Origin of the sequence: Variovorax sp. YR634 (assembly GCF_900106655.1) — a bacterium.
Classification (GTDB): Bacteria; Pseudomonadota; Gammaproteobacteria; order Burkholderiales; family Burkholderiaceae_C; genus Variovorax.
This window is the reverse complement of the sequence record NZ_FNOL01000004.1, coordinates 168,902-226,082: the sequence shown is the minus strand read 5'-3', so window position 1 is coordinate 226,082 and position 57,181 is coordinate 168,902. Positions and strand designations below refer to the sequence as shown.

At 66.8% G+C, this 57,181-nt stretch carries 50 protein-coding genes (2 of these 50 cut by a window edge); 27 read left to right on the top strand and 23 right to left on the bottom strand.

Annotated features, from left to right (window positions below; all coding sequences use genetic code 11):
- The 4 genes from BLV60_RS10025 to BLV60_RS10010 form a co-directional block, all read left to right on the top strand.
- A protein-coding gene (locus tag BLV60_RS10025) for an Lrp/AsnC family transcriptional regulator (RefSeq protein ID WP_093053860.1) crosses the window boundary here: on the top strand, window positions 1-49 show its final stretch. The gene continues 404 nt to the left of window position 1, outside the view; the window shows 49 of its 453 coding nt (coding positions 405-453); the start codon falls outside the window, past its left edge; it ends in the stop codon at window positions 47-49.
- Window positions 50-64: 15 nt separating this feature from the next.
- Window positions 65-757 carry an aspartate/glutamate racemase family protein gene (locus BLV60_RS10020; protein ID WP_093053857.1) on the top strand — a complete coding sequence of 231 codons (693 nt, stop codon included), beginning with the start codon at window positions 65-67 and terminating at the stop codon, window positions 755-757.
- A gap of 365 nt (window positions 758-1,122) precedes the next feature.
- Complete coding sequence (locus tag BLV60_RS10015; RefSeq protein WP_176928765.1) at window positions 1,123-2,877, top strand: branched-chain amino acid transaminase; 1,755 nt, start codon at window positions 1,123-1,125, stop codon at window positions 2,875-2,877.
- Between the two features lie 18 nt (window positions 2,878-2,895).
- On the top strand, window positions 2,896-4,461 hold the full coding sequence (locus BLV60_RS10010; protein WP_093053851.1) for an acetolactate synthase large subunit: 1,566 nt from the start codon (window positions 2,896-2,898) through the stop codon (window positions 4,459-4,461).
- Between the two features lie 8 nt (window positions 4,462-4,469).
- Here the strand turns inward: BLV60_RS10010 and BLV60_RS10005 are convergent, their stop codons facing one another.
- From BLV60_RS10005 to BLV60_RS09995, 3 genes are read right to left on the bottom strand one after another with little or no spacing between them, the layout of a single operon-like run.
- Complete coding sequence (locus BLV60_RS10005; protein WP_256328944.1) at window positions 4,470-5,936, bottom strand: aminotransferase-like domain-containing protein; 1,467 nt, start codon at window positions 5,934-5,936, stop codon at window positions 4,470-4,472.
- A gap of 7 nt (window positions 5,937-5,943) precedes the next feature.
- Window positions 5,944-7,398, bottom strand: a complete 1,455-nt coding sequence (gene hydA, locus BLV60_RS10000; RefSeq protein ID WP_093053844.1) for a dihydropyrimidinase — start codon at window positions 7,396-7,398, stop codon at window positions 5,944-5,946.
- Between the two features lie 2 nt (window positions 7,399-7,400).
- A complete protein-coding gene (locus tag BLV60_RS09995) occupies window positions 7,401-8,900 on the bottom strand; it encodes an NCS1 family nucleobase:cation symporter-1 (RefSeq protein ID WP_093053841.1) in 1,500 nt (499 codons plus the stop codon).
- A 226-nt stretch (window positions 8,901-9,126) separates the two neighbouring features.
- Here BLV60_RS09995 and BLV60_RS09990 point away from each other — a divergent pair, with 226 nt between their 5' ends.
- A complete protein-coding gene (locus BLV60_RS09990) occupies window positions 9,127-9,897 on the top strand; it encodes a FadR/GntR family transcriptional regulator (protein ID WP_093053838.1) in 771 nt (256 codons plus the stop codon).
- A gap of 75 nt (window positions 9,898-9,972) precedes the next feature.
- Here the strand turns inward: BLV60_RS09990 and ssb are convergent, their stop codons facing one another.
- Window positions 9,973-10,527, bottom strand: coding sequence for a single-stranded DNA-binding protein (gene ssb, locus BLV60_RS09985; RefSeq protein WP_093053835.1), 555 nt, complete (start codon window positions 10,525-10,527; stop codon window positions 9,973-9,975).
- A 108-nt stretch (window positions 10,528-10,635) separates the two neighbouring features.
- Here ssb and BLV60_RS09980 point away from each other — a divergent pair, with 108 nt between their 5' ends.
- Both BLV60_RS09980 and uvrA read left to right on the top strand, forming a co-directional pair.
- The gene (locus tag BLV60_RS09980; RefSeq protein ID WP_093053832.1) at window positions 10,636-12,006 is read left to right on the top strand and encodes a chloride channel protein; all 1,371 of its coding nucleotides are present in this window, start codon (window positions 10,636-10,638) and stop codon (window positions 12,004-12,006) included.
- Window positions 12,007-12,024: 18 nt separating this feature from the next.
- The gene (uvrA, locus tag BLV60_RS09975) at window positions 12,025-15,141 is read left to right on the top strand and encodes an excinuclease ABC subunit UvrA (RefSeq protein ID WP_093053828.1); all 3,117 of its coding nucleotides are present in this window, start codon (window positions 12,025-12,027) and stop codon (window positions 15,139-15,141) included.
- Window positions 15,142-15,160: 19 nt separating this feature from the next.
- Here the strand turns inward: uvrA and BLV60_RS09970 are convergent, their stop codons facing one another.
- From BLV60_RS09970 to BLV60_RS09960, 3 genes are read right to left on the bottom strand one after another with little or no spacing between them, the layout of a single operon-like run.
- Entirely contained in the window at window positions 15,161-15,916 is a 756-nt protein-coding gene (locus BLV60_RS09970; RefSeq protein WP_093053825.1) for a GntR family transcriptional regulator, read from the bottom strand.
- The gene (locus tag BLV60_RS09965; RefSeq protein ID WP_093053823.1) at window positions 15,913-17,682 is read right to left on the bottom strand and encodes a glycerol-3-phosphate dehydrogenase/oxidase; all 1,770 of its coding nucleotides are present in this window, start codon (window positions 17,680-17,682) and stop codon (window positions 15,913-15,915) included. Before BLV60_RS09965 ends, BLV60_RS09970 begins: the two co-directional genes overlap by 4 nt.
- Window positions 17,679-19,166: an FGGY family carbohydrate kinase gene (locus tag BLV60_RS09960; protein WP_093053820.1), complete on the bottom strand. Its 1,488-nt coding sequence runs from the start codon at window positions 19,164-19,166 to the stop codon at window positions 17,679-17,681. Before BLV60_RS09960 ends, BLV60_RS09965 begins: the two co-directional genes overlap by 4 nt.
- 181 nt (window positions 19,167-19,347) lie before the next feature.
- On the opposite strand from BLV60_RS09960, the gene BLV60_RS09955 reads away from it, so the two are divergent.
- From BLV60_RS09955 to BLV60_RS09900, 12 genes are all read left to right on the top strand, one after another.
- Window positions 19,348-20,394: a substrate-binding domain-containing protein gene (locus BLV60_RS09955; RefSeq protein WP_093053818.1), complete on the top strand. Its 1,047-nt coding sequence runs from the start codon at window positions 19,348-19,350 to the stop codon at window positions 20,392-20,394.
- Entirely contained in the window at window positions 20,391-21,914 is a 1,524-nt protein-coding gene (locus tag BLV60_RS09950; RefSeq protein ID WP_093053816.1) for a sugar ABC transporter ATP-binding protein, read from the top strand. The genes BLV60_RS09955 and BLV60_RS09950 overlap by 4 nt, the downstream gene beginning before the upstream one ends.
- On the top strand, window positions 21,911-22,945 hold the full coding sequence (locus BLV60_RS09945; RefSeq protein ID WP_093053814.1) for an ABC transporter permease: 1,035 nt from the start codon (window positions 21,911-21,913) through the stop codon (window positions 22,943-22,945). Before BLV60_RS09950 ends, BLV60_RS09945 begins: the two co-directional genes overlap by 4 nt.
- Window positions 22,946-22,956: 11 nt before the next feature.
- Complete coding sequence (locus BLV60_RS09940; RefSeq protein WP_093054249.1) at window positions 22,957-23,937, top strand: aldo/keto reductase; 981 nt, start codon at window positions 22,957-22,959, stop codon at window positions 23,935-23,937.
- Between the two features lie 46 nt (window positions 23,938-23,983).
- A complete protein-coding gene (locus tag BLV60_RS09935) occupies window positions 23,984-24,835 on the top strand; it encodes a class I fructose-bisphosphate aldolase (protein WP_093053811.1) in 852 nt (283 codons plus the stop codon).
- Window positions 24,836-25,025: 190 nt separating this feature from the next.
- Entirely contained in the window at window positions 25,026-29,735 is a 4,710-nt protein-coding gene (locus tag BLV60_RS09930; protein WP_093053808.1) for an Ig-like domain-containing protein, read from the top strand.
- Window positions 29,736-29,888: 153 nt separating this feature from the next.
- Window positions 29,889-30,128, top strand: a complete 240-nt coding sequence (gene atpE / locus BLV60_RS09925; protein WP_012745530.1) for a F0F1 ATP synthase subunit C — start codon at window positions 29,889-29,891, stop codon at window positions 30,126-30,128.
- Window positions 30,129-30,283: 155 nt separating this feature from the next.
- The gene (locus BLV60_RS09920; protein ID WP_093053805.1) at window positions 30,284-31,489 is read left to right on the top strand and encodes an ABC transporter substrate-binding protein; all 1,206 of its coding nucleotides are present in this window, start codon (window positions 30,284-30,286) and stop codon (window positions 31,487-31,489) included.
- A 128-nt stretch (window positions 31,490-31,617) separates the two neighbouring features.
- Window positions 31,618-32,538 carry a branched-chain amino acid ABC transporter permease gene (locus tag BLV60_RS09915; RefSeq protein ID WP_093053802.1) on the top strand — a complete coding sequence of 307 codons (921 nt, stop codon included), beginning with the start codon at window positions 31,618-31,620 and terminating at the stop codon, window positions 32,536-32,538.
- Entirely contained in the window at window positions 32,535-33,518 is a 984-nt protein-coding gene (locus BLV60_RS09910; RefSeq protein WP_093053799.1) for a branched-chain amino acid ABC transporter permease, read from the top strand. The genes BLV60_RS09915 and BLV60_RS09910 overlap by 4 nt, the downstream gene beginning before the upstream one ends.
- Window positions 33,515-34,270: an ABC transporter ATP-binding protein gene (locus tag BLV60_RS09905; protein WP_093053796.1), complete on the top strand. Its 756-nt coding sequence runs from the start codon at window positions 33,515-33,517 to the stop codon at window positions 34,268-34,270. The genes BLV60_RS09910 and BLV60_RS09905 overlap by 4 nt, the downstream gene beginning before the upstream one ends.
- Complete coding sequence (locus tag BLV60_RS09900) at window positions 34,267-34,998, top strand: ABC transporter ATP-binding protein (RefSeq protein ID WP_093053793.1); 732 nt, start codon at window positions 34,267-34,269, stop codon at window positions 34,996-34,998. Before BLV60_RS09905 ends, BLV60_RS09900 begins: the two co-directional genes overlap by 4 nt.
- A 56-nt stretch (window positions 34,999-35,054) precedes the next feature.
- Here the strand turns inward: BLV60_RS09900 and BLV60_RS09895 are convergent, their stop codons facing one another.
- Both BLV60_RS09895 and BLV60_RS09890 read right to left on the bottom strand, forming a co-directional pair.
- Window positions 35,055-35,693, bottom strand: a complete 639-nt coding sequence (locus BLV60_RS09895) for a methyltransferase domain-containing protein (RefSeq protein WP_256328940.1) — start codon at window positions 35,691-35,693, stop codon at window positions 35,055-35,057.
- A 62-nt stretch (window positions 35,694-35,755) separates the two neighbouring features.
- Window positions 35,756-36,967 carry a multidrug effflux MFS transporter gene (locus BLV60_RS09890; protein WP_093053787.1) on the bottom strand — a complete coding sequence of 404 codons (1,212 nt, stop codon included), beginning with the start codon at window positions 36,965-36,967 and terminating at the stop codon, window positions 35,756-35,758.
- A gap of 79 nt (window positions 36,968-37,046) precedes the next feature.
- Here BLV60_RS09890 and BLV60_RS09885 point away from each other — a divergent pair, with 79 nt between their 5' ends.
- Window positions 37,047-37,997, top strand: a complete 951-nt coding sequence (locus tag BLV60_RS09885) for an AraC family transcriptional regulator (protein WP_093053784.1) — start codon at window positions 37,047-37,049, stop codon at window positions 37,995-37,997.
- Here BLV60_RS09885 and BLV60_RS09880 read toward each other — a convergent pair.
- The 10 genes from BLV60_RS09880 to gtdA all read right to left on the bottom strand — a co-directional run bounded on the left by BLV60_RS09880 (window position 37,981) and on the right by gtdA (window position 47,802).
- Window positions 37,981-38,694, bottom strand: a complete 714-nt coding sequence (locus BLV60_RS09880; protein WP_093053781.1) for an SDR family oxidoreductase — start codon at window positions 38,692-38,694, stop codon at window positions 37,981-37,983. The two genes, BLV60_RS09885 and BLV60_RS09880, sit on opposite strands and share 17 nt — an antisense overlap.
- Window positions 38,695-38,855: 161 nt before the next feature.
- On the bottom strand, window positions 38,856-39,464 hold the full coding sequence (locus BLV60_RS09875) for a glutathione S-transferase (RefSeq protein WP_093053778.1): 609 nt from the start codon (window positions 39,462-39,464) through the stop codon (window positions 38,856-38,858).
- Between the two features lie 39 nt (window positions 39,465-39,503).
- The gene (locus tag BLV60_RS09870) at window positions 39,504-40,394 is read right to left on the bottom strand and encodes an acyl-CoA thioesterase (protein WP_093053775.1); all 891 of its coding nucleotides are present in this window, start codon (window positions 40,392-40,394) and stop codon (window positions 39,504-39,506) included.
- Between the two features lie 90 nt (window positions 40,395-40,484).
- A complete protein-coding gene (locus BLV60_RS09865) occupies window positions 40,485-41,174 on the bottom strand; it encodes a hypothetical protein (protein WP_093053772.1) in 690 nt (229 codons plus the stop codon).
- Window positions 41,175-41,228: 54 nt separating this feature from the next.
- Window positions 41,229-42,584, bottom strand: coding sequence for an FAD-dependent oxidoreductase (locus tag BLV60_RS09860; protein ID WP_093053769.1), 1,356 nt, complete (start codon window positions 42,582-42,584; stop codon window positions 41,229-41,231).
- Window positions 42,584-43,564: a Bug family tripartite tricarboxylate transporter substrate binding protein gene (locus BLV60_RS09855; RefSeq protein WP_093053766.1), complete on the bottom strand. Its 981-nt coding sequence runs from the start codon at window positions 43,562-43,564 to the stop codon at window positions 42,584-42,586. The genes BLV60_RS09860 and BLV60_RS09855 overlap by 1 nt, the downstream gene beginning before the upstream one ends.
- Before the next feature lie 84 nt (window positions 43,565-43,648).
- The gene (locus tag BLV60_RS09850) at window positions 43,649-44,626 is read right to left on the bottom strand and encodes a Bug family tripartite tricarboxylate transporter substrate binding protein (protein ID WP_093053763.1); all 978 of its coding nucleotides are present in this window, start codon (window positions 44,624-44,626) and stop codon (window positions 43,649-43,651) included.
- 56 nt (window positions 44,627-44,682) lie between these two features.
- Entirely contained in the window at window positions 44,683-45,945 is a 1,263-nt protein-coding gene (locus tag BLV60_RS09845) for a 3-hydroxybenzoate 6-monooxygenase (protein ID WP_093053760.1), read from the bottom strand.
- A 24-nt stretch (window positions 45,946-45,969) separates the two neighbouring features.
- Complete coding sequence (locus BLV60_RS09840) at window positions 45,970-46,674, bottom strand: fumarylacetoacetate hydrolase family protein (protein ID WP_093053756.1); 705 nt, start codon at window positions 46,672-46,674, stop codon at window positions 45,970-45,972.
- A gap of 66 nt (window positions 46,675-46,740) precedes the next feature.
- On the bottom strand, window positions 46,741-47,802 hold the full coding sequence (gtdA, locus tag BLV60_RS09835) for a gentisate 1,2-dioxygenase (protein WP_093053754.1): 1,062 nt from the start codon (window positions 47,800-47,802) through the stop codon (window positions 46,741-46,743).
- Between the two features lie 121 nt (window positions 47,803-47,923).
- Between gtdA and BLV60_RS09830 the strand changes: the two genes are divergently transcribed.
- From BLV60_RS09830 to BLV60_RS09805, 6 genes are all read left to right on the top strand, one after another.
- Window positions 47,924-48,820: a LysR family transcriptional regulator gene (locus tag BLV60_RS09830; protein WP_093053751.1), complete on the top strand. Its 897-nt coding sequence runs from the start codon at window positions 47,924-47,926 to the stop codon at window positions 48,818-48,820.
- A gap of 112 nt (window positions 48,821-48,932) precedes the next feature.
- The gene (locus BLV60_RS09825; protein WP_093053749.1) at window positions 48,933-49,382 is read left to right on the top strand and encodes an acyl-CoA thioesterase; all 450 of its coding nucleotides are present in this window, start codon (window positions 48,933-48,935) and stop codon (window positions 49,380-49,382) included.
- Window positions 49,383-49,480: 98 nt separating this feature from the next.
- Window positions 49,481-49,960 carry a phasin family protein gene (locus tag BLV60_RS09820; RefSeq protein ID WP_093053746.1) on the top strand — a complete coding sequence of 160 codons (480 nt, stop codon included), beginning with the start codon at window positions 49,481-49,483 and terminating at the stop codon, window positions 49,958-49,960.
- A gap of 146 nt (window positions 49,961-50,106) precedes the next feature.
- A complete protein-coding gene (locus BLV60_RS09815; RefSeq protein WP_093053744.1) occupies window positions 50,107-50,829 on the top strand; it encodes a TetR/AcrR family transcriptional regulator in 723 nt (240 codons plus the stop codon).
- Window positions 50,830-50,834: 5 nt separating this feature from the next.
- Window positions 50,835-51,674: a tetratricopeptide repeat protein gene (locus tag BLV60_RS09810; RefSeq protein ID WP_093053741.1), complete on the top strand. Its 840-nt coding sequence runs from the start codon at window positions 50,835-50,837 to the stop codon at window positions 51,672-51,674.
- Window positions 51,675-51,740: 66 nt separating this feature from the next.
- Window positions 51,741-51,998 (top strand): acyl-CoA-binding protein, encoded by a 258-nt coding sequence (locus BLV60_RS09805; RefSeq protein WP_007835415.1) that lies wholly within the window; start codon window positions 51,741-51,743, stop codon window positions 51,996-51,998.
- A 21-nt stretch (window positions 51,999-52,019) separates the two neighbouring features.
- On the opposite strand, the gene BLV60_RS09800 is transcribed toward BLV60_RS09805, so the two are convergent.
- The 4 genes from BLV60_RS09800 to BLV60_RS09785 form a co-directional block, all read right to left on the bottom strand.
- Window positions 52,020-52,934 carry a DNA/RNA non-specific endonuclease gene (locus tag BLV60_RS09800; protein ID WP_093053738.1) on the bottom strand — a complete coding sequence of 305 codons (915 nt, stop codon included), beginning with the start codon at window positions 52,932-52,934 and terminating at the stop codon, window positions 52,020-52,022.
- Window positions 52,935-52,989: 55 nt separating this feature from the next.
- Complete coding sequence (locus BLV60_RS09795) at window positions 52,990-53,229, bottom strand: hypothetical protein (RefSeq protein WP_143042575.1); 240 nt, start codon at window positions 53,227-53,229, stop codon at window positions 52,990-52,992.
- Window positions 53,230-53,237: 8 nt separating this feature from the next.
- Window positions 53,238-54,887: a S8 family peptidase gene (locus tag BLV60_RS09790; protein WP_093053732.1), complete on the bottom strand. Its 1,650-nt coding sequence runs from the start codon at window positions 54,885-54,887 to the stop codon at window positions 53,238-53,240.
- Window positions 54,888-54,953: 66 nt separating this feature from the next.
- The gene (locus tag BLV60_RS09785; protein ID WP_093053729.1) at window positions 54,954-56,192 is read right to left on the bottom strand and encodes a CaiB/BaiF CoA transferase family protein; all 1,239 of its coding nucleotides are present in this window, start codon (window positions 56,190-56,192) and stop codon (window positions 54,954-54,956) included.
- Between the two features lie 253 nt (window positions 56,193-56,445).
- Between BLV60_RS09785 and BLV60_RS09780 the strand changes: the two genes are divergently transcribed.
- On the top strand, window positions 56,446-57,181 hold the 5' portion of the coding sequence (locus BLV60_RS09780; RefSeq protein ID WP_093053726.1) for a helix-turn-helix domain-containing protein. Its footprint extends 155 nt past the window's final position; only the first 736 of its 891 coding nucleotides appear in the window; it begins with the start codon at window positions 56,446-56,448; the stop codon falls past the right edge of the window.

Sequence of the window (57,181 nt, the reverse complement as noted above, 5' to 3'; positions counted from 1 at the left end):
CTCGATCGTGCTGAGCCGCAAGATCGATCGCCGCAGCACAGTGGAGTGACGGCAGGCCCCCACGATGACAACGACCCGCGACGCCGGTGCCTTCCTTGGCGTGCTGATGCTCGACACGCGCTTTCCGCGGCCACCGGGCGACATCGGCAACCCTGAGACCTTCAGCCGGCACGGCATTCCGGTGCGGTTTCATGTGGTCACGGGCGCTTCGCCCGAGCGCATCGTGAAGCAGGCCGACCCGGCGCTGCTGCAGCCTTTCGTCGATGCCGCGCGGGCGATGGTCGACGAGGGCGCGGCGATGATCACGACCAGCTGCGGCTTTCTGGCCGCCTACCAGGACACGCTGGCCGACGCGGTGCCCGTTCCCGTCGTCACGTCGAGCCTGCTGCAGTGCAAGAACTTCGCTCGGCCGGGCATCCTGACCTTCGATGCGGCTTCACTGAGCCCCGCCATCCTGGCCATGGCCGACGTGCCGCAGGTGACGCCCGTGCAGGGCGTGGAGCCGGGGTGCGAATTCCATCGGCGCATCCTCAACAACGAAACGCAGCTCGACCTCGAAGAGGCCGGCCGGAATGTGGTCAGCGCCGCATGCCGCCTCGTGGAGCTGTCGCCCTCGGTCGAGGACATCGTGCTCGAGTGCACCAACATGCCGCCCTACCGCGAGGCGATTGCGCGCGCGACAGGGCGGCGCGTGCACGACATCGAAACGCTGCTGGTCGCGCGTTGGGCGGGGCGCGGGAAGCCCCACAGCAAGTAAAGGCGCGCCGCAAGCCGGCCGCCTCTTCCACCCCCTGAATTCCTGACTGCGGGCACGCCATCGGTGGCAGCCCGGGCAGCGCCGACGGCCGAATTGCGCCACCAATACAGCCCCCACTTTGGTGCCAATACAGTTATTTATAACGATTTGAACCGTAAATGGAATGCCTTCGACAAGGCACCGTACGATCCGCTCGGCTTCAATTGTTTTTATTCTTCAATCTTCTTTTCGAGCAAATCCGGACAATTAATCCTTTTTATTTAGTTCGACAAATCACCAATCCCGACAGGGACTTTTTTGGCCCAACTGATGCCGAAGGCTGTTTATCGCCTCGGATTTTCTTTTCTTCATCTCCTGGAGATTTTATGGACAGCAATTCCGGTCGATCGATATTTCCAGCACCGCACCCCAGCATCGCGTGGATGGACGGTGAATTTGTCAATTGGGAGCAATGCACTTTGCATGTTCGCACCCAGGCTGGATTCTTTGGTGCGAACATATTCGAAGGGCTTCGGGCTTATTGGGACGAATCCACGAAAAAATCGTACATCTTCCGCCTGGACGACCATCTGAAGCGGCTCGAGCAGTCGATGAAGATCATGCGGATGAAGTCGCGCTTCGATACGCCAACGCTCCGGCAGGCGACGATCGAGTTGCTGAGCCGCTGCGAATTTCAGGCGCACGCGCAAATCAACCTGTCGACGTATTTCAGATATTCCGGCCCCGGCGAGCCGCTGGTCGCTACCGAAGACACGGGCGCGCACATTACCGCAATTCCGTTGCCGCGCTCCCCGAAGATAGAAAAAGGAGTTGCCGCCGCAATTTCCACCTGGCGCCGGATTTCGGACGACTGCATACCGCCGCGCGCCAAGGTAGCAGCCAATTACCAAAACAGCCGTCTTGCACAAAATGAAGCGCGCGATAACGGTTTTGATATCGCAATCATCCTGAATAACAGGGGCAAGGTGTCCGAAGGCCCGGCGGCGTGTCTTTTCATCATCAGGGACGGCGTCTTGATCACGCCTCCGACATTCGCCGATATCCTGGAAAGCCTGACCCGCGACACACTGATCGTGCTGGCCAGGGAGAAATTGGGGCTGCAAGTCGTGGAGCGCGAAATCGACCGCACCGAATTGCTGATTTCCGATGAAGTGCTGATGTGCGGCACCCTGTTCGAAATACTTCCCGTGACTTCCGTCGATCGCCTGCCCATCGGCGACGGCGAGGTGGGGCCCATCACCCGCCAGCTGCAGGCGCACTACCTGACGACGGTGACGGGCGGATACCCGGAATATTCGTCCTGGTGCACCGAGGTGGCCGCGCCGCCCGCGGCGCTTCCACCCAAGGTCACGCTGACTCACCAGGAAGCCATCGAATGGGTGGACAGCGCCGACAACGCCTACCCGTGGGCCAAGGCGAGCCTGGAAGACTTCAGCGGCTACCTGCGGGAGCCGAGCAAGTTTCCATGCAACTTCGCGCGCGCGGCGTTCCGCACGAACACGCTGCATTTCGTCTTCGCGGGCTCCGACACCGATCCGCTCGAACTCGCTCGCGTGCGCCAGGGGCTGCGCGAATACCTGAAGACGGTCTCGGTGATGACGGGGATCGAGGAATCCATGAACGTGCTGGTGATCCTGTTCAAGCCCGAAGCACAGGAGCAGGCGCTCGATCACTACCACCAGACCGCCTGGCATGTGATGCAGGACTGGGTCGACAACGATCCCGAACCGTGGCCGCCCGAGATCCCCACCGACCCCGAGCAGCCGTTCTGGAGTCTGTGCTTCGCGGGCGTTCCGCTCTTCATCAACGTCAGTGCGCCGGCGCACCGGCACCGCAAGAGCCGCAATCTCGGTCGTTCGCTGGCCATGGTCACGCAGCCGCGGGCGGGCTTCGACCTGCTCGCCGGCCCCACGCCGGAAGGCGACAAGGTGAGGCAGCGAATCCGCCGGCAGGTGGAGCTGTACGACGGGCAGCCGGCGCCGGACGTCGTCGGCACCTACCACCGGGGCGACCTCGAGTGGAAGCAGTACGTCTTCACGGACACCAACGACGAGAAGCTGACCCGCTGCCCGCTGCACATCGACGCCGCAGCACCCACGCAGCAACGCCGCACGGGCTGAAGAAAAAAGGAGAACGAATTGAACGGTTCCGATGTCATTTGCGAAACCTTGATCGCCTCGGGCGTCGAGGTGTGTTTTGCCAACCCGGGAACCTCCGAGCTCCACCTCGTGGCCGGCATGGAGCGCCGGGCGGACCTGCGCTGCGTGCTGGGCCTTTTCGAAGGCGTGGTCACGGGCGCGGCCGATGGCTACGGACGCATGACCGACAAGCCCGCCGCGACCCTGCTGCACCTGGGCCCGGGCCTGGGCAACGGGCTGGCGAACCTTCACAACGCCAGGCGCGCCAGGACCCCCATCGTCAACATCGTCGGCGACCATGCGACGCACCACCTGCCCTTCAACGCTCCGCTGACCTCCGACATCGAAAGCCTCGCCAGGCCGATGTCGAACTGGTACGGACGCATCGGCTCCGTGCATGACATTGCCTCGAGCGTTTCCGACGCGTGCCGGGCAGCCAGGTCGCTGCCCGGTGTCGCCACGCTGGTCGTGCCCGCGGAAGTCACCTGGGGCGATGCCGACCCGGTGCAGCCACCGAGTCTCACAAGATTCGCAGACTCACCGCCGCCTCCCGATCGCGAGAAGGAACAGCGGGCCGTGGCCCTGCTGCGCAGCGACCGGAAGACGGCGTTGTTTCTCGGTGGCCGCGCACTGCGGCAGGAAACCCTTGCGCTCGCTTCCGAGATCGCGCGCAAGACCGGCGCCAGCCTGCTGGCCCCCTTTGCGAATGCGCGCATGGCACGCGGGGCAGGAAGGCCCGCCGTGCCGCGCGTGGCCTACGCGACGGACCTGGCCGTGGCCCAGCTGGGGCAGTTCGATGCGATCGTCATGATCGGCGCCGAGCGGCCGGTGGCATTCTTTGCGCATCCGGGCATGCCGAGCCGCCTGCTTCGCGACGATTGCGAAGTGATCGAGCTGTGCGAACCGGGGGGCGACGTTGCTGCGGCCATCGAAGGTCTCGCGGAATACTTCGCTTCGGCCCGGTTGGTCCTGGACGAGCCCCCGCCCGCAAGACGCCGCGACCAGCCACATCTTCCACTAGGCCCCCTCACGAACGAAGCGCTCGCGGAGCTGATTGCCCGGCTGCTGCCGGACAACGCCATCGTCTGCGACGAGGCCCTGTCTTCCGTGACGCAGCTTTTTTCCAAGTCGTACGACGCGGCACCGCACGACTGGCTGCAGATTACCGGCGGCTCGATCGGCATCGGGATTCCGCTCGCAACGGGCGCCGCCATCGCCTGCTCCGACAGAAAGGTGATCACGCTTCAAGCCGACGGCAGCGGCATGTACACGCTGCAGGGGCTCTGGACGCAGGCGCACGAGAACCTCGACGCGATCACGATCGTTCTGGCCAACAGGAAGTACGCGCTGCTGATCGACGAGATGCGGCGCATGGGCGTGAAGCCCCCCGAGCACCAGACGCGCGGCAGCTTCGACCTCACCGATCCCATTCTCGATTGGGTCTCGCTGGCAAAAGGCATGGGCGTGGAGGCCGCGCGTGCTTCCACGGCGGAAGAGTTCATCAAGGTCTTCGTCGGCGCGCTGAAGCGCAGGGGGCCTTTTCTTATCGAGGCGGTCCTCTCATGAGAACGCGCTCATAGCGCGGACAGGAACTGCCAGAACCTGTCCGTGTCGCAATAGGCCACGTTGAAACGGAACCAGGCGCTGGCGGTGTCCGATGCGCTGAAGTACATGCCCGGGGCGAGCCAGATGCCCTGCCTGAGTGCGCGTGCCGTCACTTCCCTGGCCTCGGCAGGATCGATCGGCAGGCGCCCCCAGAGAAAAAGGCCTCCGCGCGGGCGATGGAACAGTTCCACGCCGGCAGCGCAGAGCTTTCGCTCGATCTGCGTGTGCACATCCGCCAGGCGATGGCGCAGCCGTTCGAGATGCTGGCGATAGGCGCTGTCGACAAGAATCTGGTGAACGGCCTTTTCCGTGACCGCGGAAGAAGTGAGCCCCGTGACCATCTTCAGGTGCACCAGCGCTTCGAGGGTGGCCGCATCGGCCGCGATGAAGCCCACGCGCAGCAGCGGCGAAATGGTCTTTGAGAATCCGCCGATGTGGATGACCGGCCCGAGGCCCGCCATGGCGGCCAGCATCGGTGTGTCGGGCGGAGCGAGCCCCCGGCTCACGTCGTTCTCGACGATGAGCATCTGCGTGCGCTGCGCAATCTGGAGCACCTTGTAGGCCATCGGCAAGGTGATCGACGTGCCCGTGGGGTTGTGCAGCGCGGAGCTCACGAAGAGGGCCTTGGGCTTGTGCTTCTGCACCAGGGCCTCCAGCACGCCGGTGTCCAGGCCGGCCGGCGTGCGAGGCACGAACAGCAGCTGCACGCGCGCCAGCTTCAGCCGTTCGAGCAGGTTGCAATAGCAGGGGTCCTCGACCACGACAACGTCGCCTGGCTTGAGGAGAAAGCGGATGACGAGGTCGATGGCCTGCGTGGCGCCCTGCGTGATCAGCACCGAGTTGATGTCGGCAGGCACGCCGAAGCGCGCCAGCTCGAAGGCCACGCGCGACCGCAGGCTGGCATCGCCGAAGGGCTGGCCGTACCCGCCGACCTGGCTCTTCATGGTGCGGCTCAGCGATCGCAGGGCCCGGCCGAATTCGATGCCGTCGAGCCAGCCCGATGGAAGCCACCCGCAGCCGGCCTTGATGGACGCCGTCTGGTCGGAGAACACCTCCGACAGGAGCCATGCATCGTTGGGGCCGGACGGCGGCACGCGCGGCTGCGGCGCAGGCTCCATCGTGACCTGGCTCGCCACGATGAATCCGGCGCCGGGGCGCGACGCGATCATGCCGAGCGACACCAGCCGCTGGTACGCCTGTGCAATGGTGAAGGTGCTGAGCTGCAGATGCATTGCCATCTGCCGCACGGATGGCAGCTTCTCGCCGGACAGAATCCTGCGCTGCCCGATCGCCTCGGCAATGCCGTCCACAAGCTGGCTGACCAGCGAGCTTGCGCGGCCTTTGCGGCGGTCGATGGAGAGCTTCAACCCATGGTCGCTCAGCTCCACTGCGTCCCCACCGGCCATGGCTTGCGCGCAGCGCCGGGGTTCGAGCACAGCCTGCTCAAGGCTTCGCCGCCATTGGAGCGAACTGCTGCTTTGCACGTTTGTCGAGCGCCTGGAAATTGGCACCAAATGCAGGGCGCGGCAGATAGCGGCCCGCGCCCCGCTCTGCGCGCAGGTCACCGTTGGCATACACCACGCGCCCCTGGCTGATCGTGTGCGTCGGAATGCCGCGCACGGTGCGTCCTTCGAAGATGTTGAAGTCGCCCCTGGAGTGCTGCGTTGCCGCCGAAAGGGTCTTGGAGGCCTGCGGGTCCCACAGCACGAGGTCGGCATCGGCCCCCTGGGCGATCAGGCCCTTGCGGGGATACAGGTTGAAGAGCCTGGCCGCATTGGTCGATGTGACGGCGACGAATTCGCTGGGCGTCAGCCGACCGGAGTTGACCCCGGCATCCCAGATCACGGCCATGCGTTCCTCGATGCCGCCGCAGCCGTTCGGTATCTTGGCGAAGTCGTCCTTTCCGGCGGCCTTCTGGGCCGCGCAGAAGGTGCAGTGATCGGTCGCGGTGGTCTGCAGGCTGCCCGACTGGAGGCCGCGCCACAGAAACTCCTGGTGCGCCTTCGAGCGGAATGGCGGGCTCATCACGTGTGCAGCAGCGCTGGCAAAGTCTGGCGCGCGATAGACGCTCTCCTCGATCACCAGGTGGCCTGCAAGGACTTCGCCGTAGACCCGTTGCCCGGCCGCGCGGGCGCGCGCAATTGCGTCGGCCGCCTCCATGCAGGACACGTGCACGACGTACAGGGGAACGCCCAGCACGTCGGCGATGGCAATGGCCCGCTGGGCCGCCTCGGCCTCGACCGCGGGCGGGCGCGACCGCGGGTGGCCCTCGGGTCCGGTTACGCCCTTGCGGGCCAGCTCCTGCTGGAGAAAGTAGACAAGCTCGCCGTTCTCGGCATGCACCGTGGGCATGGCACCGAGTTCGAGTGCGCGGCGAAAGCTCTTCACCAGGATCTCGTCGTCGCACATGATGGCGTTCTTGTAGGCCATGAAGTGCTTGAAGCTGCTCACGCCTTCTTCATTCACCAGGGTGCCCATGTCACGGTACACGCTCTCGTCCCACCAGGTGATGGCGACATGGAAGCCGTAGTCCGCGGCGGACTTGCGCGCCCATTCCCTCCAGGTGCCATAGGCTTCCATCAGGGACTGCTGCGCGTTGGGGATCACGAAGTCGAGGATGGTCGTGGTCCCGCCGGCCAGGCCCGCGGCCGTGCCGGTGAAGAAATCGTCCATCGTGACCGTGCCCATGAACGGCAGCTGCATGTGCGTGTGAGGGTCGATGCCGCCGGGCAGCACGTACTGCCCGGAAGCGTCCAGCTGCACTGCGCCGGCCGGCGCCTGGCGTGCGGCATCGGCGCCTATGGCGGCAATCTGCCCTTCGACGCACAGCACGTCGGCTGTGAACTCCCGGTCGGCGTTGACGACGATCCCGCCTCGGATCAAGAGCGCGTTCGTCATGCTCAAGCCTCCGAAGGCCTGGTCTGTTGCGGCACCGTCGCCTGCTTCTGCAGCCGCATCGACGCAACGTACACGACGGTCGAGATGGCGATGCCCGCGAACCATGCGTAGGTGTAGATCGTCTTGAAGACTTCGGGCACGGTCGGAAAGACGCTCGGCAGCGCCGCATTGAGGAACCCGGGGAGGTTGGGCAGGACACCGGCGATGAACGCTGCGATTGCGGCAGGGTTCCACCCGTTCCTGTACCGGTACTCGCCATGGTCACTGTACAGGTCGTTCACTTGCAGCTGCGTGCGGCGGACGATGTAGTAGTCGGCAATCAGGATGCCGGCGATCGGCCCGAGCAGCGCGGAGTAGCCGATCAGCCACGTGAAGATGTAGCCCTGCGTGGATTCGAGCAGCTTCCACGGCATCATCGCGACCGCGATACCGGCCGTGATGTAGCCCCCCGTGCGGTACGAGATGGCCCGCGGATTCAACGCCGAGAAATCGTAGGCCGGGCCCACCAGGTTGGCCGCCAGGTTGACGCTGACGGTATCGACCAGCAGCACGATCAGCGCGATGAGCACGGCCGCGCCCGTCATGCGGCTGGCCAGGTCGACCGGGTCCCAGATCGCCTTGCCGTAGATCACGACCGTGGCGGAGGTGACGACCACCGCAAGGGCCGCGAGCAGCCCCATGGGAACGGGCAACCCGACCGCCTGCCCGACGATCTGGTCGCGCTGCGATTTCGCGAAGCGCGTGAAGTCGGGAATGTTCAGCGCAAGGGTGGCCCAGAAGCCCACCATGGCCGTCAGCGACGGCCAGAAGACCGCTGCGAACTGACCCGCCTTCTTGCCGCCTTCGACGAACTGCGAGGGCTGCTGCAGGATCGGGCCCAGGCCTCCGGCGCGGTTGAGCGCCCACGCCAGCAGCACGAAGCAGATGAGGATCTTCAGCGGCGCCGTGTACGTCTCGAGCTTGCGGATCGATTCGATGCCGTGAATGACGAAATAGAACTGGAGCGCCCAGAAGACGAGGAAGCTCGCCAGCTGGAAGAAGTTGATGCCCAGCCAGGCGATCTTCTCGCCTTCGAGCGGATGGCCGATCAGCACGCCGACCAGCGTGTAGATCATCATCCCGCCGAACCAGGTCTGGATACCGTACCAGCCGCATGCCACGAGCGCGCGCAGCAGCGCCGGTATGCGGGCGCCCCGGGTGCCGAACGAGGCACGCGCGAGCACCGCGTAGGGAATGCCGTACTTCACGCCCGCATGCCCGATCAGCAGCATCGGGATCAGCACGATGAAGTTCCCCAGGAAGACCGTGCCGACGGCCTCGGACCAGGACATGCCGGACTCGATCAAACCGGCGGCAAGGGTGTAGGCGGGAATGCACATCACCATGCCCACCCAGAGCGCGGCGAAGTGATACCAGCGCCAGGTGCGCTGCTCGGGCCGCGTGGGCGCCAGGTCGTCGTTCCAGAGTCTCGAGTGGGCTTGCAAAGGTTCGCTTGATTTCATGATTTTTCCTTTGAGAGAGTCACGTGGGGCTGGGATTTGAGCTTCTTCGATATGCCTACCATTTATCCGTATAAAACGTATAAATATGAACATTACATAGCAAGTTCGATGCCTGAACAAGCCCTATCGCCGGTCTATTACGAGTGTTTTTGACTCAATTGCATTCAATTGCATCGATTTATCATGGGCGATCGGCTCCGCTCGGGAGCTCCCCAAGGAACAGGGCATGCCCATTGGTCAACGCGCAAGAAAACGCCCCAAGCTCTCGGACCTCGTCGTCGAAGACGTGAAGCGCTGGATCGTTACGGAGCGCAAGCAGCCGGGCGACCGGCTACCGAACGAGAAAGAGCTCGTCGAGCTTTTCGGCGTCTCGAAAAGCACCATGCGGGAGGGATTGAAGGCACTGGAAGTGCGCGGCCTGATCAAGACGCGCACAGGCCCGGCCGGCGGCGCCTATCTCCAGCAGGTCTCGCTGGATCACGCATCAGAGCCGCTGAGAAACTTCCTGCACTTCCACCACCTGGACGGGCATCACATCTACCAGCTGCGCAAGATCCTGGAGCCCGAACTCGCGGTCAGCGTCGTCGGCCGGCTCGACGCGAAGCAACTGGATCTGATCGAGCAGACCATCCGCCTGTGCGAGCAGGAGCCTCGCAACGACATCGAGTTGCGTGCACAACGCGTCGCCGAGCTGGAGTTTCACAACCTGCTGGCGGACAGGTGTCCCAACGCCCTGCTCGCCTTCATGTGCCGCTTTCTCAACGACCTGCTGCGCGACCTCATGGTCTACAAGAATGCGTGGGAGCACCGCCACTTCGGCGAAGCCAACCTGGGCTTTCACACCAGGCTGCTGCAGGCCTTCCGCGATGAGGATGCCGACGCCGTGCACCGCCTGATGACCGAGCACATGGTCGATGCCGAAACGCACATGCACGAAATGGAAGTGCACGTCGGCGTGCAGCAGTTGCTGATGCCCGCGGGTCGGCGCCACGCGTGACTGGCCTGCCCAAAGAGAAAGAGCCGCTCCCTTTCGGGAAGCGGCTCTTTGCTTGTGAACCTGCGAAGGTCCGGATCAGAACGGAATGTCGTCGTCCATGTCGTCGAAGCCCGACGAAGACTTGGCCGGTGCCTGGCGCGGAGCCGGCGCCGCAGCGCGCGGAGCGGCTGCCGGCGCGCGCGGGGCGTAACCGCCGCCGCCACCACCACCATTGCCGCCTTGCGAATAACCACCGCCGCCACCCTGCGAGTAGCCGCCGTCGTCCTCGGGACCGCCCGACGGGCCGCCCTGGCCCTGACGGCTACCGAGCATCTGCATCTGGTCGGCGCGGATCTCGGTGGTGTACTTCTCGATGCCGTCCTTGTCGGTCCACTTGCGCGTGCGCAGGCTTCCTTCGACATACACCTGCGAGCCCTTGCGCAGGTACTGGCCGGCGATTTCGGCCAGGCGGCCGTTGAAGACGATGCGGTGCCACTCGGTGGCTTCGCGCATTTCGCCGCTTTGCTTGTCTTTCCAGCGATCGGTGGTGGCCACTGTGACGTTCGCGACCTGGTCGCCGCTCGGGAAGGTACGCATTTCGGGGTCGCGCCCCAGATTGCCGACGACGATGACTTTATTGACCGATGCCATATGCACTGCCCCTGATAAGTAGATGAAGGAGGAGGTTGAGAAGAACCCTCGATTGTGCCCCAAGGCGACCGGCCGCACTCCCGCCAGGTGCCAGAATGGGCCTCTCCGATGAACCGCGAACCAGACTTTTTCGAGCATCTGCGCGCCGAGCTGTCGAACGGCCGCGTCTGGCTCGACCGGGCAATCGTGCTGGGCTACGCCATCGCGGCCGGGCTGTTCGTGGTGGGCTTCACGCTGGCCAGCGACCGGGTCTTTGGCGAATTCCACCGCTTCTACGCCGCCTGGCCCTGGGCGGTGCTGCTGACGACACCGCTGCTCACGGCCGGCATCGTCTGGTTCACATTGCGCTTCTTCCCCGGCGCGGGCGGTTCGGGCATTCCGCAGATCAAGGCGGCCCTGAATCCGGCCCTACCCGAAGAGCGGCGCTTCGTTTTTGCCTCGCTGCGGCTCACGGTCGCCAAGATCGGGCTGGGCGCGGCGGGCTTCGCGGCCGGCCTTTCGATCGGGCGCGAGGGGCCTTCGGTCCAGGTGGCGGCGGGGGTCATGCAGCATGCGCGCCGCTGGCTCTCGCCCAACACCACCATCGATGGCCGGGCGCTGCTGGTTGCCGGGGGTGCAGCGGGCATCGCGGCAGCCTTCAATGCGCCGCTGGCGGGCGTGGTCTTCGCCATCGAGGAGCTGTCGGGCCGGCTCGAGGCGCGCTCCAGCGGCCTGATCATCACGGCCATCGTGCTGGCGGGCCTGGTGGCGGTGTCGGCCTTCGGCAATACCAGCTACTTCGGCGTGATCCGCGTACCCCGGCTGGGCTGGGACGTGCTCGGGCCCGGCCTGCTGGTCACCCTGCTGAGCGGCGCGGCCGGCGGGCTGTTCGCGCGGCTGCTGATCGCCTCGCTCACGGGCGCGGCGGGGCGCTTCAACCGCTGGCGGGCGCGCTTTCCGGTGCGGTTCGCGGCCTGCGGCGGGCTGGCCGTGGCCGTCATCGGGCTGGCGACGGGCGGCGTCACCTTCGGCGCGGGCTCCGAGGCGGTCAAGCAGATGCTGCAGGGCCACGACGAGCTCACGCCGCTCTACACCGTGCTCAAGTTCATCGCCACCTGGCTCACGGCCTGGTGCGGCGTGCCGGGCGGCATCTTCGCGCCGTCGCTGTCGATCGGCGCGGGCATCGGCGACGCAGTGGCCCGGCTGGCCAGCAGCGACCAGGGGCCGGCGCTCATCGCCATGGGCATGGCCGGCTTCCTGGCGGCGGTGACGCAGGCGCCGCTCACCGCCTTCATCATCGTGATGGAGATGGTCGACGGCCACTCGATGGTGCTGAGCCTGATGGCCGCGGCCATGCTGGCCAGCCTGGTCTCGCGGATGATCAGCCGCCCGCTGTACGACACGCTGGCCGAGCACATGGTCGGCCGGGCCATAAGCAGTACGGGCAGCACCGAGCCGGTGCATCCGCCCAAGCCTGCAGAGCCCGGCCACTCGCCATGAAATGCGCGGCGGTCTATCATGTCCGGTTGCCCTCGGACGATCGCCCCCTTGAATTCAATATCCACTGAAGACACCGCAGCCGACGCCGAAAGCGCACGCGATGCGGAGCGCGAACGCGCCACCTACCTCGGCGCAGTGCTCGCGCAGCAGCGCATCAGCATCCGCGGTGCGCGCACCCACAACCTGAAGAACGTCGATCTCGACATCCCGCGCAACAAGCTGGTGGTGATCACCGGCCTGTCGGGCTCGGGCAAGTCGAGCCTGGCCTTCGACACGCTGTATGCCGAAGGGCAGCGGCGCTACGTCGAGAGCCTGTCGGCCTATGCGCGGCAGTTCCTGCAGCTCATGGACAAGCCCGACGTCGACGTGATCGAGGGCCTGTCGCCCGCCATCAGCATCGAGCAGAAGGCCACCAGCCACAACCCGCGCTCCACCGTGGGCACCGTGACCGAGATCCACGACTACCTGCGCCTGCTGTACGCCCGCGCCGGCACGCCCTACTGCCCCGACCACCACCTGCCATTGCAAGCGCAGACGGTCTCGCAGATGGTCGATGCCACGCTGGCCTTGCCCGGCGAGCCGCGCCTGATGATCCTGGCGCCCGTGGCGCGCGAGAAGAAGGGCGAGTTCCTCGAACTCTTCGCCGAGATGCAGGCGGCCGGCTACGTGCGCTTTCGCGTGGACGGGCAGACCTACGAATACAACGACCTGCCCAAGCTCAAGAAGACCGAGAAGCACGACATCGACGTGGTCATCGACCGCCTGCGCGCGCGCGCCGACATGCAGCAGCGGCTGGCCGAGAGCTTCGAGGCCGCGCTGCGCCTGGCCGAAGGCCGCGCCATTGCGCTCGAACTGGGCGCCGAAGGTGCGGCTGATAAAGAGCACCTGTTCAACGCCAAGTTCGCCTGCCCGATCTGCCACTACTCGCTGTCGGAGCTGGAGCCGCGCCTCTTCTCGTTCAACTCGCCCGTGGGCGCCTGCCCCAGCTGCGACGGCCTCGGCCACCGCGAGGTGTTCGATCCGGCGCGCGTGGTGGCCTTTCCTTCGCTGTCGCTGGCCAGCGGCGCCATCAAGGGCTGGGACCGCCGCAACGGCTACTACTTCAGCATGATCGAGAGCGTCGCGAAGCACTACAAGTTCGACGTCGACGCGCCCTTCGAGTCATTGCCGGCCTCGGTGCAGCAGGTGCTGCTGCACGGCTCTGCCGCCGAGGAGATCAAGTTCAACTACACCATGGAATCGGGCAACTTCGCGGGCAAGAAGCTCACGAAGAAGCATCCCTTCGAGGGGATCATCCCGAACATGGCGCGGCGCTACCGCGAGACCGATTCGGTGATGGTGCGCGAAGACCTCGCGCGCTTTCGCAACCTGCAGCCCTGCCCCGATTGCGGTGGCTCGCGCCTTCGCCCCGAAGCGCGCAACGTGTTCCTCGTCGACGAATCGAACCGCCCGGCCGACGGCAGCGAACCGCCGCGCATGGCGATCTTCGAGCTCAGCCGCCTCACGCTGCGCGATTCGCTCGCGTGGTTCCATACGCTCAAGCTGCGCGGTGCCAAGGCCGACATCGCCGACAAGGTGGTGCGCGAGATCGGCCTGCGCCTGAAATTCCTGAACGACGTGGGCCTGAACTACCTGAGCCTGGACCGCAGCGCCGAGACGCTCTCGGGCGGCGAGGCGCAGCGCATCCGGCTTGCGTCGCAGATCGGCTCGGGCCTCACGGGCGTGATGTACGTGCTCGACGAGCCCAGCATCGGCCTGCACCAGCGCGACAACGACCGCCTCATCGGCACGCTGAAGCATCTGCGCGACATCGGCAACAGCGTGATCGTGGTCGAGCACGACGAGGACATGATCCACGCCGCCGACCACGTGATCGACATGGGCCCCGGCGCGGGCGTGCACGGCGGGCGCGTGATGGCGCAGGGCACGTATGCCGAGGTTTCATCCAACCCCGACTCGCTCACCGGCCAGTACCTGTCGGGCACGCGCAAGATCGAAGTGCCGAAGCACCGCACCGCGTGGCTGCCCGTGGTGAGCAAGCCTGCGTTCAACGAAGGCAAGAAGGCCTCGCGCTTTCCGCCGAGCCCCGCGGCCGAACGCCGCGCCGCACGCGAGGCCGCCCACCTGGCCACGCAGACCGACCTGCAGGAAATTCGCGTCGTCGGCGCCACCGGCAACAACCTGAAGAACGTGAGCGTCGCCTTCCCGGTCGGCCTGCTGACCTGCGTGACGGGCGTCTCGGGCTCGGGCAAGTCGACGCTGGTGAACGACACGCTCTACACGGCAGTGGCGCGCACGCTGTACCGCGCGCACGAAGAACCGGCCGCGCACGAATCGGTCGAGGGCATCGAGTATTTCGACAAGGTCATCAACGTCGACCAGAGCCCCATCGGCCGCACGCCGCGCAGCAACCCGGCCACATACACGGGCTTGTTCACGCCCATCCGCGAGCTGATGGCCGAGACCAACACCGCGCGCGAGCGCGGCTACGGCCCGGGCCGCTTCAGCTTCAACGTGGCAGGCGGGCGCTGCGAGGCCTGCCAGGGCGACGGCGTGGTGAAGGTCGAGATGCACTTCCTGCCCGACGTGTACGTGCCCTGCGAGGTCTGCCACGGTCAGCGCTACAACCGCGAGACGCTGGAGGTGCTCTACAAGGGCAAGAACATCGCGCAGATCCTCGAGATGACGGTCGAGACCGCGCACGAGTTCCTGAAGGCCGTGCCGACCATCGAGCGCAAGCTGCGCACGCTGCTCGACGTGGGCCTGAGCTACATCAAGCTCGGCCAGTCGGCCACCACGCTGTCGGGCGGCGAGGCGCAGCGCGTGAAGCTCGCGCTGGAGCTCAGCAAGCGCGACACCGGCCGCACGCTGTACATCCTCGACGAGCCGACCACCGGCCTGCACTTCGCCGACATCGAGCTGCTGCTGAAGGTGCTGCACCAGCTGCGCGACGCGGGCAACACCATCGTGGTGATCGAGCACAACCTCGACGTCATCAAGACGGCCGACTGGCTGATCGACATGGGCCCTGAAGGCGGCGCGGGCGGCGGCATGGTGGTGGGCGAAGGCACGCCGGAAGACATCGCGGCGAACGAGGCAAGCCACACAGGGCGTTATCTGAAGCGGCTGCTGTAGCCGCTTCTCGTCATCACCCTCAGGTCGTCGTCTGCACGTGCAGGCGGCTGGTCTTGCAGCGGTGGAGCGCGCGGTAGTGTTCCAGCGGCCGGCCATTGGCACCGTAGGCGATCGATTCGATGCGCAGCAGCGGCTCGGGCTGCGGCAGGTTGAGCAGCTGGCAGGTCTCGGCGTCTGGCAGCACCGCATCGATCCAGCGTTCGGCGCGCACCAGGCGCAGGCCGTACTGGCGGCGCAGCACGTCGTACAGCGAGCGGTCGTCCAGGCGCGTGCGATGCAGGCCCGGCGCAAGGTCTGCGGGCACCACGGTTTCGACCAGCAGGCGCAGCTCGCCGTCCACGCTGCGCAGGCGCTTCAGCGCGACCACCTGCGTGTCGTCACTCAACCCAAGTGACGCGGCTTCCTGCTCGGTGGGCGCGCGCAGCTCCTGCGTGAGGATCTGCGTGCGCACCGAGCGGCCCTTGCGCTCCATCTCGTCGGAAAAGCCGAGCACGGTCGAGACGAAATCCTCGTCGCGCTCGCGTGCCGACACGAACGCGCCGCGGCCCTTGATCTTGTAGATGAGGTTGTTGCGCACCAGGTCGGCCAGCGCCTCGCGCACCACGATGCGCGAGATGCCGAACTGCTCGCCGAGCTCGGCTTCGGACGGCAGCTTGGCGCCGATGGGCAGCGCGCCCTGCAGTATCTGCAGTCGAAGCGCATCGCGGAACTGGGCCCACAGGGGCGACTCGGAGTCGCGGTCGAGCACGGTCGAAGTTTCGGTCGAAGAGTTCACGTTGAGGGCTGGCCCAAGGCCTGAGGAGTCATCAATGATGCATCGAAAGACGGCGGCGCATCGGCCACCACCGGCGAAAGCCGCACGCCGTGGCGCTCGCGCAGGGCGGCGGAGCAGGCTTGCAGTTCGTGGTGCGCCTGCGCTGCGTCCCAGCCGAGCGCCTCGGCTGCAATGCCAGCCATCTCGGCCAGCGCAGCATCGGTGACGAGCCCGCGAATAGCCAGCAGCGTGCGGCGGATCACGAGGTCGTCGAGATGGACCACGCCGGTTTCGAGGCAGAGGTACGAGAGTTCGGCAACCGAGTAATCGGGCGCGTGCTGCAGCGGCACGTCGCCCGAGGCACCGAGGCGCTGCGCCAGCGGCAGCGCCTTCGATCCGTAGCGGCGCAGCAGCACCTGCGCGCGCGTGCGGCCCAGGCCGGAGGTGGCAACCATGCGCTCGACGAAGCGCTCCGTCGCCTGTGCATCGGCAGGCAGCTCCGCACCGCCGCCGATGGGCAGCAGTTCGGTCGATGCGGTGCGCGGGCGGCCCAACTGCTGCAGCACTTCGTTGGTGGCTTCTTCAGCAAGTGCACGAAAGGTCGTCCACTTGCCCCCGACGAGGCCGACGATGGGAATGTCGCGCGTCGCATTGGGCGGGTCGAGTACCACCGAATGGTCGCGCGAGATCTGGCCCGGCTTGTCGGCGTCGGAGCGCGCGAGCGGCCGCACGCCGACATAGGTGTAGACCACGTCGCCGCGCCCGAAGGAGAGGTTCGGGAACACCTCGGCCAGCACGTCGAGCAGGTAGTCGACCTCTTCAGGCTCCGTGCCGATCTGATCGGGGTCATCCACCGGAATGTCGGTGGAGCCCACCAGCACGCGGTCGAGAAAGGGATAGACGATGCACACGCGCCCGTCCACCGCCTCGAAGTAAGCCATGCGGCCTTCGAGTGCATCGCGCAGCGCGGGGTGGTCGAGCACGAGGTGCGAGCCCTTCGTGCCCATCACGCGTGAGCCCGCGCCGCCGAGCACGGCGGTGCTTCGGTCGAGCCACGCACCGCTGGCATTCACCACGGTGTCGGCCGTCACGCGCACCAGCGCGCCGGTGATCTCGTCGCGCAGCGTGAGGATGTTGCCCGCGCAGCCCATCACGCGGCAGTAGTTGGCGGCGGCCGAGCGAGGCTGGTCGCGGCAGGCGTCGCCGATGAGTTCGAGGATCAACCATTCGGGGTGGCTGATCCACGCATCGAAGAAGGTGGCAGTCCAGCGCACCGCGGCGCGGAACAGGCTGCGGTCGTTCTGCGGCACGCGGCTGATGCGGTGGTTGGGCATCACGCGCTGGCGACGGCCCAGCAGGTCGTAAAGGCGCAGGCCCGCCGCCACGGCCAGCAGGCCGCGCGTGCGTTGCGGCGGCGTGCGGCCGAAGAACTTGAGCGCGCTGCTCATGAGGCCGCCGAAGAAGCTCGACAGCGGCACCACCGTCTTCAGCGGCTGTACCAGGTGCGGCGCGTTGCGCAGCAGCAGGTTGCGCTCGCGCGTGGCTTCGGCCACCAGCGAGAAGCTGCCGTTCTCCAGGTAGCGCAGGCCGCCGTGGATCATGCGCGAGGGCGCGCTGCTGGCACCCGCGCTGAAGTCGCCCTTGTCGACGATGAGGCAATCGACGCGCTGCAGGCACAGGTCGCGGAACACGCCGACGCCGTTGATGCCGGCGCCGACGATCACTGTCGAGAAATGACGATCCGCCAGCGAAGCCGGACGCACGAAAGGCAGTTGCCAGGCGCTCATTTCGCAGCTCCCGACAGATGGGAAAACACAGGAGACATGGTGTCGATCAGTTCGTTGAAGCCGGCGTTGAAATCGGCATGGGCGCGTGCCTCGGCGGCATCGGGTTCGACCGTGTCGCAGGGCGCGAGCAAGGCGCTGCCTTGTTCGGCGTGGTCGATGCCTTGCGACATGGCGGCGTAGATGGCTGCGCCGCGCGCGCCGGTTTCGTCGTCGGCGCAGCGTTCGACCGGGTGAGCCAGGAAGCCGGCGAGCAGGCGCACGAGGCGCGTGTCGCTCGCACCGCCGCCGAGCACGGTCGATGCGGACACGGGCAGGCCGCAGGCTGCAAGGCGCGCGGTGTGCCGCGCGTGCAGCGCGGCGACCGAATCGACCACCGCGCGCGCCATGTCGCCGCGTGTGTGGTGGCTCTTGAGCCCGACGAAGCCCGCCGTCACGCCGCCACCGCCGTTGACGAAGGGCAGGAAGCGCAGGCCGCCCGCGCCCAGCGGCACCGACATCGCCAGGTCGACGACAGCGCGCGAATCGGGCAGCCCGAGCACGCCGGCCAGCCATGCGATGTTGGCCATCGACGACGGACTGTTCTCCATGTAGAGCCGCTTGTCCTCGCGGCCGAAGTTCACGACGGCGGCAACGTCGGGCTTGGGCTCGATCACCGGCCCGATCACCGCGTTCACGCACCACGTGCCGAAGACCGACACCGCACGGGCACGCCCTTCCGCGCAGATCGCGGTCATCGAGGCGAGCAGGTCGATGGCGCCCATCGCCACGGGGATGCCGGCGGGCAGGCCGCACAGCGCGGCTTCAGCAGGCCGCAGCTTGCCGACGACCTCGCCGCTCGGCACCAGCGGCCCGAAGACGTGCGGCCCAAGGTCCGCGATGCCCGATGCATCGAAGGCCGCCTGCGACCATGTGCCCGTTGCGATCGACACCAACCCGGCAGTGCTTGCATCACTGGCATCGGTCGCGATCTCGCCTGTCAGCAGAAAGCCGAGATAGTCCTTCGCGAACAGCAGCCGGCGCACCGCCCCGCGCTGCACGGCATCAGTGCCCAGCAGCTCGGCCGCGATCACGGTGGGCTGCCCCGGCCACGGCCTGCAGCCGACATCCGCGAACAGAGCGTCGCCATGGCCCAGTGAGAGCGAACGCGCACGCGCATCGGCGCGCTGGTCGGTCGACGCCACGGCCCGCCCGCCGACGAGTTCGTTGCGCGCATCGAGCGCATAGAGCCCCGCGCCGTGGCCCGTACAGCCGATGGCGCAGACCTCGGCCACGCGGGCGCCGAGCTGGTGGGCGACGTCGCGCAGCACGTGGGTCAAGGCCGCGCGGATCGCCGTCGCGGCCACTTCGCATCCCCCTCCAGGCAGCCGATCGTGCGGCAGTGGCATTCGGGACAGGGCGATGGAGCGGCCGCTCCCGGCTTCGAGGGCCAGGGCTTTCAGGCTGCTCGACCCCATGTCGATGCCGATCAGTATGTTTGGCTTCATGTCATAACAGCTTCGGCGGAATAAAAGCGCGTTGCCAGTAGCGTTTCCCCTAGTTATCCCGTCAAACGGGCAGCGCGTACATTCTAGCCTGTCATAACAACTGTCGTGACGCAGAGGATCAAAGCGCTGCCCTGAAAAGCAGCATCGCAAGCTGAGCCCACCCAACGTGAGGAGACAAAAAATGAGGCGTAATTTCCTGAAGTCCGCCGCGGCAGCCGGCATCGGCCTGGCCGGCGCCAGCGCATTCGCGCAGCAGCAGGCCGCGGCACCCGCCGCGGGCGGCGGACTGCGCGGCAACCCCAGCGACGTCTACGTGATGAACGTGATGGTGTCGGGGGTCGAGTACTGGTTTCCGGTCTACGAAATGATGAAGCAGCTCGGCCGCACGCTGGGCGTTCGCACCCGCTACACCGGCACGCCGGAGTACGACGTGAACAAGCAGCTCGCATCGTTCGAGCAGGAGCTGGCGCGCAAGCCTGCCGGCATCCTGCTGCACCCGATGAACCCCGACCCGTTCATCGAGCCGATCAACCGCGCGGCGGCGATGGGCATCCCGGTCGTCACCTTCGCGGCCGACTCGCCGAACTCCAAGCGCACCTCTTTCATCACGTCCGACAACGACCGCGAAGGCACGCAGGCCGCCGACGCCATCGCCGCGTCGCTGGGCGGCAAGGGCGAATACGCCGTGCTGGAGAACCCGGGCCAGGACAACCACGACCGCCGCATCGCCGCCTTCGTGAGCCGCATGAAGGCCAAGCACCCGGGCATGAAGCTGGTCGGCCGCGCCGCCAGCAACCAGGACCCGAACAAGGCCTACCAGGCGGTGTTGAGCCTGGCGCAAGCCAACCCGAACCTGGGCGCCCTCTTCATGCCCGAGGCCAACTCGGCGCTCGGCGCGGCGCAGGCCAAGGTCGAGACCAAGAAGAACATCAAGGTGATGTGCTGCGACGTGAACGCCAAGATCCTCGACATGATCAAGTCGGGCGACGTGTTCGGCGCCATCAACCCGAACCAGGGCATGCAGGGCTACATGGGCATGATGATGCTGTTCCTTGCGAAGAACCCGACACTCATCGACCCGATGAACGACGCCAAGCGCAACGGCACCAACCCGATGGCCGTGCCCTTCCTGGACAACGGGCTCGCGGTGGTCAGCAAGGCCAATGCCGACGACTTCTACTGGGACAAGTACCTCGCCCGCCGCGGCACCAAGGGAATCGGCGAGTGAACGCAGTGAGCGCATTGCTCGAACTGAAGGGGATCAGCAAGCGCTTCGGCGCTTCGCGTGCGCTCTCGGGCGTGGACTTCTCGCTGCACCGCGGCGAGATCCACGCCCTTTGCGGCGAGAACGGCGCGGGCAAGTCCACGCTGATGAACATCATCGACGGCATCCACCAGCCCGACGAAGGCACGATCTCGCTCGACGGCCAGCAGGTGGTCATCGACGGCCCGGCGCACGCCATGCGCCTGGGCATCGGCCTGGTGCACCAGGAGATCGCCCTGTGCGGCGACGCCACCGTGGCCGAGAACATCTTCATGCCGGAGATCAACGCCGGCAAAACAGCGTGGATGAACTACGCGAGCCTCAATGAGCGCGCCGCCAAGGTGCTGCAGCGGCTGGGGCAGGACATCGATCCTTCCGCGCTGGTGAAGGACCTGAGCATTTCCACGCAGCAGCTCATCGAGATCGCCAAGGCGCTCACGCTGAACTGCAAGGTGCTGATCCTCGACGAACCGACAGCCGCGCTGACCGACAACGAATCGGCCGCTCTCTTCAGGGTGCTGCACGACCTCAAGGCGCAGGGCATCGGCATCATCTACATCAGCCACCGCATGGCCGAGATCTTTGCGCACGGCGACCGCGTCACCGTGTTGCGCGACGGACGCGACGTGCACAGCGGCCCGCTCGCCGAGCTGAACGCCGACGACCTGGTGCGCCGCATGGTCGGGCGCGACCTGGGCAACTACTACCCGCCGAAGCAGGAAGACAGCAGCTCGAATGAACACGTGCTCGAAGTGAGCGACATCGCCGACGGCGAGCGCGTGCACGGCGTGTCCTTCACGCTGAAGCGCGGCGAGATCCTCGGCATTGCGGGCCTGATGGGCGCCGGTCGCAGCGAGCTCGCCGAAACCGTGTGCGGCCTGCGCCCCGCGCGGCGCGGCACCGTGCGCCTGCGCGGCAAGCAGCTCACGATCCGCAAGTACAGCGACGCATTGCGCGCAGGCATCGCCTACCTCAGCGAAGACCGCAAGGCGGCCGGTGTGTACCTCGACCTGCCCATTGCGCAGAACATCGCATCGATGGCGCTCAAGCGCGTCAGCTCGCGCTTCGGCCTGCTTCAACGCTCGGCCGAACACAGGCTGGCCGTGGAGCTCGGCACCAAGCTCAAGCTGAAATCCGACGGGGTCGACATCGACGTGGCGAGCCTGTCGGGCGGCAACCAGCAGAAGGTGGCCATCGCCAAGCTGCTGGCCACCAACCCCTCGGTGCTGCTGATGGACGAGCCCACGCGCGGCGTGGACGTGGGCGCCAAGTCGGAGATCCATCACATCCTGCGCGAGCTGGCCAACCAGGGCGTGGGCGTGATCGTGATCTCTTCGGAGCTGCCCGAGATCATCGGGCTGTGCGACCGCGCGCTGGTGATACGCGACGGCCGGCTGGCCGGTGAAGTGCAAGACAACGAAATGACGGAAGAGGCGCTGCTGCGGCTGGCCTCCGGACTTTGCGAAGAGGAAACGACAGCATGAACTACCCGGCACAACTCGATGCGGGGGCCGCCCCAGGCCTCCAGCCGCGACCACAGACTGGAGGAGGAGGCCCCGTGAAACCCGCCAGCAAACTCGGCAGCATGCGCGAAATGGGCTTGCTGCTCATCATCGCGGCGCTGTGCGTGGGCATGAGCTTCGCGTCGCCCTACTTCCTCACGTGGGACAACGTGCGCGCGATGCTGCTGTCGTTCTCCATCGAGGGCATCGTGGTGGTGGGCATGACGATCCTGCTGATCGTCGGCGGCATCGACCTGTCGGTGGGCTCGGTCGTGTGCTTCGCGATGGTGGTCACGGGCAAGCTCTTCCTCATGGGCTTCGACCCGTGGACGGCGGGGCTGGTGGCCATCGGCGCAAGCGCGCTGATCGGCGCGATGATCGGCGGCTGCGTCACGCGCATCGGCCTGAACCACTTCATCGCCTCGCTGGCCTTCATGGTGATCGTGCGCGGCCTGTGCCTGGCGCTCACGCAGGGCACGCCGCAGTCGCTGTTCTCGCTGCCGGCCGAGTTCAAGTTCATCGGCCAGGGCACGCTGTTCGGCATTCCGGCCGTGATCCTGATCTTCCTGGCGATTGTGGTGGCGAGCGACTTCGTGCTGCGCCGCTCCACCCTGCTGCGCCGTGTGTTCTACACGGGCAGCAACGAGAAGGCCGCGCTGTACTCGGGCATTCGCGTGGGCAACGTGAAGTTCTGGGTCACGGTGCTGTGCTCGGCCTCGGCCGGACTGGCCGGCGTGATCTACACGGCCCGCTTCGGCGCCGCCACGCCCACCTTCGGCATGGGCATGGAGCTCAACGTGATCGCCGCCGCGGTGATCGGCGGCGCCAGCCTCAAGGGCGGCTCGGGCACGGTGCTGGGCGCGGTGCTGGGCCTGGCGCTGCTGTCGGTGGTGACCAGCTCGCTGATCCTGCTCGACGTGTCGCCTTACTGGCAGGACGTGATCAAGGGCCTCATCCTGCTCGCGGCCGTGACCATCGACCACCTCATGAACACGAGAAAGACCAAGCGATGAACAACGCATCGATGAAGAAGACCACGCTCGGCCCCTCGGGCATCGAATGCTCGGCCATCGGCCTGGGCACCTGGGCCATGGGCGGCTGGATGTGGGGCGGCGGCGACAACGCGGCCGCCGTGCTGGCCATACAGGCTTCGCTAGACGCGGGCGTGAACCTGATCGACACCGCGCCGGCCTACGGCCTCGGGCGCTCCGAGAGCATCGTCGGCACCGCGCTCAAAGGCCGCCGCCACGAAGCCGTGATCGCCACCAAGTGCGGGCTGGTGTGGCACACGCAAAAGGGAACGCACTTCTTTGAAGAAGACGGCCACCCGGTGTACCGCTACCTCGGACGCGAGTCGATCATCCACGAGGCGGAAGAAAGCCTGAAGCGCCTGCAGACCGACTACATCGATCTCTACATCACGCACTGGCAGGACAGCACCACGCCGGTCGAAGAAACGATGAGCACGCTGCTCGAACTCAAGAAGCAGGGAAAGATCCGCGCCATCGGCGTGAGCAACGTGAGCCCCGAGACGCTCGCCGAGTACCTGCGCTATGGCCCGGTCGACGCGGCGCAGGAGCGCTACAGCCTGATCGACCGCGAGATCGAGCAGACGCTGGTGCCGCTGTGCAGCGAGAACAACGTCGCGGTGCTGGGCTACTCGTCGCTGGCGCTCGGCCTGCTCGCCGGCCCCATCGACCCCGAGCGCAAGTTCAACGGCGACGACCAGCGCGCGAGCAACCCGCGCTTCAGCGCCGGGAACCGCGGAAAGCTCAAGGCCTTCTTCGAAGAGATCGAGCCGCTGCGCAAGCAGCTCGAATGCTCGTTCGGCCAACTGATGATCGCGTGGACGCTGGCACGCGGCAGCATCTCGGTGGCGCTGTGCGGCGCACGCGTCAGCAAGCAGGCCATCGAGAACGCGGGCGCCGGCTCGGTACACCTGCGCGACGACGCGCTGCAGCTCATCGACACGGCGGCCAGCAGGCATCTGCTCGCGCTGGCCTGACTCACCTTTTCTGTCCCACAACCAAACAAGCAAGGATTTCTTTCGTATGTCGAAGGACAAGACCGCACGCCTGAACCGGCTGCTGAACAACGGGCGCTGCCTGGACATCGCGCTCGACCACGGCGTGTGCAACGAGCCCTCGTTCCTCAACGGGCTCGAGGACATGCCGGCGGTGATCGACAAGCTCGTGGCCGCCGGCCCCGACGCGATCCAGCTCAACTACGGCCAGGCCGACCTGCTGCAGGACCGCCCCGGCCGTGACAAGCCCGCGCTGGTGCAGCGCATCGACATGGGCAACCCCTACAACGCCACCGCGCACCGCGTGATGTGGGCCGTGCTGCAGAACGAGCATGACCCGGTGCTGCCGGCCGTGCAGCGCGACGCCGCCTGCGTGGTCGTCAACCTGTTCATGCTGCCGGACGAGCCCGACCTGTTCCGCCAGTGCGTGCAGAACATCGCGCGCGTGCGCGCCGACTGCGACCGCTACGGCATGCCGCTGATGATCGAGCCGCTGGTGATGCAGTCGCCCACGCCCGGCAGCCGCTACATGGTCGACGGCGACGCCGAGAAGATCGTCACGCTGGTGCGCCTGGCGCGCGAGATGGGCGCCGACATCGTCAAGGCCGACCCGACCAGCGACCCGGCCGACTTCCACCGCGTGGTGCAGGCCGCGCGCTGCCCCGTGCTCGTGCGCGGCGGCGGGCGCGAAGACCTGCAGCAGGTGTTCGCGCGCTCGCGCGTGCTGATGGACGAAGGCGCCGTCGGCATGGTGTACGGGCGCAATGTGTACCAGCACGCCAATCCGTCGGCGGTGGTCGATGCGCTGATGGCCATGATCCACCGCGGCGCGAGCGCCAAGGAGGCGTGGGACATCTATGAATCGGGCGGCGTGAAATGAGCTGACGCCACCCGACCAAGGAGAGAGCGAGAGAGGGAAGAAGAGGAAGCAAAGGCTGTACGGCGGGCGACGCATGCGTCGCCCGCCGGGGTGCGTCCTGCGCGCGAGCTTTTGCCAGAAGAAAAAAGACGGAGCGAGTTGGCCGAGAAAAAGGGTTCCCCTGCGGACTTCAAACAACCTGGAGGCAACGATGAAAATCCGGTATTACTTGATGGCGTTCCTGCTGCCGTTCGTCACGCTGCTGACGCACGCGGCAATCACCGGGGTCAGTCCGATGACGACCCTGAACAACATGGCGGCAGCGGTCTCCGCGGCCGTCGCCGACCCGCTCCCGCTGCAGGGGCCGGGCCTGGGCAATCTCACCTACACGTCGGCCGAGCTGTTCAAGCCGGTGTCGATGATCACCAGCCCCGCGCACCCGCTCGATCCGGCGCACAGCAGCGCCTACGAATCGCGCGAGGTGCCCGCCACCTACCCGGGCCGCAAGGACTACGGCATGAACGCGGGCATCATGGTCAACGGCTACTTCCTCACCTCCTTCGCGCCGGACAGCGGCCTGGGCCCGGGCGGCTTCCTGCTGTACGACGTGTCGAACCCGCGCCAGATCCAGCTGGTCAAGAAGATCTACGAACCCGAGGCCCGCACCAAGGAGTTCCGCGAAACGCACTCCTTCGGCACCGCGAAGATCGGCGGCAAGACGTACGTGGTGCTGCCCAGCATCAACGGCGTCGAGTTCTGGGACTTCACCGACGTCAACGACATCAAGCAGGTGAAGAAGCTGGCGCTGCCCGGCGTCAACGGCGGCGACTACGAGAACGTGGCCTGGCAGCTCTGGTGGCAGGCACCCTACCTGTACGTGGCGTCGGCGGGCCGGGGCATCTTCATCGTCGATGCCGGGGACCCCGCGAACGCCGTGATCGCGAACCGCGGCGCCGGCAAGCCCAATCCGGTACCCACCGGCGAGCTCGGCGGTTTCCGCATCGGCCCGATCTTCACGATGGGCAACCACATGGTGCTGACCGCGATGGAAAGCAACGGCGGCTTCGCGAGCCTGGACATCTCCGATCCGCTCAACCCCAAGGTGCTCGATTCCATCGTGGGCACCACGCCGTTCTACTACGCGACCTGCTTCGACGGCAGGAACCTGCATGCCTCCGCGCGCAACAGCGGCGCCAGGATGTACAGCTACGACCTGAGCGACCGCTCGCACTTCGTGGCCGAGGACAACCGCCTGGTCATCGACGAACAGCTGTACTGCGCCACGCAGGACAACTACGTCATCCAGGGCGCGCAAACGCGCATCCACAAGGTCGACGTGAGCAATCCGCTCAACCACGTGGAGGTGGGCCGCGGCAGCATCCTGCGCGAGGACGACCCGAACTTCACGCATTCGGACAACGGCCAGGTCGCGATGTTCGGCAATCTCGTCTTCGTGGGCAACGACCACGGCTCGGGCAGCGGCTTCGTCGTGCACTCGGTGGACCCTGATACCACCAAGCCCGAGGTCAAGCAGGTCTCGCCCGCCAACGGAGCGAAGCAGCAGGCGCTGACATCGCGCATCGGCCTGGGCATGACGGACAACATCCGGCCCGAGAGCGTGAACTCCAACACCTTCATCGTGCGCCCTGTCGGCGGCAACACGCTGGCCGGCACCTACAGCGTGCAGCTGGGCATCATCAACTTCCACCCCGACCAGCCACTCTCGCCCGGCACCAGCTATGAAGTGTTCCTGCCGGCCAACGGCGTGAAGGACTATGCGGGCAACGCCATCGGCGCGGACTACAAGTCGACCTTCAACACCGGCAACGCGACCGATATCAACCTGATGCACTACTGGACGCTGGCGGGCAACCTCTCCGACCAGATCGGCGCCAACAACGGCACGCCGGCCGGCGGCGACGCGTTCGAGAGCATCGGCATGAACTTCGCGAACCGCACCACCGGTGTGCCGCTGAAGAACGACAGCGTGGCCACCGTGCTCGGCGGCACCGCGTCGCTGAGCTTCTACATGAAGACCACGCAGGCGGGCGGACCCAACTCGTGGACCGCGCCCGGCATCTTCGGGCGCGACCAGTCCGGCGGCGCGGACGACGTGTTCTGGGGCTGGCTCGACAACGGCGGGCGCATCAAGCTGTCGATCGGCAACGATGCGGGCACCACCTCCACCGCAGCGGTGAACGACGGCGGCTGGCACCACGTCGTGATGACGCGCGATGCGGCCTCGGGTGCGCAGGCCGTGTACGTCGATGGCGTGAAGACCACATCCACAGGCCCCACCGGCAACAAGGGCCTGTCGAACAAGTTCAACCTGCTGGGCCAGATCCAGGGCAATGCGGCGCTCTTCAAGGGCACGCTGGCGGAGGTGCGCGTCTACGGCCGCGTGCTCAACGACAGCGAGGTGAGCACGCTGCGCGGCCAGGCCATCATCGGCGACCCCGGCATCGGCGGCGGACCGAAGATCGTCAACGGCCAGCTGGTGTTCAACCCGGCCACGCTGGGTAGCAGCGGCGCGCAGTTCCGCTGGAACTTCGGCGACGGCACGCAGACGGCCTATTCGAGCCAGCCGAACTACACCTACACCTACACGCGCCCCGGCCACTTCACGGTGACGCTGACGGTGAAGGACAGCAGCGGCCGCGAGACCTTCTACACCTACAACCTCACGGTGATCGTTCCGACCACGGCGCGGGCGCCCACGCACACCACCAACATCGCAGGCGACGCGAACTCGGTGTATTCGGTCAACCCCGACAGCGGCACGGTCGCCGCGATCAACGCGCAGACCCTGGCCAAGCTCTGGGAGACCCGCGTAGGCGATGAGCCGAAGACGCTGGCAGTAGGCCCCGACGGACGCATCTGGGTCACGGTGCAGGGCGAGGACAAGCTGGTTGCGCTCAACGCGGCAGACGGCGCCATCTCCGCCACCGTGGCGCTTGCCTACGGCAGCGGCCCCTACGGCGTGGCCTTCACGCCCGATGGCGCGAAGGGCCTGCTGACGCTGGAGAGCAAGTCGGTGCTGATGAGCTTCGACCCGAGCAACGGCGCCACAACCGGTGCGGTCGCGCTCGATGGCGCGCTGCGCGGCATTGCCGTCAACTCCGACTCGCAGGTGGCCTACGTCACGCGCTTCAAGTCGAAGATGACGGGCGGCCAACTGCACAGGGTGAACCTGCAGAGCATGAGCGCCATGACCACCATCGCGCTGCCGGTGGACACCACCACGGTGGACACCGAGAGCCGTGCGCGCGGCGTGGCCAACTACCTGAGCCAGGTCGTGATCTCGCCGGACGGCAAGCGGGCGGTGCTGCCTTCGAAGAAGGACAACATCGTGCGCGGCAAGTTCAGGGACGGAAACAACCTGGTGCACGACCAGACGGTGCGCTCCATCCTGTCGCAGGTCGACCTGCAGGCGGCGGCGGAGAAGTTCGACGAGCAGATCGACTTCGACGACCGCGCACCGGCGCGCGCCGCGCTGTTCTCCGCCTCGGGTGACTACCTGTTCGTTGCGCAGATGGAAGGCAACCGCGTCGCCATCGTCGATCCGTACAGCCGCTCGGTGCGCGGCGAGATCAACGCCAGCAGCGCGCCGCACGGCCTGTACCTGGACTCGACGCGCAAGCGGCTGTTCGTCAACAACTTCCTGGCGCGTTCGGTGTCGGTGCACGACGTGGCCTCGGTGCTGAGTTCGGAGACCAATGCCCCGACCTTCCTGCAGAACGTGTCGACGGTGGCGCAGGAGCCGATGGCTGCCGCGGCGCTGCGCGGCAAGCAGGTGTTCTACAACGCCTCCGACCGGCGCATGAGCAAGGACAACTACATCTCCTGCGCGAGCTGCCATGCGGACGGCGGCGATGACGGCATGGTGTGGGACTTCACCCAGCGCGGCGAGGGCCTGCGCCGCACCATCAGCCTGCAGGGCCGGCGCGGCATAGGCCACGGCAAGCTGCACTGGACGGCCAACTTCGACGAGGTGCAGGACTTCGAGAACGACATCCGCAACGAGTTCGGCGGCACCGGCTTCCTGACGAATGCGGATTTCGCGGCCACCTCCGACCCGCTGGGCGCGCCCAAGGCCGGCAAGAACGCGCAGCTCGACGACCTGGCGGCCTACCTGGGCTCGCTGAGCAAGTTCATGCGCAGCCCGGCGCGCAACGCGGACGGCAGCCTGAGCGTGGATGCGACGCGCGGCCAGACGCTGTTCAGCTCGGCGCAGTGCGTGACCTGCCACTCGGGCGGCACCTTCCGCGACGGCCTGCGGCACGACGTGGGCACGATCCAGGCATCGTCGGGCAAGGGCATGAACCAGCCGCTGGCGGGCGTGGGCTTCGACACGCCGACGCTGTCGGGCACGTGGAACACCACGGCGTTCTTCCACAACGGCCAGGCGGCCACGCTGCAGGACGTGCTCACCAGCGGCCACGGCAACGCCAACAGCCTTCCAGGGGCCGACCAGGTGGCGATCCGCGAGTACGTGCGCTCGCTCGACACGGCTCCGGCCGTCGTCGCGCGCATCCGCTCCGACCTGAACCCCACGATGTGCGTGAACATCAAGGGCGCGGCGACCACCAGCGGCACGACCGCCGTGCAATGGCCGTGCGGCAACGCCGGCAACGAGAAGTTCACGGTGAACAGCCTGACGGGCGGCTACGTGCAGTTCGTCGCAGAGCACAGCGGCCTGTGCCTGGCGCAGAACGGCACCGCGACGACGAATGCACCTGTGGTGCAGCTGGCGTGCACCGCCGGCGACACAACGCAATGGAGCCTGGTCGGCGGGACGGTTCGCAACCGCGCATCGGGTTCATGCCTCGATGTGCCGAACGGCTCGACGACGCAGGACACGGCGCTCATCACGTGGACCTGCAACGGCGGCAACAACCAGAACTGGACCCAGTTGCCCTGAGGCTCTGACGCTCCCCTGAAAGCCGGCCGCTTCTTGCGGCCGGCTTTTTTTCGTGCAGCCCATGACCTCCCACGTCATGGACCGTGCGCACCCTCTCTGGGAAAGTACCTCCATCGAATCAATCGATCAATCAACCAACCAGGAGAAAACACCATGACCGGCTTCAACATCCTTCCCCTCGCAGTCGCCTTGCTGATCGGCGTCGCGGCCCTCGGCTCCTGCCTCGGCATCGGACTGGTCGGCCAGAAGTTCCTGGAAAGCACCGCGCGCCAGCCCGAGCTGGTCGACACGCTGCAGACCAAGTTCTTCCTGGTGGCAGGCGTGACCGACGGAGCCTTCATCATCGCCACCGGCATCGGCCTCTGGTTTGCCACCGCCAACCCCTTCGGCTGAGCAGGAACGAGACGGCGCACTGGCACCATTCGTGCTAGCACTGTTGACACCGAATTGTTTACAGTTAAAGTATTTAGCTATCAACGGTTTGATGTCGCCGGTGCCGCATGGGGCGGTACCGGTGCGTTGTTTCATCTTTCCCTGCCGGAGAACCCATGAGCCACCTGCCCCCGAAGTCGCCCGCGCTGCCGCGCACCCTGCTTTCGCTGCTGCTGTGCGGCGCAGCCCTCGGTACCGCGGTGTCGGCCGCTGCCGCACCCGTCAAGGTGGGCCTGGCCCTCGACATCTCGGGGCCATTCGCGGCATTGGGCGCCGAGGCGCGCGATGGCTTCGCGCTGGGCATCAAGCAGCTGGGCGGCAAGCTCGGCGGGCAGGACGTCGAATTCGTGCAGGCCGACATGGCCGGCAGCCCCGACCAGGCCAAGCAGCTGGTCGACCGCATGATCCAGCGCGACAAGATCGACATCTTCAGCGGCCCCATCGGCTCCAACGTGGCGCTGGCCGTGGGCCCCACGCTCTTCAACGCCAAGGTGCCGTACCTCTCGGCCAATGCCGGCCCCAGCCAGTTCGCCGGCGCGCAGTGCAATGCCTACTTCTTCGGCACCGCCTACCAGAACGACCAGTTCCACGAGGCCGCCGGCAAGTTCGCGCAAGACCGCGCCTTCAAGAAGATCGTGCTGATCGCCCCCAACTACCCGGCCGGCAAGGATGCCCTTGGCGGCTTCAAGCGCCAGTTCAAGGGCCAGGTGGCCGACGAGCTCTACACCAAGCTGGGCCAGATCGACTACGCCGCCGAACTCGCGCAGCTGCGCGCGGCCAAGCCCGACTCCATCTACTTCTTCCTGCCCGGCGCGATGGGCATCAACTTTATCAAGCAGTTCGTGGGCGCGGGCCTGTCGAAGGACATCACGCTCGTGACCAGCGGCTTCTCGGCCGACGAGGACGTGATCGGCGCCGTGGGTGACCCGATGCTCGGCCTGTTCAACACCTCGCACTGGGCGCACGACCTCGACAACGCCGCCAACAAGGCCTTCGTGGCCGCGTTCCGCAAGGAATACAACGGCCGCTACCCGTCGGTGTACGCCGCGCAGGCCTACGACGCGATCCTCGCGATGGACGCTGCCGTGAAGCAGTCCGGCGGCAACGCGCAGAACCGCGAAGCCGTGGTGGCCGCGCTGAAGAAGGCCAACTACGCATCGACGCGCGGCAACTTCAAGTACGCGAACAACCACTTTCCCATCGAGAACTTCTACCTGCGCGTGATCGGCAAGGATGCGCAGGGCAAGGTCACGAACAAGCTGATCAACACGGTTCTCACGAACTACGGCGACAGCTACGCAGACAAGTGCCCCCTGAAATAGGCTCGCCCCCAGGCTTCGCGCACTTCGTGTCGCTTCTCCTTCCCCCTATCGGGGGCAACACCTGAGGCCCGGCAAAGCCGGTTCCTCGGTGTTCCTCGAATGAAAACGCGAGCAATCCTTGTGATCCTATGAGTGGAATTCTTGTTCTCGAGCAGCTGCTCAACGGCCTCGGCTACGGGCTGATGCTGTTCCTGCTGGCTGCGGGGCTCACGCTGGTGTTCGGCATCATGGACGTGCTGAACCTCGCGCATGGCTCGCTCTTCATGGCCGGCGCATACGTGGCGGCCGAGGCGCACACGCGCACCGGCTCGTTCGCGGCGGCCATCGTCATCGCGGTGGCGGTCACCGTGGTGGTGGCGCTGCTGCTCGAAGCGCTGCTGATGCGCCGCCTCTACACACGCGACCACCTCGCGCAGGTGCTGGCCACCTTCGGCGTGATCCTGGTCGCCGACGACATCGTGACGATGGCCTGGGGCCCGTCGCCGGTGATGGCGCCGACGCCGGCCGCGCTCTCGGGGCCGGTCGAACTGATGGACGGCCTGCCCTACCCGGCCTATCGCCTCGTCATCCTCGTCGGTGGCCTGCTGGTCGCGCTGGCGCTGTACCTGCTGGTGAACCACACGCGCATCGGCATGCGGGTGCGCGCGGGCGCCTCCGACCGGCCGATGGCCGAGCTGATGGGCGTGCGCGTGGGCCGCATCTTCAACGGCGTGTTCCTGCTGGGTGCGGCGCTGGCCGCGCTGGCGGGCGCGCTGATGGGCCCGATCGTCGCGGTGCAAGTCGGCATGGGCGAGGCCATCCTGATTCCGGCGCTCGTCGTGCTGGTGATCGGCGGCATCGGTTCGGTGCGCGGCGCCTTCGTGGCTGCACTGCTCGTGGGCGTGGTCGACACCGTGGGGCGTGCCTTCGTGCCGATGCTGCTGCGTGCCACGCTGCCGCCGGCTACTGCAGCCGACCTGGGGCCGCTGTTCGCCGAAGTCGCGATGTACGCGCTGATGGTGGTGGTCCTCATCTTCCGGCCCTCGGGCCTTTTCTCGGCACGCGCATGAAGTCTTCACGCTACATCGGCCTCGGGCTGCTCTTCGTGCTGCTCGCGGCGTTTCCGCTGGTCGCGCCTGTCTTCGGGCTCGAGTTCTACATCGGCTTCGTGCGGCGCGTGCTCATCGTGGCGCTGGCTGCGGCAAGCCTCAACTTCATCCTCGGCTTCGGCGGCATGGTGGCGCTGGGGCATGCGGGCTTCATCGGCGTGGGGGCATACACGGTGGTGGCGCTCAGCGACGCGGGCGTGATGTCGGCGTGGGTGATGTGGCCGCTGGCCGCGCTCGTGGCCGGCCTCGTCGCGGCGCTGATCGGCACGGTGGCGCTGCGCACGCGCGGCGTGTACTTCATCATGACCACGCTGGCCTTCGCGCAGATGCTGTACTTCGTGGTGGTGTCGCTGCGCCGCTATGGCGGCGACGACGGCTACACGCTGATGTCGCGACCCACGCTGCTGCCGGGGCTGGACCTGGGCAATGAAGCCAACTTCTACTGGGTGGTGCTGGCGATCGTGGCGCTCGCGCTCTGGTGGCTGCACCGTGCGACGCAATCGCGCTTCGGCCATGCGCTGATGGGCATCCGCGACAACGAGACGCGCATGCGGGCGCTGGGCTATCCGGTGTTCCGGCTGCAGCTGGTGGCGTTCGCGATTGCAGGCGCCATCGCGGGGCTGGCCGGTGCGCTGCTCGCGGGCGGCAACGGATTCGTGAGTCCGGCGACGATGCACTGGACGCAGTCGGCCACGCTGCTGGTGATGGTCGTCATCGGCGGGCTGGGGCGCAGCTGGGGCGGGCCGGTGGGCGCTGTTGTCTGGCTGTTGCTCGAAGAGGCGTTGAAGCAGCACACGGAGCATTGGCATATGCCGCTGGGGTTGTTGCTGATCGCTGTTGCGTTGTGGGCGCCGAAGGGGCTTGCCGCCCTCTACAAGCGCCGCTTGCCCCTCACCCCAACCCTCTCCCCGGAGGGGCGAGGGAGTAAGACGACACCATGAGCCTTTTCAGAATCGAAGGGTTGGTCAAGCGCTTCGGCGGACTGCTGGCGACCGACCATGTGAACCTCACCGTGGAGCGCGGCGAAGTGCATGCGCTGATCGGCCCGAACGGCGCGGGCAAGACCACGCTGGTGAATCTGATCACCGGCCTGCTGAAAGCCGATGCCGGCCGCATCCTGCTCGACGAAGCCGACATCACGAAGCTGAAAGATCATCAGCGCGTGGCCGCCGGCATGTCGCGCTGCTTCCAGGTGACGCGCGTGTTCCCCAAAGAAACCGTGCACGACAACCTGATGCTCGCAGCGCAGGCCCATGCGGGCACCAGCCTGCGCTTCATGGCGCCGCGCGCGAAGGAACGCGACCTCGTCGATCGTGCAGTGGCGCTTGCGGACCGCGTCGGCCTCGGCAGCGAACGCGAGCGCATCGCGGGCACGCTGCCGCACGGCGCGCAGCGCGCGCTCGACGTAGCGCTGGCGCTCGCGGCCGAGCCCAAGCTGCTGCTGCTCGACGAGCCGATGGCCGGCATGGGTCCGGACGAATCGGCGCGCATGGTGGAGCTGATCGAATCGCTGCGCGCATCGATGGCCATCCTGCTGATCGAGCACGACATGGACGCGGTGTTCCGCCTGGCCAACCGGCTCACCGTGCTGGTGCAGGGCAAGGTGCTGATGAGCGGCACGGCCGACGAAGTGCGGGGCCACCCCGACGTACAAGCCGTCTACCTCGGCACGGAAGCGGAGGGCCACTCATGAGCACGGCCAACACATTGCTCGAAGCGAAATCCATCGAAGCCGGCTACGGCGCCAGCCAGGTGCTGTTCGGCATCGACCTCGACATCCGCCCCGGCGAAGTGCTCGCACTGCTCGGACGCAACGGCATGGGCAAGAGCACGCTGCTGAAGGTGTTGACCGGCACGCTCTCGCCGATGCGCGGCAGCGTGCACTTCGGCGGCGCGGCCATCGGCGGCCCGAACAAATCGATGCGGCCCGACGCCATCGCGCGGCGCGGCGTGGCCATCGTGCCCGAAGGGCGGCATGTGTTTCCCAATCTCAGCGTCGATGAGCACCTGCGCGCCTTTGCAAGACCGCGCCCGGGCAGCGCGCCGCGCTGGACGCTCGATGCGCTGTACGGCCTGTTCCCTCGCCTGTCGGAGCGCAAGGCCAACGCGGGCAACCAGCTCTCTGGCGGCGAGCAGCAGATGCTGGCCATCGCCCGTGCGCTGTCGACGCACCCGCGCCTGCTGATCCTCGACGAAGCCACCGAAGGGCTGGCCCCGGTGATCCGCGAGGAGATCTGGCACTGCATTGCCACGCTCAAGGCCGAGGGTGAGGCGATCCTGGTGGTCGACAAGTACGTGCAGCGCCTGCTGCCGCTGGCCAACCGCCATGTGATCCTCGAACGCGGGCGCGTGGTGTGGCAGGGCGACTCGGCTGCGCTGGACGCCGACCGGTCGCTGTGGACGCGCTACCTGGGCGTGTAGGGCCTCCGTTCGCCCCCCTGGTTCGCGCGGCTTCACGGCGTTCACGGCGCCGCGTCTCATTGCGGACGAAGCGCGAGGAAGTAGACCCACGCTTCCTCGTTGCGGCCGATGCGCTCCATCTCCCAATGCGTGCGCAAGCCGGCCTCTTGAAGCTGCGCGGCGAACAGGTCTTTCGCCCAGTACACGGTGTGACAGTCGCCATTCGTCTCGCCTTCGCCGACTCGCATGGAGACCAGGAAGGCACCGCCGGGCTCGAGTGCGTCGAAGACCTTGCGCAAGATCGGGCCGATCTGCGCGCGATCGACATGAATCAGCACGCACATCGCGAGGATGGCGTTGTAGGGCCCTCCCAGCGCATCCGTGATGACGTCGAGCAGTTCGCCCTTCTTGCCGCGCTCCGCCTGCAGATCGAGAAATGCCTGTGCCGCATCGGTGCGCCTGACGACCCCGCCCAGGGACTCGATGAAGTCGGCGTCCCGCCCCGGACCGGAGCCGATCTCGAGCACGGTGCCGCCGGTGGGCACGAACTGCATCATCCGCCGCATCGCGTCCGCGATTTCGGGCTGCAGCGGGTGTTCGGCCACGATCGCGTTGTACTCGCGGGCAGAACCTTCGTAGGACTGGACGGTGCGGTGCGATTTCTCCAGCGCCTGTGCGGAGATTTTCATAAGCAGCCTTTCCGGCCCATCGGACATCCGGCGGGACCTGGATGGAAAGTCTAGGTCCAACGCGCCATCCGGCTCATGGGGAAAATCGCCTAGGCGCTGACCGGTGCCGTGGCGTGCGCGAGCCGCAGTGCGCGCATGGCCAGCACCAGCACAATGGCCGAGCAGAACGCGATGCCCGCCACCATCGGCAGCGGCGTGCCATTGGCGAATGGCGACACCAGCGCGACCATCACCGCGCCGCCCGCGAAGTTCAGCGTGCCGAGCAGCGCCGAGGCGGTACCGGCGCGCGCGGCATGCCCTTCCATCGCGACCACGAAGGCTGAAGGCACGATCACGCCATTGAGCCCGTAGACGGCCATCAGCAGGCCGACCAGCACGCCGAGCCGGTCGACGCCCGCCAGCGTCAGCACGAGCAGCAGCCCTGTGACGGCGGCATGCGCGATGACCGCCGTACGCAGCACGCGCCGGATGCCGAAGCGCGCGGCGAGCCAGCCGTTGAACTGCGACGCCGCGATCATCGACACCGCGTTCAACGCGAACAGCGCGGCGTACATGCGCGGCGAGATGCCGTAGTGCGTGCTCATCACGAACGACGAGTTCGCCACGTAGACGAAGAAGCCCGACAGCGTGAGCGAGGCCATGAAGGCCACGGCCAGGAAATTCCGGTCGCGCAGCAGCACGCCGTAGCTGGCCATCGCGCCACGCAGGCTGCTTTGCGCACGCGCTGCCGGCGGCCGCGTCTCGGGCAACATCGCGGCCACCATTGCCATGGCCAGCACCGCGAGCGCGCCGATCACCCAGAACACCGCGCGCCAGCTGGCCGCCTCGGCCACGAAGCTGCCCACCAGCGGCGCGAGGATCGGCGACACGCTGTAGACCAGGATCAGCATCGACATCAGCCGCGCCGCCTCGGTGCCAGTGTGCAGGTCGCGCACCACGGCGCGCGGCGTGACCATGCTCGCGCAGGCGCCGAGCCCCTGCAGGAAGCGAAAGGCGATGAGCACGCCGATGTTCGGTGCGAGCGCGCAGCCGATGCTCGCACCCGCGAACACGGCAAGGCCCACGTACATCGGCCGCTTGCGCCCGAACATGTCCGACAGCGGGCCTGCCACGAGCTGGCCCGCGCCGGTCGCAATGAAGAAGGCCATAAGGCTGGCCTGCACCGCGTGCGGGTCGGCGCCCAGCGCGTGGCCGATGGCGGGGAGCGCTGGCAGGTACATGTCGATGGCGCAAGGTCCGATCGCGGTGAGCAGGCCCAGCACGATGGCGTAGCGGGAAAGTTGAGCGTTCGATGAGGACATGCGTCGATGGTCGCGCGTCAAGCTGGATGATTGAATAATCAACAGGCCGCTTTTCCTATTCATTCGTACAGAAGAAACCATGGACCCCTTGTCCGATGTGCTTTCGATGCTCACGGTGAGCAGCACGCTGTCTTCGCGTTTCGAAGCGCACGGCCGTTGGGCCTTTCGCTATCCGCACTACGACTCGCACATCAAGCTGGGTGGCGTGCTCACGGGCCGGATACGGCTGCAGATCGGAGACAAGAGCCCGTCGGTCCTGCTGGAGAAGGGCGACTTCTATCTGCTGACCAACGGCCAGCCTTTCACTTCTTCCAGCGATCCGCCGGGTCCGATGCAGGACGGCATGCAGATCAGCCGCGACCACCGCGGCCCCGACGGCGTGCTGCGCTACGACGGCCGTGGCGCGGGTGACGCCGAGGCAGTCACCATGGCGAGTGGTCGCTTCACGCTCGACACCGAAGCAGGCGAACTGCTGCTGCGCCACCTGCCGCCGCTGATCCACCTGCGCGCAAGCGACCCCGGCGCGCGGCCGCTCGTGGGACTGCTCGACCTGCTGGGCTGGGAGACGGCCGAGATGCGACCAGGCGCATCGATTGCGCGCACGAATCTCGCCGCACTGGTGCTGGTGCAGGCGCTGCGTGTGTACCTGGCGAATGCGCCGCAGCCCGAAGGCTGGCTCGGTGCAATGGCCGATGCGCGCATCGGCGAGGCCTTGTCGCGCATGCATGGCGACATCGCACAGCCGTGGACCGTCGAGAGTCTTGCGCAATCGGCGGGCATGTCGCGCACGGCGTTCGCGGTGCGCTTCAAGTCGCTGACGGGATCAACGCCGCTCGACTACCTGGGCGGCTGGCGCATGACGGTGGCGCGCAATGCGCTGCGCCACAGCGACGAAGCCATTGCGCGCATTGCCGAGCGCATCGGCTATCAGTCGGAGACTGCGTTCAGCGCCGCATTCAGGCGCATGGTGGGCGAAAGCCCCGGGCGCTTTCGCGTGCTGAGCCGCGGCAGCGTTACACAGAACGCGTGATGCCGCCGTCCACGCGCAGGTTCTGGCCGGTGATGTAGCCGGCGCCTTCCGAAGCGAGGAAGCCGATGACGGCCGCGATCTCGCTGCTCTTGCCGTAGCGGCCCATGGGAATGCGGCCGCGGAATTCGGCCTTCTCGGGCAGGCTGTCGATGAAGCCCGGCAGCACGTTGTTCATGCGCACGTTGTCGGCCGCGTACTTGTCGGCAAAGAGTTTGGTGAAGGCTGCGAGGCCCGCGCGGAACACGCCCGATGTGGGGAACACCGGGTCGGGCTCGAAGGCGGCGAAGGTGGAAATGTTGATGATGGAGCCGCCGCCCTGCTTCACCATGAGCGGCGCAACGAGGCGCACGGGGCGCACGGCACTCAGCAGATAGACGTCCATGCCGCGGTGCCAGTCTTCGTCGGTGATGTCGAGGATGGGTGCGCGAGGGCCGTGGCCGGCGCTGTTGACCAGCACGTCGACGCGGCCCCACTGGGCAACGACCTTGTCTACGAGCCGCTTCAGGTCGTCGTTCGACTGGTTCGAGCCGGTCACGCCGATGCCACCGAGCTCGGCAGCCAGTGCCTCGCCCTTGCCCGACGACGAGAGGATGGCTACACGAAAGCCGTCGTCTGCGAGCTTGCGTGCTGCTGCGGCGCCCATGCCGCTGCCACCTGCGGTGACGATGGCTACTTTTTTCTGTTCTTCAGAAGACATCCGGGATTCCTTGGTTCATGCGGAACCTGCATTTAGCCAAGGAATCGGGGCTCTTGCCATTCAGGCTCTTGTCTTGTTGTTCAGGGCGAGTGCGAAGACACCGGGTACTCCCCTCCGCGAATGTCCCCCGTCGGCGTGAGCGCGCCCCGAACGAACGAAACCTAAACCGCAGGCAAAGTAGCCTGCATCGACGCACGCTGGTTGAACGCCTCGAACCACTTCGCGCTATTCGGCGCTTGAGCGCGCCAATCCACCGCGGGAAACCGGAAGTCCATGTAGCCCAACGCACAGCCGAAAGCGATGGTGCCGATATCGACACGGTCACCAAATGAAGGTGCAGCCGTCTCGAGCCATTCGAGGCCGGTACGCACCTTGGCGAGCTGACCGTCGGTCCAGTCAGTCCAGCGCAGCTCCTCGGGACGCAACACGCTCTCGTAGCGAGCGAGCAATGCGGCACCAGTCATGCCGTCGGCCAACGCCAGTTCGGTCAGGCGCGCCCAGCGCACGGCGCCGTCGGCCGGAAACAGCTTGCCCGACTGCGTGGCGTTCAGGTACTCGCAGATCACGCGGCTGTCGAACAGCACCTGGCCGTCGTCGGTGATGAAGGTCGGCACCTGGCCGAGCGGGTTCTTCGGAATGATGGTGGCGTCGCGCTTCACCGGGCCGGCCGCGCTCGGCAGCTTCTCGATGCGGTCTGCAATGCCGAGCTCGTGCGCCACGACCATGCACTTGCGCACGAAGGGGGAAGCGGGAGAGAAGAAGATTTTCATGGTGATGAGAGCTTGTGCTTCGGGCTTGCGCTGTTGTGACTACGCCGGCTTCCTGATGCGCAGCATGCCCTCCTGCGCGGCCGAAGCCACGAGCCGGCCGTCGCGCGCATAGAGGCTGCCGCGGCACAGGCCGCGCGCGCCGCCCGCGCTGGGCGAATCGAGCACGTACAGCAGCCAGTCGTCCATGCGGAAATCGCGGTGGAACCACATCGCGTGGTCGAGGCTCGCGGGGCGCACCTGGCCGCTCATGAAGCTCAGGCCGTGCGGCAGCATCGCGGCGCGCAGCAGGCCGTGGTCGGAGGCATAGGCCAGCAGCGCGCGGTGCACCATCGGATCGTCGGGCAGCGGCGCGATGGCGCGCATCCAGATGGCGCTTTGCGACGCCGCCGGGCGCGGCAGCGGCGCCATCAGGTCTTCAGGGTCGACGCGGCGGTATTCGATTCCGTGCGGCTGTATTGCCTTGGAGCGCCAGGGCTCTGGCAGGCGGTCGCCGAGGGCGATGCGCTGGTCGAGCTCGCTGACGAGGCCCTCGGGGCCGGCCACCTCGGGCATGTCGAACTGGTGCTCGACGCCTTCGTCCATGGTCTGGAACGAGGCCGACATTTCAAAAATGATGCGCTCCTGCTGGCGCGCCACCACGTGGCGGGTGGTGAAGCTGCGGCCGTCGCGCACGCGGTCGACGCTGTACTCGATGGGGGCATGTTCGCCCGGCAGCAGGAAGTAGGCGTGCATCGAATGCACCGGGCGCTCGGCGCCCACCGTGAGGCTCGCGGCCATCAGCGACTGGCCCAGCACCTGGCCGCCGAACACGGCGGGCGTGCCGATGTCCTCGCTCTGGGCCAGGAAGCGGTCGCCGCCCAGTGGCTCGAGCTGCATGAGCGCGACGAGTTCGTTGACGAGGTGGGCGGCGGTGGCGGAATCGGTGGTCATCGGGGGAAGGCTGTCAAAACAGGGCAGAAAGCAACCCTGGACCATAGCAAAGGCCGCGCCCGCGGGCTGTCGCGGGCCGGTCAGCGGCTGCTATCTGAAGAAGCAGATGTCCATGAAGCGGGCCCGGCAGCTGTAGTCCGTTCCGCCCTGCACCACCGACAACGGCGCCCCGCCCAGCACCAGCGAGCCGTCGGCGGCGCGGGCCAGCGGCGTCGGCGCGGCCTTGTCGGCAGGGCCGCTGGCCGTTTCCTGCTCCACGTACTTGAGGTACTGCGTCCGGGAGAAGTCGACCGCCTCGTCCTGCTTCAGCACGCCGGCCTCGTAGCGACGGCCCTTCACGCTGCCGAAGTAGCGCAGCGCCGGCCCGGTGCGGTCGCCGTATTTCACTTCGGTCTTCGCGAAGCCGGTCTGGATCAGGAAGGCCTGGTCGTCAGGCGTCAGGTCGGTGTCGAAGGCCATCAGCACGTACTGGCCTTCGAGGCTCTGGTTGCGCGCCACCTTCAACTCGCCGACCAGGGCGGGCGAGATCTTGGTGCGCCCTTCCCACCGCAGGATGGTGGCCACGCCCGGGTCGCCGTCGAACACGTAGTGGTACTTCTCGCCGGCAATGACGAGCTTGCGGCCGTCCTTGCTCGCGAGAAAGCTCACCATCGCGTCCTTGCCATGAACGGGCTCGCCCTCGGGCGTGCTGGCGCAGCCCCACTGCATCAGGCCGAGCGCGGCGCACAAAAGAGCCAGGAAGCCGCGGCGCGCGGTGATCGACAACGAAAGAAGATTCACGTTTCGTCCGGGGGTCGAGTTCATCTTGCCCCGGACTCTAGCGCGCCGCCGTGCTCAGCGGTCGAGGTCGGCGCCGTCGGCGACCAGCTTTTTCTGCAGGGCCGGCACATCGACCTTCGCGAAGGCCGTGCTGCCCAGCGACGCTGCCGCCGTACCCGCGGCCTGCCCCATGACGAAACAGCCGCCGCTCGCACGCGCGGCCGACTGGCCCTCGTGCGTCATCGACGCGCAGCGGCCGGCCACCAGCAGGTTGTCGAGCGTCTGCGGCACCAGCATGCGCCACGGCAGGTGGTTGTAGGCGTTGGCTTCGTCGCGCGGAAAGGCCCATTCGATGCGGCCGTCTGCGTGCATTTCCATCGGCCAGGCATTCAGGCCGATGTTGTCGCCGAACTTCGCCGAGCCCAGGATGTCTTCGCGCCCGAGCGCGTAGAGCCCCTGGATTCGCCGCGTCTCGCGGATGCCGACCTGCGGCGCGATCTCCACGATGGACGACTGCGCGAAGCCCGGCACCTCGGCCTTCAGGAACTTGAAGTACTCGCTGATCTGGCGGCGGCCTTCGAGCTCGCCCTCGGTGAGCTCGCGCGCATCGACACCGTTCATCGCGCGGCCCTGGGCGTTGCGGATCTGCGTGACGTTGGCGCGCCATTCGCGCGGGTCCTTGTTGGGCCGCAGGATGGCGCCTTCGCGCGGAAACTTGTAGACGCCCGGCTTCTGCTGTTCGGTGCGCGCCATGTAGTCGTTGATGGCCTTGAACTCGCCCACCGCCTCCAGCGCGGCCGGCGCGTCGACCTGGCCGATGCGGAACATGGTGGTCGGGAACAGCCCGCTGCCGTGTCCGTCGCCCACCTCGAAGGGCACGCCGGCAAAGGCCGCCACGTCGGCGTCGCCGCTGGCGTCGATGAAGGCGTTGGCGCGAATGGCCTGGCGGCCCGACTTGGTCTCGACCACCAGCGCCGCGATGCGGCTGCCCTCGCGGATCACCGCGGCCGCGTACGCATGGAACAGCAGCTTCACGCCCGCGGCGTCGAGCAGCTGGTCAGCGGCCAGCTTGTAGGCCGAGGTGTCGTACGAGCGCACGCAGATGCGCCCGCCCATGCCGTTCTGCGGCTGGTTCATGCCGTTGAGGCCGGCGATGCGGTCGATCAGCTCGTCGACCACGCCGTGCACCAGCTGGGTCATCTCGCCCTTGCGCTTGCCGTACAGGCCCGCGAAGTTGGTAACGCCGCCGGCCGTGCCCATGCCGCCGAGAAAGCCGTAGCGCTCCACCAGCAGCGTGTTGGCACCGTGGCGTGCAGCGCTCACGGCGGCAGCGATGCCGGCGGGGCCGCCGCCGACCACCACCACGTCGTATTCACCGAAGACCGGCAGCTCGCGCGCCGGTTCATGCAATGTTGTGGGAGACGTAGTCATCACTGGAGCTTGATTCCGCGTGCGGAAATGATCTTGGTCATGATCGCCGCCTCTTCGTTGACGCGCGTGCGCATCCCGTCCGGCGAAGTGCCCACGGCCTGCCAGCCCTGCTCGAAGAGCTTGCGGCGCACGTCCGGGTTCTTCATGACCACTTCGAGTTCGCGGCTGATGCGCGCCTGCGCCGCCTTCGACAGGTTGGCCGGGCCGAGCAGCGCCACCCACACTTCGAGATTGAAGTCCTTCACGCCGGCTTCCGACAGCGGCGGGATCTCGGGCACCAGCGCGCTGCGGCCGCCCGTGAGGCCGATGGCCTTGAGCTTGCCGGCCCTGATCTGCGGCATGGCCACGCCCGGCGGGATCAGGCCCATCTGCACCTGGTCGCCCAGCATCGCGGTGATGACCTGCGGGTTGCCCTGGTAGGGCACGTGCTCGGGCTTGAAGCCGGGCACGCGGGTCTTGAGCAGTTCCATGCCCAGGTGCCCGACCGAGCCGATGCCCACCGAGCCGTAGTTCCACTTGTCGCCGGCCTTGCGGCCCTCGTCGAAGAAGGCGGTGCCGGAGGGCAGGTTGTTCTGCGCCACCAGCACCAGCGGCGCGGTCGCGATCAGCGACAGGTAGGTGAAGTCTTTCACCGGGTCGTACGGCAGCCTGGCGTACAGCATCTTCGACGACGTGAGGTTGCCGTTGATGACGATGCCCAGCGTGTGGTCGTCGGTGGCCTTGGCCACCTGGTCGGCCGCGATGTTGCCCGAGGCGCCGGCCTTGTTGTCGACCACGATCGGCTGGCCCAGCGCCTTCGACAGCGGCTCGGCGATGGTGCGCGCCGCGATGTCGGGCGTGGAGCCGCCCGGGAAGCCCACGAGCAGGCGGATCGGCTTGGTCGGCCAGGCGGCATTCTCTGCATTGGCGCTCAGCGGCAGCGCGGTGGCGGCGGCCGCCAGACCGCAGGCAATCAGGAGAGCTCTCTTGGTGGCTTGCATGAAAAGAAGTGTGAAAAAGTTGTCAAAAACTAAAGAGGGCCAGCTTAACTGTCGAGCAAGACACCGGGCAAGCCACGCCCCCCGCTATTCGAGGCTGATGTTGCCCCTGCGCACCAGCTCGCCGTACACCTTCGACTTGGCCTCGGCATTGCGCTCGATTTCCTCTGGCGACCAGGCCAGCGGCTCGAAGGCGAAGGTGTCGAAGCGGGCGCGGATCTCGGGGTCGGCGATGACCTTGGCCACGTCGGCATTGATCTTCGCCTTGATGGCTGCCGGCACACCCTTGGGCGCGAGCAGCGACACGAACGAATTGACCTCCAGCGAGGCCGGGCCGCCGGCCTCGGCCATGGTCGGCACGTCGGGCATCTGCGGAATGCGCTTGGGCGCCGCGATGGCCAGGTAGCGCAGCTTGCCGGCCTTGTAGATGCCCTGGCTCGATGGAATGCTCGCGAAGCTCCACGGCACCTCGCCCGCACCCACGTTGGAGAACAGCTGCGACACCTCGCGGTACGGCGCGTGGCGCATGTGGATGCCAGTGAGCGCTTCGAGCTGCTGCGCGCCCAGGTGGCCCGGGCTGCCCACGCCCCACGAGCCGTAGACGATGCCGTCGGGGTTGGCCTTGGCGGCGGCAATCAGGTCGCTCATATTCTTCCACTTCGAGTCGGTGCCCACGGCCACGAAGAAGGGCGTGCGAAAGAGCGACGCCACCGGATCGAAGTGCTGCAGCGTCACGAAGTTGCGCGACTTGTACAGGTGCGGCAGCGCGGCGATGTGCTCGCTGTCGAGCTGCAGCAGCGTGTAGCCGTCGGGCGCGGCGCGGCGGGCCTGGTCGATGGCGATGAAGCCGCCGCCACCGGGCTTGTTGTCGATCAGCACGCGCTGGCCCCACAGGCGCGAGAGCTTGTCGGAGACCAGGCGCAGCACCGCGTCGGGGCCGCTGCCAGCCGCGAAGGGGGTGACGAGGGTCACGGGCTTGTTGGGGAAGTCGCCGGCTTGCGCCATGGCGCCTGTCGCCGCCGTCAAGGCGAGGACGCCTGCCAGAAGTGCGCGCGAAAAGTTCATGTCTTGTCTCCTGGGCCTGGGGCCTCGATGGTTATGAATGTTGGAAGCAACGGGTGTCAGTGCAGCGAAAGCGCGGCGGCCATGGCGGCCGCTTCGGCAGATGGCCGCAGCGCCTCGGGCGCATCGTCCAGGCAATGCTCGGGCCGCCAGGCGTACAGCCATTCGACCGCATCGTAGAAGCGCTCGGGTGAGCGGCCGACCCACAGGCTGTTGCGCACGAGGCGCTCCACGCCCTTGGCGTGATACAGCCGCCCCATCTCGCGCACCGACAGCACCACGCGCGCCGTGCGGGCGATGCGTGCAGCTTCATAGAGCTTGAACGCGGCGGTCATGTCGAAGCCGCAGGCCTTCACCGCCTCGCCGAGCGTCACCGCGTCTTCGAGCGCCATGCACGCGCCCTGCGCGAGGTACTGCATCATGGGATGCGCCGCATCGCCCAGCAGCGTGGCCGGGCCTTCGCTCCAGCGTTCGACCGGATCGCGATCGGCGGTGCTCCAGCGGCGCCACGAGGTCGGGCGGTCGAGCAGCTGGCGCGGGCGCGCATGCACGCCCTCGAAGTACGAGAGCACTTCTTCCTTGCTGCCGTCGGTCACGCCCCACTCCTCCTGCTCGCGGCTGTGGAATGTGACGACCAGGTTGTATTGCTCGCCATGGCGCAGCGGGTAGTGCACCAGATGGCAGTTGGGGCCGGCCCAGACCACGGGCGCGTTCCAGCGCAAGTCGGCCGGCATGTCGGCCGCAGGCACCACGGCGCGGTAGACCACGTGGCCCGACACGCGCGGCGCATCGCCGATGAGTTTGCTGCGCACCACCGACTTCACGCCGTCGCAGCCGACGATGGCGTCGGCCTTGAACTGCCGGCCATCGCTCGTGACGGCAGTGACGCCCTGACCGCCCATATCGATAGCCTCGACCTGCGCCGAGGTGTGGAAGCGGATCAGTGGATGCTGCTTCACGGCCTCGTGGATTGCGCCATGCAGGTCGGCACGGTGACTCACCGCATAGGGATTCCTGAAGCGCGCGCGGAAGGCTTCGCCGACCGGCACCGAGGCCACTTCGCCGCAATCGACCGCGTCCATCATCACCAGCCTGTCGGTGAACACCGAGCCCCGCCGCACCGCCTCGCCCACGCCCAGAGCGTCGAGCGCGGCGAAGGCATTGGGCCCTAGCTGCAGGCCGGCGCCGATCTCGCCGATGGTGGCGCTCTGTTCGAGCAGGTCGATGGAAACACCCAGGCGCGCGAGCGCCAGCGCCGCGGCCATGCCGCCGATGCCGCCGCCGACCAGCAGCACGGTGGGAGGGTTCTTCGATGGGGTCATAGCGGGCCTGTGCAGTGAAGAAGATCAGTCGATACGCACGGTCAGCGACGGCAGGCGGTCGATGCTCACCTTGATCGTCTGGCCGGGCTTCACCGCGCCCACGCCTTCGGGCGTGCCGGTGAATATCAGGTCGCCGGGCTGCAGCGTGAACAGCGTCGACAGGTTGGCGATGACTTCGTTCACCGACCAGATCAGGTGCGTGATGTCGCTGTTCTGGCGCACCTGTCCGTCGACTTCGAGCACGATGGCGCCGGCGTTGATCTCGCCCACGTCGGCCAGCGTGCGCAGCGGCGCGATGGGCGCGGAGAAGTCGAAGGCCTTGCCGATTTCCCACGGGCGGCCCTGCTCGCGCATCTTCATCTGCAGGTCGCGGCGGGTCATGTCCAGGCCCACGGCGTAGCTGTGGATGTGGCTTGCGGCCTGGTCGACCGGAATGTTCTTGCCGCCCTTGCCGATGGCGACCACCAGCTCGGCTTCGTAGTGGTAGTTGCTCGTGAGCGGCGGGTAGGGAATGGACGCGCCTTTGCCGTCGAACACCGGCACAACGGAAGCGTCGTCGTTCGGCTTGCAGAAGAAGAAAGGCGGTTCGCGGTCGGGGTCGAAACCCATCTCGCGCGCATGGGCCGCGTAGTTGCGGCCGACGCAGTAGACGCGGCGCACGGGGAACTGCTGGTCGGAGCCCACGATGGGCAGGCCGACGATGGAAGGAGGCGTGAAGACGAAGGACATGAAGGCTCCTGCCGCGCGTGGCGGCACACGGTCGAACAAAAAAAGAAAAGAAGGGTCGCCCGGGCTTCAGGCGTCTTCGAGAAAGGCTTCGCGCAGGATGCCCATGGCCTGCTGCACCGGGCGGTCGGAAAAGCTGAAGAGCACGGTGTCTTCGCCCGGCGACGACAGCCGAAGCGGCGCCCACGAAGGCACCACGAAGGTGTCGCGTGGACCGAACTCGAAGCGCTGGCCGGCGATCTCGGCCGTGCCGTGGCCTTCGACCACGCTGTACACCGCGCCATCGGTCGCGCGGTGCGTCTTGCCCGCGAAGCCCTTGGGCAGCAGTTGCAGGTTGGTCGAGATGGTCGGCATCGGCGAGCCGCCCGTCAGCGGGTTGATGTAGCGCAGCTTGTGGCCCAGCCATGCGTCGGGCGCTTCCTGCGTCTGCAGTTGCGCCAGCGCCTCGCGGCTGCGTGCGTAGGGGTAGTTGAAGATCGGCGAGGTGGCCGATGCGTGGTCGTGCCGCACCGGCACCATGTTGTGGCCGAAGCGCGCGAGGCTGTTGCCTTCGGGGCGCGACACGTGCTGCACCTTGGCGTCGTCGTTCTCGGCGAAGCCGGCGTCGAAGAAGCGCAGCATCGGAATGTCGAGCCCGTCGAGCCACACCACGGGCTCCACTGTGCCGCCGATGCCTTCGTTGCCATGGTCGTGCCAGGCCCACGAGGGTGTGATGATGAAGTCGCCGGGGTACATGGTGGTGCGTTCGCCGCCCACCGTGGTGTAGGCGCCCTTGCCGTCGACGATGAAGCGCAGCGCCGACTGCACGTGGCGGTGCGAAGGCGCCACCTCGCCCGGCATGATGAGCTGCAGGCCCGCGTAGAGCGACTGCGTGATCGACGAGTTGCCGGGCAGCGCCGGGTTCTCGAGCACCAGCACGCGGCGCACGGCCTCTTCGGCGGTGATGAGCTCGGCCGACTCCATCAGCAGCGGGCGGATCTCGTCGTAGCGCCACAGCGCGGGCACGCAGGGCGTCTGCGGTTCGCGCGGCACCAGCGCGTGCAGCGATTCCCACAGCGGCGTGAGGTTCAGCGGGCGGATGCTGGCGTAGTAGTCGCGGCGTTCTGCCGCATTGGAAGGCGCGGGTTTCATGGCGTGGGTGTCTCCGTGGCGGCATTGTTGAGCCGCACCACTATTTCCTCAAGACCGGTAGCCAATACACGGAATTCGAAATTTAGATAATGGTGCCTTTCACCGTACGCAGGAGCCCCCGATGTCCAAGCTCGATCTCGAATGGCTCGCCGTGTTCGACGAGGTCTACAAGACCGGCAACGTCTCGAAGGCGGCCGAGCGGCTGGGCATGGCGCAGGCTGCGGCCAGCACCGCGCTGAACAAGCTGCGCGCGCACTTCGACGACCGCCTGTTCACCCGCACCGCGCAGGGCATGCAGCCCACACCGCATGCCGAGCGCATCTATCCGAACCTGCGCGAGGCGCTGGCCCAGCTGGCGCAGGCCCAGGGCAACCGCAGCAGCTTCGAGCCCGCGCAGGCGCAGCGGCGCTTTCGCATCTGCATGACCGACATCAGCGAGGTGGTGCTGCTGCCCGGCCTGCTCGACCACCTGCGGCGCGCGGCGCCGGGGGTGCATATCGAGACCGAGATCATCTCGACCATCAGCGGGCGCCGCCTGCAGGACGGCGAGGTCGACCTGGCCGTGGGCTTCATGCCGCAGCTGGACGCGGGCTTCTACCAGCAGACGCTGTTCATGCAGAACTTCGTCTGCCTGGCGGCGCAGAACCATCCGCGCATCGGCGCGAAGCTCACGCGCAAGCGCTTCGAGGCGGAGGCGCATGCGGTGGTGTCGACCTCGGGCACCGGGCACGCGATCGTCGACACGACCATCGCGCGGCTGGGCCTGAAGCGCGACGTGGTGGTGCGGCTGTCGAGCTTCCTGAGCGTGGCGCGCATCGTGGCGCACACCGAGCTGATCGTGGTGGTGCCGCGCATCCTCGGCAAGGTGCTGGCCACGCAGGAGCCGGTGAAGCTGCTGGAGCCGCCCTTCACGCTGCCGGCCTATGCGGTGAAGCAGCACTGGCACGAGCGCTTCCATGCCGACCCGGGCAATGCCTGGCTGCGGCGCACCCTGGCCCAGCTGTTCAGCGGCAGCTAGCAGCCGACTGACTGAGCGTGCATGCCCGGACGACGGGCGGCATCCGCAAGCGTGCGCCCGCTCGCATAATCGCGGCTCCCCACCCCATAGCCATATCCGAAAAGGCGGCCCCATGTCTTCGATCACCCTGCGTTTTCTCGCCGAACCCAGCACCGTCAACTTCGGTGGCAAGGTCCACGGCGGCACGGTCATGAAGTGGATCGACGAGGCCGGCTACGCCTGCGCTACCAGCTGGGCCAAGCGGTATTGCGTCACCGCCTTCATCGGCAGCATCCGCTTTCACCGGCCGATCATGATCGGCGACCTCGTCGAGGTGGAGGCCCGCCTGGCCTACACCGGCAACACCAGCATGAACATCTCGGTCGAGGTGCGCAGCGGCGACATGAAGGGCGGCTCGATGGAAAAGACCACCGAATGCCTGATCGTGTTCGTCTCGGTCGACTCGCACGGGCGGCCGTTGCCGGTCGAAGCCTATGTGCCCGGCACGCCCGGTGAAATGGCCCTGGCCGAGCGCGCGAAGGCGCATCTCGACGCGAGCCGCGCGGCCGGCGCAACGCCCTGAGCCTTTCCCGGGGAGGCTTGGCCTCATAGACGCGAAGCTCTAATGGGAAGCACGTCGAACGGCTAGAGTCGGCCGATTGTTTGCAAAGGAACATTCGCATGGCTACCCAGGACGACGACAGCAACGGCAAGGCCGCAGACCGCATCAAGGATTCCGCCCAGCAGATCTGGCTTGCCGGGCTCGGCGCCTTCGCCAAGATGCAGCAGGAAGGCAGCAAGGCCTTCGAGGCGCTGGTCAAGGATGGTGCCGGCATGCAGAAGAAGACCCAGCAGGCCGCGGAGGAAACCCTGTCCCAGGCCCAGCAACGCATGGCCGGCTTCGCCAGCGAGTTTGGCACCAAGGCCGCGGGCCAGTGGGGCAAGCTGGAGAACATCTTTGAAGAGCGCGTGGCGCGCGCCCTCGAAAAGCTCGGCATCCCCAGCGCCGCCGACATGGCCGCGCTGCAGGCGCGCGTCGAGGCGCTCGAAGCGCAGCTGAAGAAATCGCAGGGCGCCGCCGCCGCTCCCCGCAAGACCGCGGCCCGCAAGACGGCCGCGCCGGCCGCCAAGAAAACCTTGCGCCGCAGCAAAGCCGGCTGAGCCAGCCCGCGCCGTCTGCCGACCGGTCGGTATTGCGGCACTGCACAAAAAATCAGCGCCGCAAAACATGTCCCGCACCGTTCATGGTGCGGTGCACATGCGCTAGAGTGCCCCCAAGAGACCACGAGACAACCGGGGGCACCGACATGGCAAAGAAGGCGCCACGCCGCACGGCGCAACGCATCCTCGAAGCCGCATTGGATCTGTTCAACCGCTTCGGGGAGCCGAACGTCTCGACCACCCTGGTGGCGGGCGAACTCAACATCAGTCCGGGCAACCTGTACTACCACTACCCGGCCAAGGAAGAGCTGATCAACAAGCTCTACGAAGCCTACGAGACGGAGCTCAACGAACTGCTGCACGCGAGCGAAGGCGTGCACGACGTGGAAGACGCGTGGTTCTTCATGCACAGCCTGTTCGAGCTGATCTGGCGCTACCGCTTTCTCTACCGCGACCTCAACGACCTGCTCAGCAAGAACCGGCGGCTGGAAACCCAGTTCCAGCTGGTGCTGAAAAACAAGGCACGCGCCATCCGCCAGCTGATCGCCGGCCTGAGCCGCGCCGGGCACCTCGAGATCGACGCGCACGAGGTCGACACGCTCGCGCAGAGCATGGTCGTGGTGCTGACCTACTGGCTCAGCTATGAATACGTGCGCAACCCGCGCGAGGCGCTGGAGCCCGCGCATGCGCAGGGCGCGCTGATGCGCGGCGGCCACCACACCCTGCACCTGCTCGCGCCCTACCTCGGGCGGGAACAACGGCGGCATCTGCTGACACTCAGCAATGCCTACAACGGCGAAGATTCCAGCAACAGCGGTGCCGGCAGCAGCGCCGGCGCCGCGGCTTCCCCGGTCGATATGGCGGTCTAGCAACCATGCCCCACCCCGATTTCAAACCGCTCTCGCTGATGCCTGCCAGCCCGCTTGCCACCGCCGACGCGGCCCCCTGGACGCCCCTGCCCTGGGCCGACGTGCCCCGTTTCGATGCCCGCAGCGTGCTGCTCCATTGGCCGCGCCTGCATGCCGGCCACGAGCTGCCGCTGCCGGCCGAAAGCTCTGCGCTCGCCGAAGGCTGGGCGCTGTACCACAGCGGCGAATTCGAACGCGCCGCCGCCATCGGCCTGCTGCAGGGCGCCGAAGGGCTGGCGCTGGCCAACCAGGCGACCGCGATCTACGCCAACTACGTCGAACCGCGCGAGGCCGTGCGGCTCGCGATGTTCCGCCAGGTGATCGAGCGCGCGAGCGCGCAGGCCGCTGCCGATCCCGAGAACTGCCAGGCGCTCTACTGGCAGTCCTACGCACTGGGCCGCTACAGCCAGGGCATCAGCGTGGCGCGTGCGCTGGCGCAGGGACTGGGCAGCAAGCTCAAGGGAGCGCTGGAGCGCGTGATCGAGCTGCAGCCGCGGCACGCGGACGCGCACCTCGCGTTGGCTTCGTTCCACGCCGAGGTGATCGACAAGGTCGGTGCGCTGGTCGGGCGCATGACCTACGGCGTGCGTGCCGAGACCTCGCTCGAACTGTTCGAACGCGGCCTCGAACTGCACCCCCATTCGGCCGCCGGAATGATGGAATACGCCCGCGCGCAGCTGATGCTGCACGGCGAATCGCGCACGGGCGAGGCAACGCGGCTATATGAAAGAGCTGCAGGGCTGAAGCCGGCCGATGCGCGGGAGCGGCTCGATGTGGAGCTGGCGCGGGCGGGGCTGAAGGACTGAATCTGGTACCACCGGGTACCGCACAATTTAAGATGCACGGTTTCCGCTTTCTTCAATTCGACCGCCATGTCTGATCTCAACGCCCAATTCGAAGCCGCCCAGGCCAACTCCAAACTGCTCGCCGAGCGCCCCGACAACCCGACGCTGCTGAAGATCTACGGCCTCTTCAAGCAAGCCACCGAAGGCGACAACACCGCCAAGAAGCCCAGCTTCAGCGACATCGTCGCGCGCGCCAAGTGGGACGCGTGGACCGCCCAGAAGGGTGCGAGCGCCGACGAGGCCAAGCAGAAGTACATCGACCTGATCGAATCGCTGCGCGGCTGATCGACCGCGCCTTCGCGCCAGTCAGGCCGGAAGCTTCGTATCGGCGTAGCGCCGGATAGGCTGGACGAACGCGATGTCAACGCCATCGAGCACGTCACGCCCTTCGAGGCTTTCGAACTTGAGCCCGGTCTCTGCTTCGACGAACGCGAGCGGACGCTGCGATGTGTCGAAGTCTTCGAGGTCGCGCGCCACTCCTGAATCGAGATAGGTGCCCTGGCTCATCAGGTAAGCGATGGCGCTCAGCTCGCCCGTCGCCTCGCTGATGAAGGCAACCACCTTCCAGAAGTCCCGCGGGATCTGGATGCCGAATCTCTCCGGGTCGTCCAACCGGAGGATCGGGCCCGTGAAGACGCTGATGCGCTTGTCGTCGCCCTGGGCGTTGCCGAGGATGTAGTCCTCTAGATCGCCCCACAGCCCATCGTTGAAAGGCTGCCATTGCGGGCAGGCGTTGGTGGCAAAGAAGGTGTCGATGTTGGCCCGCTGCGCCGTTGCCAGCGAGCCCCAGTTCGGGTCCTGCCTGCGCGTCATGTGGCCGCGGGAAAATTTCTTGTCCTGCTCGGGGCCGTAAGCCTCCCGCAGCATCTGGTATTCCTTCTTGATGCGGCCGTCGTAGTTCCAGGTGTCGTGACGCGGAACGTTCTTCGACTTCGACCCGTCGATGTTGCACGCCGAGTAAAGCGGCACGCGCCGGGAAATGCATTGCACCGTGCTGAAGTGCTGGTACTTGAGCTCGAAGGAGCCGTCTTCGAGCTTTGCGATGTCGTCCATGGAGATGGCGTCGCCCATCGACGGCAGTTCCACTCGGTTGGCGTCCCCGAAGAACTCTGGTGCGTAGCCTTCACGGCCCCTGAAGAATTCCGGCGGCTTCGGCGTTGCGGCGACGCGCTGGATTCCGGCCCATGAATTGCTCACGACCTGGATGTCTGTATCGGACATGAAGCTCCCTATCCAAAAAACTCCATGACCACCAGCGGCCGTGGGCGCCTTGCGGCTATTTCGCGAGCTTGGCGCGTGCGTTTTTCAGATTGAAGACAGGTTTGCGGATTTCCGCAAAGCTAGGCTGGGACACGGCCCATTCCGGGTTCTGTTCGAGCGCCGCCAGTTGCTCCTCGTCGAGCTGGGCTTCCACCAGGGTGCTCGTCTTTGGCGTGAGCACCGCGCCCGGCACGCTGCGGCGCAGCCGTGCTTGCGCCGACAATTTCTTGCCGGGGCTGCCTGTGTAGGTCAACACGACGCTTGTCACTTCAGAACTCCAAAACCTTCATATTCGGCTGGCCAACCCACCTTTTGCGCTGTCTGAGACAGCATCTTGACGATGGCGTCGGCCTTTTCAGGACCGTCAGGCATGTTAAGCAGCTTCGAATTCCCTGACAACAGACGGGCCGCCATGCCCGAGGAGTACGGCGTGGCCATCGAGGTGCCGGACATCATTGCGTACTTTTCACCCGGAAACGTCGACAGCACCGCCACGCCGGGGCCGATGAAATCGGTCGAAAGCCCGTAGTTCGAGAACTCGGCGACAAACTCTTTCTTGCGGCGGATCTCGCTCTCCTGAAAGCTCTCGGGGCAATCCGCGGGAAATGTCCCGTCGCGCCCCAGCGCGCCGACGGCCAGCGTGTGGCTGTACCGGGCCGGGTAGCGCAGCAGGGGCTGGCCGTCGTTGCCGGTGGCCGCGAACACCACAACGCCGGCATCGCGCGCCTTCTGGAGGATGTCCGGCATCTCCGGCATCGGCTCCAGGCTGCCCATGCTGATGTTCACGATGTTGCAGCCGTCACTGATGGCGCGTTCGAGCGCGCTGGCAATGTCGGTCGATTTCGCGCGTCCACGCTCGCCGGTCTTCGGGCAGACCCGGTAGGCCAGCAGGCGGCAGGCCGGCGCCAGGCCATAGATGCCGGTGGCGGCCGCCTTCTTGCCCGCGATGATGCCGGCGACGTGGGTCCCGTGCCCGATGCCGTTGTCGAGAAAATCCGCGGCATTCTCGCCAGTGACGAAACAGCCGCCGCCCGCCACGGCGATGTCCGCATGCGGCCCGACGCCGCTGTCGATCACGCCGACCGTCACGCCCGCTCCGGCCTGAGGGTCGTATGGCGCGTAGTTCGCCAGCAGCTGGAAGCTGTCGGGCACCAGCGGCGTGGCCTGCACGTTCAATCGCTTCGGTGCCGCGACCCGGTCGAATCCCTTGATGAAGACCGACCAGTGCGTGTGTTCCGGCTCGACCAGGATCATTTCCACCCGCGGGTAGAGCACCGGAATTCCCAGGCTCGCGATTCCCTTGCTGTCGGTCACCGCGGGCACGTGTGCGCCGTCCCAATCGACGAGCGCCTTGACCCGGACGCCCGGCACGGGCTTGCCCTGCGGGTCCGCAAGATGCAACTCGAAGCTCTTGACCTTGGCCCCCGGCGCGACCTGGATCGCGCTGGAATCCATCTCATCACCCAGCGGCCGGATGTACTGTAGATAAGCCCATGCGGCAGGTGCAACCCGCAGCCCTGGCGTGTTGCGGCGCATCGCCAGCAGGGCGGACGAGTTGGCCTGCATCACGGACACGTCGTCGAGCTGCTTGATGAGCTTCATCCGGGGAATGCCGCGACCCTCCACTCTTTGACCGAGCGCCTCTGCCGCGTTGCCGAGATTGATTGCGCTCAGTGCTGCCATCTCTGCACCGCCAGCCACGGCGCTCCTGGAGGGCCACACGATGACGTCGTCGGAGAACTTGGGCTCCACGGCCACGCGGCGCAGACGCAGTTGCTGCAGCAGGTGCTCCACCTTCTCGCAGTCCGATTTCGACAAGTCCCATTTCGCAGTCCCGTAGACGCGTTCGGTTTCACGCGCAGGGGTGCTGCTGTTTCGCCTCGGGGCTTCCTGTCGCCTGTTCGCTGCTGCCATGGACTCTCCTTGTTGCCCGGTTTATCGCACGGAGGCCATTTCAGGCCCATGAATGGCCCGTATCGGCTAACCCACTATTCCGCGCTCGTGCAGCGCGGCGATCTGCTCGGCGCTCAGGCCGATTTCCCTCAGCACTGCATCGGTGTCCGCGCCCAGCGCCGGCGCGTTGTGCCGGTGGCTGGCCGGCGTGAGCGACATCTTGGGCACGAAGCCCGGCACCGCGAGCGCAGTGCCGTCGGCCATCTGCACCTGCTGCAGCATGCCGCGCGCGGCGTAGTGCGGATCGGCCGCGATGTCGGCGATCGTGTAGATGCGCCCGCCCGGCACATGCGCCGCGTCGAGCGCGGCCAGCACCTCGTCGACGGTGTGCTGCGCGGTCCAGTCGCCGATGGCGGCGTCGAGCATCTCGACCTGCGCCACCCGGCCGGTGTTGCCGGCCAATGAAGGATCGGCCGCGAGGTCGGGCCGGCCGATGCACGCCATGAGCCGGCGAAAGATGCTGTCGCCGTTGCCCGCGACGATCGCGTAGCCGCCGTCCGCGCAACGGTACGCATTGGTCGGTGCAATGCCCGGCAGCGCGCTGCCGGCCGCCTCGCGCACAGCGCCGAATTCACCGTACTCGGGCAGCAGGCTTTCCATGCAGTTGAAGACGGCCTCGTAGAGCGCCACGTCGATCACCTGTCCGCGGCCCTTCGGATATTCCGCACTCACCGTCGCGTGGCGGTGCTGCATTGCCATCAGCACGCCGATCACGCCGTGCAGCGAGGCCAGCGTGTCGCCTATCGACACGCCCACGCGCACCGGCACGCGACCCGGCTCGCCAGTGAGGTGGCGCAGCCCGCCCATGGCCTCGGCCACCACGCCGAAGCCGGGGCGGTCGCGGTACGGTCCGGTCTGGCCGTAGCCGCTGATGCGCAGCATCACGAGCGCGGGGTTGGCGGCCAGCAGCTCGTCGGGGCCGAGGCCCCAGCCTTCCATCGCGCCGGGACGGAAGTTCTCGATCAGCACATCGGCCTCGGCCGCGAGCTTGCGCACGACGGCCTGCGCCTCCGGTTCGCGCAGATCCAGCGCCAGCGAGCGCTTGTTGCGCGACTGCACCTGCCACCAGACGGAGGTGCCGTCCTTCAGCAGCCGCCAGGTGCGCAGCGGATCACCCGCGCCGGGCGGCTCGATCTTGATGACCTCGGCGCCGAAGTCACCCAGCGTGCGCGCGGCGAAAGGCCCGGCGATGAGCTGCCCGAGCTCGATGACCTTGAGGCCGGCCAGCGGGCCCGCTGCCGGAGGGGAGGAGCTTGTTGTCGTCATGACGCCAGAGTGTGCCCGGGCCTGCCGGGGCGGGAAAACACCTATGAATTCTTGACTCCGCGAATCCGGCGCTTTCCGCAGCGCAGCAAATACCGCCCTCGCCCCCTCCTCGCCCCGAGGAGAAAGGAGTTTGCTGCGGCGCAATGCATGGCGCGGCATCGGCCATCCGGGCCTCCCCGGAAGTCAAAAAAGTATCGATTCCGGACGCCATCTCTGGTTGTTGGCATCGGGAGCGGTTCGTACAGTCCGCCCCATGCAACCCGACCTGGAAATCGTTGAAGTCCGCGGTGACGAATCGTTCACCTGCTGGGCGCACGGCTACCCGTACCGCACGGTGCGCTGGCACTTCCATCCCGAGTACGAGATCCAGCTGATCGTCGAGACCCAGGGCGTGTATTTCGTGGGCGACCACGTCGGCCATTTCGAGCCGGGCAACCTCGTGCTGATGGGCCCCGACCTGCCGCACAACTGGATCAGCGACGTGCCCGCGGGCCAGAGCGTCGAGCGGCGCGGCATCGTGATTCAGTTCCCGGCCGGGCTGATGCAGAACATGGCCGGCACCTTTCCCGAGTTCGAGCGCATCGCGCCGCTGCTGGCCGAATCGGGCTCGGGCCTGCTGTTCTCGGTGGAGACCGCCGCCGCGGCCAAGCCGATCATGGAATCGCTGCTGCAGGCGCGCGGCCTGCGCCGCGTGATCCTGCTGCTGTCGCTGCTCGAACTGCTGGCCGACGGCAACGACCGCCAGCGCCTGGCCAGCCCCGCGTTCAAGCCCGACCCCAAGGCATTCATGTCGCACGCAATCAACAACGTGCTGGCGCACATCGCGGCCAACCTCGGCGACGACCTGCGCGAGCCGATGCTGGCCGAGCTGGTAGGCCAGAGCCCGAGCGCGTTTTCGCGATCCTTCCGCAAGCACACGGGCCAATCGTTCGTGCGCTACGTGAACCGGCTGCGCATCAGCCGCGCCTGCGAGCTTCTCACCAACAGCG

Bases quoted from the DNA above. Each gene is read 5' to 3' on its own strand.
- BLV60_RS10020 (WP_093053857.1), top strand. From the start codon at position 65: ATGACAACGACCCGCGACGCCGGTGCCTTCCTTGGCGTGCTGATGCTC.
- BLV60_RS10015 (WP_176928765.1), top strand. From the start codon at position 1,123: ATGGACAGCAATTCCGGTCGATCGATATTTCCAGCACCGCACCCCAGC.
- hydA (WP_093053844.1), bottom strand. From the start codon at position 7,398: ATGACGAACGCGCTCTTGATCCGAGGCGGGATCGTCGTCAACGCCGAC.
- BLV60_RS09995 (WP_093053841.1), bottom strand. From the start codon at position 8,900: ATGAAATCAAGCGAACCTTTGCAAGCCCACTCGAGACTCTGGAACGAC.
- BLV60_RS09990 (WP_093053838.1), top strand. From the start codon at position 9,127: ATGCCCATTGGTCAACGCGCAAGAAAACGCCCCAAGCTCTCGGACCTC.
- ssb (WP_093053835.1), bottom strand. From the start codon at position 10,527: ATGGCATCGGTCAATAAAGTCATCGTCGTCGGCAATCTGGGGCGCGAC.
- BLV60_RS09980 (WP_093053832.1), top strand. From the start codon at position 10,636: ATGAACCGCGAACCAGACTTTTTCGAGCATCTGCGCGCCGAGCTGTCG.
- uvrA (WP_093053828.1), top strand. From the start codon at position 12,025: ATGTCCGGTTGCCCTCGGACGATCGCCCCCTTGAATTCAATATCCACT.
- BLV60_RS09965 (WP_093053823.1), bottom strand. From the start codon at position 17,682: ATGAGCGCCTGGCAACTGCCTTTCGTGCGTCCGGCTTCGCTGGCGGAT.
- BLV60_RS09960 (WP_093053820.1), bottom strand. From the start codon at position 19,166: ATGAAGCCAAACATACTGATCGGCATCGACATGGGGTCGAGCAGCCTG.
- BLV60_RS09955 (WP_093053818.1), top strand. From the start codon at position 19,348: ATGAGGCGTAATTTCCTGAAGTCCGCCGCGGCAGCCGGCATCGGCCTG.
- BLV60_RS09945 (WP_093053814.1), top strand. From the start codon at position 21,911: ATGAACTACCCGGCACAACTCGATGCGGGGGCCGCCCCAGGCCTCCAG.
- BLV60_RS09940 (WP_093054249.1), top strand. From the start codon at position 22,957: ATGAAGAAGACCACGCTCGGCCCCTCGGGCATCGAATGCTCGGCCATC.
- BLV60_RS09935 (WP_093053811.1), top strand. From the start codon at position 23,984: ATGTCGAAGGACAAGACCGCACGCCTGAACCGGCTGCTGAACAACGGG.
- BLV60_RS09930 (WP_093053808.1), top strand. From the start codon at position 25,026: ATGAAAATCCGGTATTACTTGATGGCGTTCCTGCTGCCGTTCGTCACG.
- atpE (WP_012745530.1), top strand. From the start codon at position 29,889: ATGACCGGCTTCAACATCCTTCCCCTCGCAGTCGCCTTGCTGATCGGC.
- BLV60_RS09920 (WP_093053805.1), top strand. From the start codon at position 30,284: ATGAGCCACCTGCCCCCGAAGTCGCCCGCGCTGCCGCGCACCCTGCTT.
- BLV60_RS09915 (WP_093053802.1), top strand. From the start codon at position 31,618: ATGAGTGGAATTCTTGTTCTCGAGCAGCTGCTCAACGGCCTCGGCTAC.
- BLV60_RS09910 (WP_093053799.1), top strand. From the start codon at position 32,535: ATGAAGTCTTCACGCTACATCGGCCTCGGGCTGCTCTTCGTGCTGCTC.
- BLV60_RS09905 (WP_093053796.1), top strand. From the start codon at position 33,515: ATGAGCCTTTTCAGAATCGAAGGGTTGGTCAAGCGCTTCGGCGGACTG.
- BLV60_RS09900 (WP_093053793.1), top strand. From the start codon at position 34,267: ATGAGCACGGCCAACACATTGCTCGAAGCGAAATCCATCGAAGCCGGC.
- BLV60_RS09895 (WP_256328940.1), bottom strand. From the start codon at position 35,693: ATGTCCGATGGGCCGGAAAGGCTGCTTATGAAAATCTCCGCACAGGCG.
- BLV60_RS09890 (WP_093053787.1), bottom strand. From the start codon at position 36,967: ATGTCCTCATCGAACGCTCAACTTTCCCGCTACGCCATCGTGCTGGGC.
- BLV60_RS09885 (WP_093053784.1), top strand. From the start codon at position 37,047: ATGGACCCCTTGTCCGATGTGCTTTCGATGCTCACGGTGAGCAGCACG.
- BLV60_RS09880 (WP_093053781.1), bottom strand. From the start codon at position 38,694: ATGTCTTCTGAAGAACAGAAAAAAGTAGCCATCGTCACCGCAGGTGGC.
- BLV60_RS09875 (WP_093053778.1), bottom strand. From the start codon at position 39,464: ATGAAAATCTTCTTCTCTCCCGCTTCCCCCTTCGTGCGCAAGTGCATG.
- BLV60_RS09870 (WP_093053775.1), bottom strand. From the start codon at position 40,394: ATGACCACCGATTCCGCCACCGCCGCCCACCTCGTCAACGAACTCGTC.
- BLV60_RS09860 (WP_093053769.1), bottom strand. From the start codon at position 42,584: ATGACTACGTCTCCCACAACATTGCATGAACCGGCGCGCGAGCTGCCG.
- BLV60_RS09855 (WP_093053766.1), bottom strand. From the start codon at position 43,564: ATGCAAGCCACCAAGAGAGCTCTCCTGATTGCCTGCGGTCTGGCGGCC.
- BLV60_RS09850 (WP_093053763.1), bottom strand. From the start codon at position 44,626: ATGAACTTTTCGCGCGCACTTCTGGCAGGCGTCCTCGCCTTGACGGCG.
- BLV60_RS09845 (WP_093053760.1), bottom strand. From the start codon at position 45,945: ATGACCCCATCGAAGAACCCTCCCACCGTGCTGCTGGTCGGCGGCGGC.
- BLV60_RS09840 (WP_093053756.1), bottom strand. From the start codon at position 46,674: ATGTCCTTCGTCTTCACGCCTCCTTCCATCGTCGGCCTGCCCATCGTG.
- gtdA (WP_093053754.1), bottom strand. From the start codon at position 47,802: ATGAAACCCGCGCCTTCCAATGCGGCAGAACGCCGCGACTACTACGCC.
- BLV60_RS09830 (WP_093053751.1), top strand. From the start codon at position 47,924: ATGTCCAAGCTCGATCTCGAATGGCTCGCCGTGTTCGACGAGGTCTAC.
- BLV60_RS09825 (WP_093053749.1), top strand. From the start codon at position 48,933: ATGTCTTCGATCACCCTGCGTTTTCTCGCCGAACCCAGCACCGTCAAC.
- BLV60_RS09820 (WP_093053746.1), top strand. From the start codon at position 49,481: ATGGCTACCCAGGACGACGACAGCAACGGCAAGGCCGCAGACCGCATC.
- BLV60_RS09815 (WP_093053744.1), top strand. From the start codon at position 50,107: ATGGCAAAGAAGGCGCCACGCCGCACGGCGCAACGCATCCTCGAAGCC.
- BLV60_RS09810 (WP_093053741.1), top strand. From the start codon at position 50,835: ATGCCCCACCCCGATTTCAAACCGCTCTCGCTGATGCCTGCCAGCCCG.
- BLV60_RS09805 (WP_007835415.1), top strand. From the start codon at position 51,741: ATGTCTGATCTCAACGCCCAATTCGAAGCCGCCCAGGCCAACTCCAAA.
- BLV60_RS09800 (WP_093053738.1), bottom strand. From the start codon at position 52,934: ATGTCCGATACAGACATCCAGGTCGTGAGCAATTCATGGGCCGGAATC.
- BLV60_RS09790 (WP_093053732.1), bottom strand. From the start codon at position 54,887: ATGGCAGCAGCGAACAGGCGACAGGAAGCCCCGAGGCGAAACAGCAGC.
- BLV60_RS09785 (WP_093053729.1), bottom strand. From the start codon at position 56,192: ATGACGACAACAAGCTCCTCCCCTCCGGCAGCGGGCCCGCTGGCCGGC.